Genomic DNA, 46987 nt, shown 5'->3' on the forward strand with positions numbered 1-46987 from the left:
CGGTCGCCTGGCCGGTACCGACTATCAGTTCACAATTCGCCGGGCCAATCCCAAAGGCGTAACACCTTTGACCCGCAGGGAACGTTTTCGCGATCGAAAACCTGCTGACCGGCGGGCAGACGCTGCGTTTTTCGAGGCTTTATGGCAGCATTTCGGCGATCAGCCTTTTGAGCGCGGCAATTTGGATGCTGGTCGGCTGAGCTGGCTATTTGGACGGGAAGTCGTCGCTGCAGAAGACCCTTTTGATCCGTCCAGCTACGAAGCTTTGTTGGTAATTGACGTGGACACGGCACGACAGTCTTTTGCCGATATATTGGATGGGGTGCGGTAAAGGTGACTGGGACAGCTGAAAATCATATTCGTGATATACGGAATATGAGGCCCAATGCAGTTGGCATGAGAGTACGCTCACGTAAGTCGAAAATTGCCCCAAAATTCCGGATGTCCGATAGGAACCAAGAAGGCCATGTGCATCTAGATTTACTCATAAACTGGGTTCTGGCGTCATATGAAGCTACTGAATCGAGTAATTCCGGAATAGGCGCAAAACTGCGCGACAAAAATTCCGATGGGCAGGTTTCAGCCGGAATCGCAACTGGAAAAAGTGCATTGTTGGCGGCTGAAAATGTAGCATGCAAGCTGTCTGTGCCGTGCGGCTCAACTTTGCCTGCGTCGCACATGCACCTACTATTCCGTACCCCTTCCTTCCGCGGGCAGGTCTGTGTTCCCCACATATCTCTGTCCGCGGTTTTCTTTTTGCCGTTCTCCTACCGCGAACAGCAACTTTCTGCGCATTATCGAATGTCTCTGATGTTGTTATTGAATAACAACGATGGATTGTCCCATTTGCCACCGACAACAATTAGAAGGCGTAAAGGGCAGAATAAATGCGAATCTCGAAACTCTTGTTTGTTGCGACGGCCTGCGCGGGTCTCGCAGCGTGTGGCGACACCGTCGGTGAACAGGCGCTGCTTGGTGGCGGCGCGGGAGCCGTGGGCGCAGCAGTGGTCAGTGCCGACCCGCTATTGGGCGCGGTGGTCGGCGCCGCAGGCAATGTGCTTTACTGCAAAACACAGAACACTTGTAGATAACCCGGAATTCTTGCGGGCGCGTGCCGTCGCCCCTTCCGATATCAAGCTATACGCCGTTGCTGGGGTCAGATCCTGCAACGGCGCTTTGCGTTTCCCGAATACAAAGACAAAGGACGTTTCATGTTCAACAAGATCCTGATCGCCAATCGGGGCGAGATTGCCTGCCGCGTCATCAAGACGGCCCAAAAGATGGGAATTGGCACTGTTGCCATTTATTCGGACGCCGACAAGAACGCGCTGCATGTTTCAATGGCTGATGAGGCTGTTCACATCGGACCTCCGCCTGCCAATCAATCCTATATCGTGATAGATAAGGTAATGGACGCCATCCGACAAAGCGGGGCGGAGGCGGTTCACCCTGGATATGGTTTCCTATCTGAGAACGCAAAATTCGCAGAAGCGCTAGAAGCGGAAGGTGTCGCGTTTGTCGGCCCGCCAAAAGGCGCAATCGAAGCGATGGGTGACAAGATAACGTCAAAGAAAATCGCTCAGGATGCGGGCGTCTCTACGGTGCCGGGCTATATGGGTTTGATCGAAGACGCCGAAGAAGCGGTGAAAATTTCGAACGAAATTGGCTATCCGGTGATGATCAAGGCCAGCGCTGGTGGCGGTGGCAAGGGAATGCGAATTGCGTGGAATGACGGCGAAGCGCGAGAAGGCTTTCAGTCTTCCAAGAATGAAGCGGCTAATTCCTTTGGCGACGACCGGATTTTCATTGAGAAGTTCGTGACACAGCCACGTCACATTGAAATTCAGGTGCTGTGCGACGGCCATGGCAATGGAGTCTACTTGGGTGAGCGCGAATGTTCGATTCAGCGACGCAACCAAAAAGTTGTGGAAGAAGCACCGTCGCCCTTCCTTGATCCTGACACGCGAAAAGCCATGGGAGAGCAGGCAGTGGCCTTGGCCAAAGCGGTGGACTATGCCAGCGCGGGGACGGTTGAGTTCATCGTTGACGGGGACAAGAACTTTTACTTTCTTGAAATGAACACACGTTTGCAGGTCGAGCACCCGGTGACCGAGTTGATTACCGGCGTCGATCTTGTGGAACAAATGATCCGAGTAGCGGCGGGTGAAAAGCTGTCGATTACGCAGGACGAGGTGACCTTGACAGGATGGGCTATTGAAAACCGTCTGTACGCCGAGGATCCCTATCGAAATTTCTTGCCATCTATTGGCCGTTTGACCCGCTATCGCCCACCGCAAGAGATTGCCGCTGGTCCGCTTTTGGCAAATGACAAATGGCAAGGCGATGCGCCTAGTGGCGAAAATGCGGTGCGCAATGACACTGGCGTTTATGAGGGGGGCGAGATCAGCATGTATTACGATCCGATGATCGCCAAGTTGTGCACTTGGGCGCCAACGCGAGAGCAGGCGATCGAGGCGATGCGCGTCGCGCTGGACAGTTTCGAAGTCGAAGGTATCGGGCACAATCTACCATTCCTATCAGCGGTGATGGACCACTCAAAATTCATAAGTGGTGACATGACGACGGCCTTTATTGCCGAAGAATATCCTGACGGCTTTGAAGGGGTCGTATTGCCCAAAACTGATCTGCGTCGCATCGCTGCCTCCTGCGCAGCAATGCACCGTGTCGCTGAAATTCGCCGGACGCGTGTCTCGGGAAGAATGGACAATCATGAACGCAAAGTGGGCAACCGCTGGGTGGTTACGCTACAGGGTCATGAATTCGCGGTTCGGGTTGGAGCCGATAAAGAAGGCGCAACCGTTCGTTTTGAAGATGGTTCTACCCTGCGCGTCACATCTGACTGGACGCCCGGCGATCAACTAGCGGTTCTTGACGTTGACGGCAGCCCATTGGTCCTTAAGGCCGGAAAGATCTCGGGCGGTTTCCGGATCCGTAATCGGGGGGCAGACCTTAAGGTGCACGTGCGGCGTCCGCGTCAAGCGGAACTAGCCAGGTTAATGCCGGAGAAATTGCCGCCTGATACTTCGAAAATGCTGCTTTGCCCAATGCCCGGACTGATCGTGAAGATTGATGTCGAAGTCGGTCAGGAGGTGCAGGAGGGGCAGGCCCTGTGCACAGTCGAAGCGATGAAGATGGAGAATATTCTGCGCGCTGAAAAGAAAGGCGTTGTTGCCAAAATCAATGCGGGTCCAGGCGACAGTCTCGCAGTTGATGATGTGATTATCGAGTTTGAGTGATCATGATGACCCAGTCGCCAAGTAAACTGATCTCGACGGCTTTGGGCATTAGTTATTGGCGACCGGAATGTCGGGTTTATCCCCCTTCACGGCGTTCGCGAATTTCGCGTTGGCGCAACGGGGTTTTGTCGATTGATCTACCGATTTCCCGAACGCTCCAAGGCGAAGGTTTACGTAGTTTGACCACGCCGTCTTTGTCGACAAACACCATCTGGAACCCTCGTGGGCGCAGCTTTGATCGAACGGCAGAGCGTGCCGATGGGTCAGTGTCTGTAAGGACAATTACGTCGCGATCTCGCATGGCTTCTTCACCGTCCAGCAACATGTCGATCTGCTCTTGGAAGCGGGGATCGGCTGGCGTGTCTGCAAAGACAACAATTGGGCGGTGGGTCCAAAGAAACTCGCTCAGGTCGCTATCGCCTGCCGGACGAATGAAGTCATCGTCCGCGGGCGCAGCGCCATCAGCCGCCCACGCAACCAAGGGGAATAGTGTCGCAAAAACAAAGGCAAGCGTTCGTGTCATAAGGCCTCCTGCTGAGATGAATATAGCCTGTGTACCGACGAATGCGACCAGCGAAATTCACATGGCGCTCAAAATGTCGCGCATCACTGCGATTCAGGTGATCGCCCGGAACACTTTCAACCGCAGTTCCAACTCTGCGGAGATCAGAATTAACAAGAGGAACATGCAATGACCAACGCGAAGGACTGGCAAGCGCTTGCAGAGAATGAGCTGCGCGGACGTCCGTTGGACGATCTGACTAAGGATACACTAGAGGGTATTCCGGTTAAGCCACTGTATACAAAGGAAGATACTGAGGGTCTGCCCCATATGGGGTCTTTGCCCGGTTTCGGGCCGTTCACACGCGGTGTGAAGGCGACAATGTATGCCGGGCGTCCATGGACGATCCGGCAGTATGCCGGTTTTTCTACAGCCGAGGAATCAAACGCTTTTTATCGCCGCAATCTGGCAGCCGGACAACAGGGTGTTTCCGTGGCATTCGATTTGGCCACCCACCGGGGTTACGACAGCGATCATCCGCGTGTGGTCGGTGACGTGGGAAAAGCAGGGGTCGCTATCGACAGCGTTGAAGATATGAAGATTCTGTTTGATGGAATTCCGCTGGACAAAGTTTCGGTCTCCATGACCATGAATGGCGCGGTTATCCCCATTCTGGCGAGTTTCATCGTCGCAGGCGAAGAACAGGGGCACGATAAATCTGTTCTGTCAGGCACCATTCAGAATGACATTTTGAAAGAGTTCATGGTGCGCAACACCTATATCTATCCGCCTGATCCTTCGATGCGGATTATCTCGGACATCATCGAATTTACTTCGAACGAGATGCCGAAATTCAATTCAATCTCGATTTCGGGCTATCATATGCAAGAGGCTGGCGCGAACCTCGTTCAGGAACTGGCCTACACGCTTGCCGATGGGCGTGAATATGTGCGAGCGGCGACCGAGGCCGGCATGGACGTGGACAAGTTCGCAGGTCGTTTGTCGTTCTTTTTCGCTATTGGCATGAATTTCTTTATGGAGATCGCGAAGTTACGTGCCGCACGCACCTTGTGGCACAGGGTGATGACTGACTTCGGTGCAAAGTCCGAGCGGTCGAAAATGCTTAGGACCCACTGCCAGACATCAGGCGTGTCTTTGCAAGAGCAGGACCCATATAACAACGTCATCCGCACCGCTTATGAAGCGATGAGTGCTGTTCTGGGTGGGACACAGTCGCTGCACACCAATGCTCTTGATGAAGCAATTGCGCTGCCCACCGATTTCTCGGCTCGCATCGCGCGAAACACCCAGTTGGTACTGCAGGAAGAAACCGGTGTGACCGACGTGGTCGATCCGCTTGCTGGTTCTTACTACATAGAAAGCCTTACTAATGAGCTGGTTGAAAAAGCCTGGGCATTGATGGAGGAAGTCGAAGAAATGGGCGGCATGACCAAGGCTGTTGCGTCGGGAATGCCAAAGCTGCGGATCGAGGAAAGCGCTGCGCGTCGTCAGGCCATGATCGACCGGGGTGAAGAAGTCATCGTCGGCGTCAACAAATACCGCAAGGAACAGGAAGACCCGATCGATATTCTCGACGTCGACAATGTTGCCGTTCGCGAGGCTCAGGTCGCCCGACTAGAACGTATCCGCGCTACCCGTGACGAGGCCGCGTGCCAACGCGCGTTGGACAATCTGACCGCAACCGCGCGCGAAGGTGGCAACCTGTTGGCGGCCGCTGTTGAGGCAGCCCGCGCCCGCGCATCCGTAGGAGAGATCAGCATGTCAATGGAAAAGGAATTCGGTCGTCACCGGGCCGAAGTAAAGACACTGGCCGGAGTCTATGGCGCCGCTTATGAGGGCGACGAAGGTTTTGCGGCAATCCAGAAATCGATCGAGGAATTCGCCCAATCCGAAGGGCGTCGCCCGCGTTTGCTGGTTGTCAAAATGGGTCAGGACGGCCATGACCGCGGTGCCAAGGTGATCGCGACTGCGTTCGCGGATATCGGATTTGACGTGGACGTAGGGCCTTTGTTCCAAACGCCAGCCGAAGCGGCACAGGATGCGGTGGACAATGACGTTCACGTGGTTGGAATATCTTCACAGGCGGCTGGCCACAAAACTCTTGCGCCTCAACTTGTCGAAGAGCTTAAGAAAGCAGGGGCAGAGGACATAATCGTCATTTGCGGCGGCGTGATTCCACAACAGGATTACCAGTTCCTCTACGATCACGGCGTGAAGGCGATATTCGGACCGGGCACTAATATTCCTGAAGCCGCCCAGGACATTCTGCGGTTGATTGCCGTCGCCAAACGCTAATGCTTTGATGGCGGCGAACAAAGTTTTTCTTGTTATGTCGTGTGTAATAAGTTTGCGACAAAGATGTTGTCGTAGGTGCGGTGTTGAATATGCCGTCCAATGTTCTGAAGGAGGCTATAGATGCAATTGGATCACATCGCGGTTTCAGGCAGTACGCTGGAAGCCGCGATTGCGCACGTCGAGCAAGCTCTTGGTGTTTCTTTGCAGCCGGGAGGCAAACACGCGAAATTCGGTACTTACAATCGCCTGCTTGGGCTTGAAGACGGTCTTTATTTGGAGGCAATCGCAGTCGACCCAGATGCGCCTGCACCCGAACAACCCCGTTGGTTTGATTTGGATCGTTTCTCTGGTCCTGCGCGTCTGACAAACTGGATTTGCCGCGTGTCGGACATTGACGCCATAACTATGCCTGACGGGCCAGTAACTCCGATAGATTTGGATCGAGGTGCATTGCGGTGGCGTATGGCGGTGCCCGCCTCGGGGAGGTTGCCGTACGACAACCTGTATCCGGCGCTAATCCAATGGCAGGGGGATTTGCACCCTGCACGAATGTTGCAATCCAGCGGTGTTCGATTACGGCGCCTGATTGTATATCACCCTGACGCTTTGGAATTGGCAAAGTTGTTGGGACAGATAAAACTGATCGAGTTCGATACCGGTCCCGCAGCGATACGGGCAGAGTTTGAAACGCCCTGGGGCGTTCGCACCTTGGAATGAAAATCCGTCACGCACAGCCCGCAGATTCGGCGTCTATTACTCAGATTACCAACACAAGCATAAGAGACAGTCTTGCGACCTTCACAACTGAGGTGCGCCAACCCGAAAGTATTGCAGCAGATATTGAGGCTCGATCCGGGTATTTTCTGGTGGCAGAGGAGGAAGGGAAGGTCCTTGGGTTCGCCACATATGGCCCATTCCGGTCAGGGCCTGGCTACGCACATACCCGCGAGCACTCAATTCAACTGACGCCTGAAGCGCGAGGCAGAGGAATAGGTCGCGCTTTGATGACTACTTTGGAAAATGCGGCAATTGAAAATAATGTCCATGTTTTGGTCGCGGGTATTTCATCTGAAAACCCTCCGGCGATTGCCTTCCATATGGCGCTTGGATTTTCCGAAGTTGGCCGGATGCCGCAGGTTGGACGAAAATGGGGGCGTTGGCTTGATTTGGTTTTGATGCAGAAAATTCTTGCATCGAACTGAACTGTTGCACCTGACAGCGGCAGCACGGCGCGTTAGGGTGCGCTCATGTCGATATGGACCAGAATATCAGATGCACTAAACGCGCTAGCCAAAGGCGAAAGTCTGACTGCTGTTTTTGAAAAGTTGCGTACTCCGCCCGAGCGTTCGGTGGCCTTTGCAATCGCCGTAATCGCGTTAGGGGCCAAGATGGCCAAGGCCGACGGACATGTGACCCGCGACGAGGTCACCGCATTCCGCGAAGTCTTTCAGATCGCTCGCGAAGATGAGGCTGGCGCGGCAAAAGTGTTCGACATGGCGCGAACGGATGTGGCAGGTTATCAGGATTACGCAAGAAAAATTTCGCGCATGTTTGCGGACGACAACAACACGCTATGCGATTTGATGGAAGGACTGTTCCATATCGCAATGGCAGACGGTTTTTATCATCCCAACGAAAACGAATTTCTTGCAGAGGTCAGCCGCATCTTTGGTCAGTCCGAGGCTCAGTTTATGGCACTTCGAGCGCGATTTGTCCCGGACGCACCTAATGATCCCTACACAGTGCTAGGGGTTGCGCCTGACATGCCTTTGCCGGAAATCAGGCGAGTTTGGCGGCAGCTTGTGCGCGAGACGCATCCGGACGCAATGATGGCGCGCGGAGTTCCAGAAGAAGCTGTGCGCCTCGCTGAAAAGAAAATGATAGATATCAACCGCGCCTGGGACGAAATCAACGGCGCAAGGGTCTGAACTATGCGGATGGCCACCTATAATATTGAGTGGTTTGCCAATCTGTTCGACCGCAACGACAAACTTATCGTGGATGATAGCTGGTCTGGGCGGCACGACGTAACAAAAATTCAGCAAATCGAGGCTATCGCCAAGGTTTTGACGGCAATTGATGCCGACGCAATTTTGATCGTCGAGGCACCTAACACAGGCAGAACACAGAACACCGTGCGTGCACTTTTGCGTTTTACTGAGGCATTTAACCTGAGAACCTCACAAGCGGTGATGGGGTTTCCTAATGAAACGCATCAAGAGTTGGCCCTGCTGTATGATCCATCCGTGATGACACTCAGGCATGATCCGATTGGGGAACCAGCCGATGAAAATGGCAGCCTGGATGCACCGCGGTTCGATACCTTCTTTCGTATCGATCTAGATGTGGACGCGACTGAGGATATTGTGAGGTTTTCAAAACCTCCGCTGGAGTTGGAGATTGAAACCAACTCGGGGAAAACATTCCGTTTGATTGGTACGCATCTGAAATCAAAGTCGCCGCACGGAGCGACCACTCGGGACGAAGCGATCCGACTTTCCATTGCGAACAGGCGAAAGCAGCTGGCGCAAGCCGTGTGGCTGGCTCAACGGGTACGGTCACATTTAAAAAAATCCGAGCCCGTCGTTTTGTTAGGCGACCTGAACGATGGCCCCGGTCTGGATGAATTTGAACATTTGTTTGGAAGATCATCCGTCGAAATCCTGCTCAAAGCGGGCCTTTACGACCCGCACGCTGCACAAACGCATGGCCCGCGACCAGACGTTTCTCTTTCAACGGCAAGGTTCGCTTTACCACAGGAGGGCAGGTATCTTGAGGCGCTGTTGGATTACATAATGGTCAGCAAGGATTTACGTGATCTTCAACCTCGCTGGAGAATTTGGCATCCGTTTAAGGATGCTGCCTGCTGGTCTAACACGGAATTGCGCGACGCGCTGCTGGATGCTTCGGATCATTTTCCGGTCACTCTGGATATTGATCTCTGACCTTTCAACAAAGGTATCAGCGTCCTATATTTCCAGCATGACACGTATTCTATTGATCTGCGTTGCGAGCGTCACTGCCGCATTGCCTGCAAAGGCGCAGGAAAATAATGGCAAATCGCTTATGGAACGCGGAGCTGAAATGTTCCTGGAAGGTTTGCGGCAGGAAATGGAGCCCTCTTTTGATGAATTGCTAGGCTTTGCCGATCAGTTCGGGCCTGCGATGCAAACATTTATTCAGGAAATGGGACCAGCGCTTGCTGAACTCGCTGCTCAGGTTCAGGATTGGGGGTTATACGAGACGCCCGAAATGCTGCCTAATGGCGACATCATAATTCGAAAAAAACCTCAGCCCGAGGAACCTGAGCCTCCTAGGGCGCAAGAACCTTCAACGGAAGAATTCACTGATATCTGAGTTCTGACAAGTTCAACCCTGCATGATTATGCGTGTATCGGAGTTCAAGGCGTTTGCCAGAGATTTGAACCTAGCCTCAGCCACTTCGTTGAACAAAGGCGCGGCGGATTTGGGGAGTATCAGGTCAAGTTCTTGCTTTTTTGGGAAAAACCGGAGTTTTCCCATCGCTGCATCAGGTTGCATCCATAGCATCGCACCGAACCTCAGTGCTTTACCCAAAATTTCAGCCTCATTTTGTCCGCGCTCATCCAGCAATTCGTACAATGGGGCAAAGCGGTTTCCTTCGCGCTTGTTGCGATAACGGTGTTGCAGAGCCAATCCAATGAAAACTCTTTCTGAATGTTTCAGTCCACTCATGTTGGCTCGGGTAACATATTCGAAACACGCTTCTGCGCGGTAATCGGGATGGGCCCGCCAGCTGACGTCGTGTAGCAGACAAGCCGCCTTGATCAGGCGAACTTTTTGGGGTGGCGCTGATTTAAACAGGGGCATCACGAAGTCGAAAAGGTGCTTTCCAAATCCGGGCAGGCGGGCATCCTTGGCTTCGGCGAACCGGCTCGCTTCGATCAGGGGATCGCGGTCGCGAACACGTCGCGGCATTTGTTCGAACAGCAACCCTTCACGAATGCCATAACTTGAGATTGCAATGTCTTTTGGTTTGAATGTCCGGATTAACCGGGAAAGAACGTCCATCGCATAGGGCATTAATGCCATGCGCGAGCTTGAGACACCCGCCTGACTGCGCAGCTTGTCTGGGTCCCCATTTTCAATGAACTTAATCGTATCGCGAACCGCCTTGTTACTCATACGGTATTCATGCAGCACATTCAGGGGGTAATTCCGGCGCAACATATCCAGTCGAGCAAATGCCCGCCAACTTCCGCCGACAAGAAACAGACGGTCCTTTTGCGGACCCATCTGATCCCGCATTTCTTCCATAGTTGCTTTGATATGCGCCTTTCTGGCTCGTCGCCCGCCTTTGATGTCGCGCAATTTTAGAGGGCCAAGTGCCGAAGTCATTCTGCGGCCAACTTTACCATCACCAATTTCTGCCAATTCGACCGAAGAACCACCAATATCGCAAATCAATCCGTACGCTCCAGGCCAGCCGAGCAAAACACCTTGGGCAGATAATCGCGCTTCTTCTTCGCCATCAACGACGTTGATGTTTAGGCTGGTCTTGGATTTGACCTCTTTGCAGAATTCCGGGCCATCCTTGGCTTCTCGCACGGCGGCGGTGGCAACAGAGTGTAAGGCGGGCAGGCCGAGATCGTCCGCAAGAACTTGAAAGCGATGTAACGCCGCAAGTGCGCGTTCCCGTCCAAGTGGGTTCAGGCGACCCGTATCTGAAAGCCCAGCGCCAAGTTCGCACATGACCTTTTCATTGAAGAAGTAGGCAGGCGAGCGCGCGGCACCATCAAAGATAACCATTCGGACAGAGTTCGATCCAACGTCAACAACCCCAACACGGGCCAGCGCCCTTGCACCGGGGTCGTCGAACAAAGGCCTTCCAAACGGGCCGTAGTCCGCGGTGTCAGTCTCGCCGGTCTGTTCCATGAATTCCCCATTCCTTTGCTTAGCAGGATGCGAAATCGTTAAACTTCGGTCAATCATATGAATTGAGTTCGGAGCGTAAATTGGTAAGAACCCGCACTGCCAAAGCGCGGTTGATCTCGCGTTTTTCGCGGAGAGCCAGATCGTCAATAAGACCGACCACTTTGGACGCAGTTTCAAAACTGCGGTCCATATGCTTGACGAGATACGCGATTACGTCTGGACTGGGGTTCAGTTGGCGATCTACAAAAAGTTTGGCCAACACGGCACCTAAGAGCGCGTCATCAGGGCCTTCAAGCGCAACATGGTGCGCGCCGTCGACCCGGCTTTGCAAGTCCGCCAGCGAAAGCGCCCACAGATTTGGCGTAGGCCGGCCAGTCATTAACAGGTCGTTGCCTTCTGCAAGCACCATATTATGCAGATGGAACAATATTTTCTGTCGTTCAGGGTCGCTGGAAATCTGGGGCACATCTTCTACTGCGATTGAGGTGCGTGCCAGATTGGGCACATCTTCGTTCACTAAATCAACAGAAGGAATGATCCGCCCGCCTGACTCGGCTGCCCAGACATGAGCCAAGTGTGTCTTGCCGGACCCAGCAGGGCCGCTTAGTACGAGCTTATTGCCAGGCCAGGAAGTCGCTGAAATCATTGCCACAGCAAGCGCGTTGGTGGGTGAGACAAAGAAATCTTCGCGCCCCAGGGCGGTTTTCGATGGAAGATCAAAACTAAGTTGGGTGGCCATTCATTCGTTGTCCTGCGCCGACCCATCCAGGCCTGTATATAGGCGGCTGCTTAAGTATTGCGTCGTGCCAAACCTTGCCAGAACGCCGATAGCGGCGGCTACCGGTACGGCGATCAGCATACCGACAAAACCGAACAATGCACCGAATACAGATAGAGCTAGCAACAGCCAGACCGGGTGAAGGCCGACCGAGTGGCCGACGAGTTTTGGCGTTAGGAAATTGCCTTCTGTGACTTGCCCAACCATGAAAATACCGGCGACCAAAGCAACATGCGCCCAATCGCCCCAAAATTGGAACAGCGCTAATCCGATCGCCAGTGTGCCGCCGATTAATGCGCCCAGATAAGGGATAAAGGTGACCAAACCAGCAATAAACCCAACAATCAGGCCAAATTGTAATCCAACTATCATGAGTGCGACGGCGTAATATGTTCCCAGAATTAGGCAAACAGTACCCATTCCGCGTACAAAGGACGCCAGAACATCATCAATTTCGCGGGCCAGACGTTTTATCGTGGGTGCGTGGTCTCGGGGCAGCAAATCACCAATTTTGGCTATCATACGGTCCCAGTCGAGCAACATGTAAACGGCTACGACGGGAACGATGACAAGAAGGACCAACAAATTGATAGCTGAGCCCACCGAAGATAACACCGTTTGCAAGACGTCCCCGGTTTTCGACTTAAGCGTCTCTCCAAATGAAACCAACATTTGATGAGTGTTCGACTCTCTATCTAAAAGCGATGGAAACTGCTTTTCGATGAAGGCTCGAAGCTCTTTGAAAAGGCTGGGAAGAACGTCGACCAGGTCCAACATCTGGGTAATCAGGGCGGGGACCACCATAAGGATCATGAGGACGAACCCCAACACACCGACGACAGTAATTATACCGGTCGCCGCAACGCGCGACAGGCCCAATTTTTCAAGCCGGTCAGCGACCGGATCCAGAAAATAGGCGATTGCGCCACCAATTACGAAAGGTAGTAAGACATCGCCCAACAGCCACAACAGCAACACAAAAACAATAGCCGCAATGCCCCAATACCTAAGCTGATCCCTAACCGGCAAAGCCATTGCGCGTTCCTTTGTTGCGGGGCCTGAGGCGTTCTTGGCGCAATGGAGTGTATGATGCAAGAGGTTCATGGCGCATGCGTTTTATCGCAATTTAGCAGCATAGGCCCTAAAAGGCGCCGGCACCCAGACTTGCCAGCTCGAGTGGAACCACATGGCGTCTTCTTTCCCTGAAGTTTCGATGTTCCAATTCTGAAATTCTCATTCCACTCGAAATACCACCCGACCGAGTTGACCGAATGACCACTGACGTCCGGTCTCAAAAAAGACCGAAGCGCGATTGCCCCCGGCGTAGCTTTGGCATAATCACGGTTGAAGTCGAATTCTTACCTTTGAAGGTCAAAAAATGCGCCTCAGCCGATACTTTCTGCCCGTGCTCAAGGAAAACCCGTCCGAGGCCCAGATCGTCAGCCACCGGTTGATGCTGCGCGCTGGTATGATCAAACAGGCCGCCGCCGGTATTTATTCCTGGTTGCCGTTGGGTTTCAAAGTTCTGCGCAAACTGGAAAATATTGTACACGAAGAGCAGGCGCGTGCCGGTCATATCGCCATCCAGATGCCCATTTTGCAATCCGCTGACCTGTGGCGCGAGTCAGGGCGCTATGACGACTATGGTCAGGAAATGTTGCGAATGCAGGATCGCCATGGCCGGGATATGTTATATACGCCCACTGCCGAGGAACTAGTGACGGACATCTTCCGCGGACATGTCAGTAGTTACAAAGATCTGCCTCTTACTCTTTACCAGATACAGTGGAAATTTCGCGACGAAATACGTCCACGTTTCGGCGTGATGCGTGGCCGTGAGTTTTATATGAAAGACGGTTACAACTTTGATCTGACGAAAGAGGATGCCCTGCACGCATACAACCGCCATTTGGTTAGTTATTTGCGCACTTACGAACGCATGGGCCTGCGGGCCATACCGATGCGCGCCGATTCTGGCCCAATAGGCGGCGACGATACACATGAATTTCTGGTGCTGGCCGACACAGGTGAGTCCGAGGTCTTCTACGACAGCGCAGTCACAGACCTGACTTTTGGTGACCGCGAGATCGACTATGATTCTCGTGATCAGTGTCAGGCAATATTGGAAGAGTTTACCTCGAAATACGCTCGCACAGATGAAACTCATGATGAGGCCTTGTTTAATGAGGTCCCTGAGGAACGCCGCCGGATTGCGCGAGGGATCGAAGTGGGACAGATCTTTTATTTTGGCACCAAGTACTCTGAAGCGATGGGCGCGACGGTTCAGGGGCCGGACGGTAAGCCGTTACCGGTCCACATGGGTAGTCATGGGATTGGTGTTAGCCGTTTGGTCGGCGCAATTATCGAGGCGAGCCATGACGACAAAGGTATAATCTGGCCAGAAGGCGTGACCCCATTTCATTGTGGGATTGTGAATCTGAAGCAAGGTGATGATGAAGCAGACACTGCTTGTGAATCGATCTACGACGCGTTGACCGCGTTGGGGTTGGAGCCGTTGTATGATGATCGCAATGAAAGGGCAGGGGGCAAATTCGCAACGATGGATCTAATCGGTTTGCCCTGGCGGATCACCGTGGGCCCGCGCGGATTGAAAAACGGTGTCGTCGAACTAACCAGCCGCCGTACCGGTGAAAGCGAAGAGCTTAGCCCCGAGGCAGCAGTAGCCAAGGTTGGTCAAATATACGCAAAAATTGCCTGATGCTAGGGCGGTTCAGTTCATAAATAATGTCAGGTGTCGTTTTGTTTTGGCCGCGCGGCCAACACGTCACCGTCTGCTTCGCTGCCGCGAGCCACGACAATCGGGCGCCCCATGCGACGAACAAGCTCCCGGAATTCGAACCCCAAAAATCGTAGGCCGCAGACGCGTTCGTCAGTGGTTCGATCGGTTACGCAAAGACTTCCTTGACGGAACGCTAGCCGATAACCCTTCTGGGTCAGCAAGTCCGCCAGATTTCCCCAACTCGCCGCGCTGTCGAATATTGGGCGAATGGCCGCACGCAACAACGCTGCGGATTCGCAATCCAGTTCTGTTGTTGATTTTCGGGCCAGTATCGGGCCCTTCCCCCCTACGTTTTCTTGAATACTCATGAGCGACCCCCGCTCTGAAAATGTGTTCCCCCATGAAAGGGTGTCAAAGTTTCGGAAAATAAGCAAAACGTGGAATAAAATTGCTCAGTTAATGTTGCATTTAGAATTCAGTACCTCGCGAATTGCGCGCATTAACTTCATTACTGAAACAATAAGTCCTTGTCTGTGAAGGGGGTCACAACTTGGAGTATATTTTTTCCGGCAGTTTCTCGCCAATGGATAGAGCGGCGGCGATGAAGCTTAAAGTTGATTCGTTTCACAATAGATTCGGCTGAGGTTATGAGCCTGAGAACGTAAAATAGATTGCCAATAAATGATGATCGGCTTGACCATCCGATAAATTGCCGAAAGGGTCGCCACAGCATAAAACGCCCGGAGCCTGAATGACCAAAACCCCTCCTCCTTTTGCGCCTTTCGAGTGGAAAATTGCTTGGCGATATCTTCGCGCCCGCCGCGCTGAGGGTGGTGTAAGCGTAATGACCTGGATTTCGCTGATCGGTATTACTTTGGCAGTATTTGCCTTAATCGCAACGCTGGCGGTGCGGTCGGGGTTTCGTTCCGAGTTCGTGGGCACGATTTTGGGTGCGAATGCGCATGTGACAGTCTACTCGTCCGGGGAAATCGATGCACAGGGTCGTGTTGACCGGACCATCGCCGACTATGACGACATGGCGGCACGGATCGCACAGGTTTCGGGTGTTGCGCGCACAGCGCCGTTGGTCAAAGGGCAAGTACTTTTAACAAACCGCGAACGAAGTACCGGCGTCGAAGTGTTCGGTATTCGTCCTGACGACCTGCTTGAGCTGCCTGGAATTGCTGACGGTGACAAGGCCGTTGGTGATCTTTCACAGTTTGCAGAAGGAGTAGCGATCGGCTCGGGCGTGGCGCGTGCAATTGGTGTAACGGTCGGCGACAAAATCAAGATGACCTCGCCCAATGGGGTGAAGACGGCTTTTGGAACATCCCCGCGGGTAAATGCATACGACGTGGTCTATGTGTTTTCTTCTGGTCGTTATGACATCGACCGGACACGGCTTTACATACCGTTTGAAGAGGCGCAGAGCTTTTTTAACCGCGAAGGCGCCGCGGACGAGATTGAGGTCATGGTGGAACAGCCAGAGAACATGAACCCTGTGCTGATACCGATCCTCGAGGCCGCAGGAGGCCGATCACAGGTATGGACCTGGCAAGATGCTTCGGGTGGATTTCTCAGGGCGCTTGAGGTCGAAGACAATGTGATGTTCATCATTTTGTCGATCCTCGTTTTGATCGCCGCGATGAACATCGTGTCGGGGCTCATTATGTTGGTAAAAAACAAGGGGCGGGACATTGGCATATTACGAACCATAGGATTGAGCGAGGGCTCGGTTCTGCGCGTGTTTTTTATCTGCGGTGCGTTCACCGGAATTATCGGTACTGCGATGGGCGTAGTCCTCGGGTGTCTTTTTGCGCTTTACATCGATCCTATCTTTTCTTTCGTAAACTATGCGATGGGCGGTGGTGTATGGGACCCTGCCATCCGAGGAATCTATGCGTTGCCCGCCGAACTGCATCTTTCAGATGTGCTTAAGGCCGTCGCCCTGTCTCTTGGATTGTCCTTTTTCGTGACATATTTCCCGGCCCGCCGCGCAGCTCGGCTAAATCCGGTTGAGGCGCTGCGCTATGAATGATGTCACTCTAAGGTTGCAGGGTCTCAGCAAAACCTATCTCAAAGGAACACCTGGCGAAATTGAGGTATTGCGCGGAGCCGATCTGGAACTGCGTGCCGGAGAGGCGGTTGCGCTGGTAGCGCCATCCGGAGCCGGAAAATCCACTTTGTTGCATATTGCAGGGTTGCTGGACGTACCGGACACGGGCACGGTTCAGATTGCCGGGCAAGAGGCGACTGGTAAAAGAGATCGCACTCGTACAGCGATCAGGCGTAAGGATGTCGGATTCGTTTACCAGTTCCACCACCTGTTGCCAGAGTTTACAGCCCTTGAAAATATTGTCCTGCCTCAACTGGCCAATGGCGTGGCACAAACGGCTGCGAATGAGCGCGCACTGAAACTGTTGGAGCGGGTAGGCATAGCCCAACGGGCCAATCATCGCCCTGCCGCCCTGTCGGGTGGGGAACAGCAGCGAGTGGCGTTCTGCCGCGCGCTGGCGAACGAGCCGCGTGTATTGCTGGCGGACGAACCCACCGGAAATCTTGATCCTGAAACCTCCGATCAGGTTTTTGATGTCTTGATGAATCTTGTACACGAAGCAGGCCTGTCCGCCCTCATCGCAACACACAACCTTGAGCTTGCGGCGCGAATGGACCGAACGGTACGCTTGGACAGTGGAGTTATTAAGCCAGCTGTGTGATCGCGACGCCAATGGTCATCAGGGTAATACCTCCTGCACGTATCCAAGTGAGCGGCGTTACCTGGGCGCCAAATAAACCGAAATGATCAATTACAGCTGTACTGATTAATTGTCCGACCAACACTAGGAACACCGCGTTTCCGACCCCGAAATGAGGCGCGACATGGGTGATGGCCAGCACGTAGAAAGCAACTAATACACCTCCCAGAAACAGATGTTTTGGAACCTTTGCCGCCTTGGCGAATGCGTGGTCGGCTGGCAGTACGAGCAGAACGATCACAGAGGCGGTAAGTGCGACGGCAAACAGGATTACAGCCGCCGCATTGGGCGACCCGATCATTTTTCCAAGGGTAGCGTTCAGCGCAGCGAGAATTGGAACACCAATTCCAGCCGCTAGCATGATCGCCGCGTAATGTGCCATGTGTTGAACCTCTGCGCTGATCTCGTTGATCTGGATCATTGCGGTATCGCCTCTGTCGGGCAAGCTTGAACTCGTCTAATTTTGTTGGAGGAAATTATGGCAGGTTGGATGGGTAAAATTTTTGCCTTAGCAGCAGCGCTTTCGATATCTGTGCCAGCGTGGTCGCAAGACGTGGAATCTGGGGAAGAAATCTATATGAACTATTGCGCGACCTGTCATGGGCTGGACGCAATAGGAAATGGGCCAATGGCCGGAGTGCTGGTTATACAACCTACCAATCTGACAAAGTTGGTAACTTCGGGCGGTGAATTTCCCACAGAGCGGGTTGTCGCGCGCATCGACGGGCAAGAACCCTTAGTCAGCCATGGTAGCCCAATGCCGGTTTATGGTCCGTTTTTTGAGGGCCGGGACGCTACAATCAAAACAGACTCCGGGCAATCAATACCGACAAGCAAACCGATTGCCGATCTAGTTGCATACCTCAAGACACTGCAAGGCCAGCAGTAAAGTCAGCGACAAATTCCTTCGATCTCGGCGCCATCCCACGGAAGCAGGACGTCGCTTTCTCTGCGCCCGTTGGGCAGAGATGCGAGGTCAAAATGCGGTTGGAGCATGTCGTGCAACCGCTGTGTGCGAGGTGCACCAGGGTCAAGCGCACGGCAGCATACATATTCTTCGACAATCGATCCTTGCTGTTCGTAGCCATATGCTAAGAAATCCGGGGATGTATCGAGGTCAAATAAATAGGGATCGGATTGGCGCCCATGTTCCGCTGCGGCTCTCAAAGGATGATACCCGGTTTTTTCTCGATTTTGCCACTGCCAGACATGTGTCAATTCGTGTGCGAGTAGCATCGCGGCGATCAAGTTCACTCTTTCGGGATATTTGGACATGTAATCGTCCAGATACCAGTCCTTGGTGAAATACACGCGGTTAAAAAGTGCGACAGCCGCTGGTCTGCCCGTTACGGTCTCAGTTTTAACGGGTGGAAGTATAAGTTCGCGACAAGCCAGCCGTGGCCGCGCCTTGCGGGTATAGGTGACTGCGGCAACCGGAGCACCTTCGACTAGTCTAACCCGGTCCAAGTCGAGCGTATTTCCTTGGATGTTGCTCGCAAATGCGCGTTCCTGCTCGGTCAGTTGGCGACCGCAGGACGCGAAAAAACAAAGTACAATAATTAGAAAGAGGCGCACCATATCTTAGACCGTAATGCTCAAGGCAGGGGCTGCAAGCTGTTTTCAAAGGCTCATAGCTAAAACCCGGCTAACTTCTGTCAACGAACGACCCGACTGATCCATCCACGAGTTGAAAGCCCTCTGAACTGCTGCCATCGCCTTTTTTGAAGTCGCCGGTTTGTCAATCACGCCTTCTGCAATCAGTCGCGACGTCACATCTCGGGACAGAATGAAACTGTCACGTCCTGCAAAACGCATCGCGTACTGCGCCGATGCTCCACCCAAACGCGATCCGCGTTTGCCAAGCATCTCTAGCAATCCGGCGAAATCAGTAGACGGCCAGCCGCCCAGTACTTGACCGACCCCACCTTCATGGCGCAGTTCCAGCAGAAAGGCTGCGTTATCACGGACCGCCTCTATCTTGATCCCGTTGCGTACAATACGCGTATCTTGCAATAGCGCGTCGAATTTTTCGTCATCCATGAAGGCGCAGCGCCCCACGTCGAACCCATCAAACGCGGTCTCGAACCCGTCCCACTTGGATTCGATAACTTTCCAGTTGAACCCAGCCTGAAAGATCGTCTTTGTAATTGTTGCAAGCCAACGGTCGTCCGGCATGGCGACCAGTTCGGCCAAGGGCTTTGGCTTGTCTAACTTACTTTCCAATGCGTCCGAGCCGCCGTGACGGTTTGCGGCCAGTTTGTAAATATCATCAAAATGAAGCATGTCTCGTACCCTCCTTGCATCAAGTGTTTCCATTTTGTTCACGTATTCAAGTTCCTATTTCCTGTTTAGCCCGGGAACTAAGGTGTCGCTTGTTTTATCGAACCACAGACCCACACTTTTGTAATTGACTGGTCAATCAATTTCCCGCAGTCTAGCGCCGTTAATTGACCAGAAGCTTTGGGCGATGTTCTTATGAGTGGGGGTGTTTCGCTGGATTGATCGATCAACAAATTCGATAACACCGTTATGTGCACTCTTTTGCATCCGAACTAACTCGTGCATTCTGCTTTATAGTTTCTGCAAGTGAAGCCATTGGGGCGAACAATTCGCCACATGGGGCAATCAAAAAAGACAGGGAGAATATTCCATGAAAAAACTTGGTGTAGGCCTTTTGGCAATGACTGTGGCAAGCACTGCTGCAGCAGCGGATATGGGCGCCGTCGATGAACCGATCAAACTGGCGATCAACGAATGGACCGGTCAACATATCTCGACCCATGTAGCGGGTGAGATGCTCAAGGCTGCAGGATATAACGTCGAATATGTTACTGCGGGCTATATGAATATGTACCAGGCCATGTCCGATGGTGAAGTCCACGGCGCCATGGAAATCTGGTCGTCAAACGTTTCGGACGATTATGCGAAAAAAGTTGATGCAGGCGGCGTTGTTGAACTGGGTGATTTGGGTCTGGATGCCAAGGAAGGCATCGCATATCCCGCGCATGTAGCCGAACTTTGCCCGGGTCTGCCAGCTTGGGAAGCGTTGAAGGAATGCGCGCAAGTTTTTGCTACTGCCGACACGCTGCCAGGCGGTCGTTTGGTTGACTATCCGGCTGACTGGGGTACCCCAGGTGCGGATCGCATGACCGGGCTCGATCTGCCTTTCAAGGCTGTTCCAGCGGGCTCCGAAGGTGCATTGATCGCGGAACTCCGCGCGTCGACCGAGCGGAAATCTCCCCTTCTGATTACCTTTTGGCAACCACATTGGGCAATGTCTGCATATGATGTTCAGTTCGTCGACCTGCCGGTGGGTGAAGAGGCCTGCTTTAATGATCCTGCGTGGGGACCGAACCCTAATGCTGTGAATGACTGTGACTTCGCACCTTCACGCATTTTCAAAGCAGGTTGGAGCGGAATGGCTGACAAATGGCCAGCTGCTTATGAAATCCTGTCGAACTATCAACTGGCAGTCGAAGATCAGCAGCCTATGATGGGTGCAATTGACGTTGACGGTGGATCCGTCGAAGAGGTTGTTGCCGCTTGGATGGCCGAAAATGAAGATAAATGGCGTCCGGTCGTAGACGCGGCAACGCAGTGAGTTCACTTAAGTGACTGACACGAATACGCCAGCTATTGCCTGCCGGAATCTCTGGCAGGTTTTTGGCCAAGGCGCTGAAAAAGCCCTGACCGAAGCGCTGTCTCGGTCAGGGGATGATGCCGATAAGGCCGCAACTGACCTGCGCGATGCAGGTTTCATACCCGCCGTGCAAGATGCCAACTTTGAAGTCCGCGACGGCGAGTTGTTCGTCATCATGGGGCTCAGCGGTTCGGGCAAATCCACTCTTATCCGTTGCATTTCGCAGCTTTTGCCGGGAACAGGCGGCGAAATCCGTGTAGAAGGCGAAAACGTGGTAGGCGCCTCGAAGAAGGCGTTGACCGATCTTCGGCGGAAAAAGCTGGGGATGGTGTTTCAACACTTTGGCTTGTTTCCACACATGACCGTTGCCGAAAACGTAGCGTATCCCCTGCGGGTTCAGGGTGTGGGCCGCAAGGAACGTCTTGCCCGCGCTCAAGAAGTCATTTCTCTCGTCGGCCTCGAGGGGCGCGAAGATAGTTTCCCTCGGCAGCTTTCTGGTGGTCAGCGTCAGCGCGTGGGTATCGCGCGCTCTTTGGCTGTGAACCCAGACATCTGGTTTCTGGATGAGCCTTTTTCGGCGCTTGACCCGCTGATCCGCCGCCAGTTGCAGGATGAATTTCTGCGCATTCAGGCGACCTTGAAAAAATCCATTGTTTTCATAACGCATGACATCGCCGAAGCGCTAAAGCTGGCTGACCGAATAGCCATCATGCGCGATGGAAAAATTGTTCAAATTGGTACGCCATCAGACATAGTTCTGCGCCCAGTAGACGACTATGTGCGTGAGTTTTCCAAGGACGTGGCAAAGGGCCAACACGCCAAAGTCGGGTCAGTTATGCGCGACAGAGGCAGTGAAACGGGCCCCGATGATCCGGGTTTGACCACAGCGATGACGCTTGACGCGGCGTTGGCGCACTGCATGGAACTTTACGAACCCGTTCCGGTCAGGGATGACACCGGCAAAGTTGTTGGTACGGTACATCCGTCTGATTTAGCCGCTGCTTTGCAAGTGGACGAAACATGACAGTTTTGACGGATGTTCCAGCACAAGATTCCGCGCGTTTGACGGCCGGAGCGAAGGCGGCATTGATCACTGTAATCGTTGGTGCAGTTTGTCTTGTTCTGGAAGGAGTTGCGCCTTGGTTGATCCAGTGGCCAGCCGCCTGGGAATTGCCGGCTACACAATGGGTTGGGAATTTTCTCGACTGGTCGCTAAATGCAATCAAACCTTTTGCACGTCTGTTTTCCGACGTAATGGCGTATCCGATGAACTGGGCCAATTTCGTGTTGAGCAACACTCCTTGGCCCATTCTGATAGGCCTTGTAACCGCGATGGGTTGGTATTTGGGTGGCTTGCCGATGGCTGCACTTGGCTTTTTGGGTCTCAGCTTTGTTTTGGCGTCAGGATATTGGGCCGAAAGCATGAACACACTGGCATTGGTGGCCGTTTCAGTTCCAGTTGCATTGATACTGGGTGGAGCAATCGGCATTCTCGCTAACGAGGTGCCAAAGGTGAAGTCATTTGTTCAGGCGGTGCTGGACGTAATGCAAACCGTGCCGACATTTGCCTATCTGACACCGCTTTTATTACTGTTCGGATTCGGGCCGGTTGTCGGATTAATCGCTTCAGCCATATATGCTGCACCTCCTATGGCTCGCAATGTAATGCTTGGGCTCGAGCGAGTTGATCCGGAAATAAAAGAAGCCGCCATTATGTCAGGTGGCACACGCTTCCAACAGCTGTTTCAGGTCGAAATCCCCGCCGCTGCAACTCAGATTATGGTCGGCGTGAACCAATGTCTGATGGCCGCACTCTCGATGGTGATTATTGCCGCCGTGATTGGCGGCTTCAACGACATTGGTTGGGAGGTTCTGCTGACCATGCGCAAGGCTCAGTTCGGCGAGTCGCTACTGGCCGGTTTGGTCATTGTAGTTTTTGCGGTGGTAATCGACCGGATGAGTGGAACCCTTGCGACCGAGCGTAAGCGGTACGACCAAAAGGTCGGTTGGGCAATGCTGGCTTTTGCAGCGGCGTTCACGGCCGTTTTCTGGGCGAGGCTTCCAAATCCGGCAGATTTGACCCTTTTGGATCCGGTTGCGCAAGCGGTGGATAATGGATTGACGACGTTCACCCAGAATAATGGTCCTTGGCTGGACGCTCTAAAAAACAACTCATTGTTTTATGTTCTGTTACCGCTTCGGATTGGTTTGGATCAGGCCGTGCTGCCGTTTACCTGGGGCTTTCAGTGGACCGCTCAGATGAGCTATGGCCTGTTTGTCTTTGGAGCTGTAATAGCATTGGTTTTTGCTTGGCGCGGTCATCTGACAGGTGGGTTATTGGCGCTTATCCTGATTGGGATGCTCGAGACCGGTGTTTCGAACTTACCTTGGCCCTTTGTATTGACCGGTGCCGCAGCGCTTGGCTGGGTTGCTGGCGGTTCGCGTCTTGCGGTATTGGTGGTTGCGTTACTAAGCACGATCCTCGCGTCGGGTTTGTGGGAAAGGGCGCTGTTGTCGCTCTACCTCAGCGGGGCGGCGGTTTTCTTCTGTGCGGTTTTTGGCGGTCTGATCGGTCTGGCTTGTGCGGTGTGGGAACCCATCTGGAAGATTGTCCGTCCGATCTGCGATATGCTGCAAACAATTCCTTTGTTCGTGTTCCTGATTCCGGTTCTCATGGTATTTCAAATTGGTGAATTCTCGGCTTTTCTGGCGATCTGCGCATACGCGATTGTGCCGATGATACGCTATACTCGCCACGGGTTGGTCAACACGCCAGACGAAATGATGGAGGCCGCCATTTCAAGTGGTGCAACCGATTGGCAAATCATGCGCGACGTAAGAGCACCCTATGCCGCGCCTACGATCCTATTGGGGCTGAATCAGACCATTCTATACGCGTTTGCCATGTTGGTTATTGCAGCTTTGATCGGTACCACGGGGTTGGGCCAGTCAATCTATTTGGCGCTGGGCCAGGCGGATGTCGGGTTGGGGATATCGGCTGGCGCAGCGATGGCGATTCTAGCACTGGTGGCCGACCGAATAGTACAGGGTTTTGCTGAAGAACGGCGTCAGGCTCTTGGGCTTTGAGAGCTTGGTCCGGCGATAAATCCGCCCTTCCAAGCACGTTATTTGGTGCAAAGATTGCCTGAACGCCGTACTCTGAACTAAGCCTCATTCTGTTCTTATATGACCGCGGCAGGTTGGGACGACTTGCTAGCTTCCATAGTGACCCATGTGCTCAGCTGCATCGTACCAACGGGTACCAGACGCGTGGATCGCTAGTAGGTGTGATGGGTCGGCATACCCTATGTAAACTATTTCCCCATCGGTAACAGTGTGACCACGCACTAACATTCTGATCAATAGAAGCTCATTGTTTGTTATTCTGTTCGGTTTGTTAGCTGATGCACTTGTTTGGCAAGATGTCCAACGACCATCGACGCGTCGTTGAAATGAATGCTAGTGGCGGTGTCTTCCTCTGCGAAAACCTCAACTTTGGACCAGAGCCAAAGCTTGCTTGGCCCGCCTTTTTCCACTGCATTTTCTGGGGTTTGCACGAACCTTTTTTCAGTTGAACGACTTTGCTTTAGCTTGGGGGAGTGGCCGAGCACGCCTATGCGTGCTATCTGGATTGCTGGAATGCTGCACTAAGAGGACAACCAAATGCACTTGGCCTATGTGACCACTACTGATCGCGGAGCAACTGACAGGCTGCTCAGTGCTGTGGCAGAAAGACTATTGGCCCAGGGCGCCCAACTTTCAGGAGTAGTGCAGACAAACACCGAATGCGCGGACGACACAAAATGCGACATGGACCTGCGGGTTCTGCCCGATGGCGCGACGATCCGCATTTCACAATCGCTGGGCACGATGTCGCGGGGGTGTCGTCTGGATCCAGCTGCTCTTGAGGAGGCTGTCGGGTATGTAACGGCTTCACTGTCGGATGGTCCACAGTTGTTGATAATCAACAAGTTTGGAAAACATGAATCCGACGGTCGCGGATTTCGACCTGTGATTGGTGAGGCCCTAGCTCAGGACATTCCGGTATTGGTCGGAGTAAACGGTTTGAACGAGGAAAAGTTCAAAGATTTTACTGATGGTGCAGCACAAGCGCTTGAGCCTAACGTGGACGCAATTGTGGCCTGGTTCGAACGTGTCAATAGGACGAGAAACGCGGCCGCGTGATGCGCGTGTTGCTCGGCCTTTATGAAACCAAACCATCAAGTTTTTGAAGAAACTATTACTTTTGGATATTAAGGTTGTGAAATGGTGGTGGACGCAGTCCAGAGCGAACCGGTCTCAGCGAAGGTCGCGGGAAAGACTGGGCACTTCCGCTGTTTTTGGCCAGATTTACCTGTTTTTCACGGTTTTTGGTGTTTTGGATCAGCTCTTTTGTCGGAGTTCTCCGATATTGTGCCACGGTTTCCGTGGTTTAGTCGAATTCAGGGCACTTTGGAAAACACGCCAGAAACACGTGTAAAACACGTGATCTACAGGGTAGGGGGCTTGGAAATCAGGAGCAAATCAGGGTCAGTACACGCGGTTGATTCAGCGGCAAGCCATAATATGACCCCAATAGGGGTTGACTTGTCGAGGCGCGAATATTAATTTGACCCTAAGTCAAGTTGATTTGGGTGCGCCAATGTCAAACCAAACCTTCGGTCGCGGACAAGCCGAGTGGGCGCTGTGGAAGAGCTTCACGGTCGGGCGTAGTGCGTCAGACGACGTACCAAAGGTCTTCCGCACAAGGGTGAAACGTCTTCTTGATGTGGATCGCGAGCACGATTTTGCTGAGGCCTCGGATCCGCCGCCTGTGCGATGGTCCTTTGTGGCGCCGCCGGAAGAGAGTGGTGCGGAAGCCGCCTATACTTCGATCGACGTGTTCTGTTTGGCGATTGGACTGGACTTGCTCGATGCCGGGTTCAAGCAATCAGAGATCGTCTTTCTGATGCGATACCTTCGGCCCGAGCTCGAGGCGCGCCTGCCTGGGCTTGTTGAACGCCCGTCGCTTCACGCCCGCCAAAGGTATAAACCCGAGGTCGACCCCTCCCGCCCGACATTCGGAGCGGACGGCAGGAGATACCTGGATGCCCGCCAGTTCGTCGTTTTGAGTAAGATCGAGCTGCGGGAGATCGTGCCGCAGGCCAGGGCCCGTGCGCAAAAGACGCCCCTGTTCCTTGAGCCCGACTTTTGCGACGGGATCGAAGCGCTGAGTGCAGTTCTGAGCGACGCGATGCCAAATCGCCGCCGGGTCGTCACCGTCCTGGAACTGACTGCAACGGCCCAGGCAGTCTCGGCCTTCCTCGAACAAGCCCCAAGCATCCGGCGCGGGCGCCCAAAGGCTTAAGGCGTGAGCAATGATCCATTCCGGTCCCAAAGTATAGCCCAAATCAACCCCTATCGAGGTTAAATAAATGAGTGCTGTTAGACTTGAGACAATCGATCCAGAGGCGCCCGTCAGAGCCCTGAAGGGAACAGCGACACTGCCAATCGCGCGCCTGAAGCCGCATGATAGGCAGGCACGGACGCATTCAAAGCGACAAATCCGCAAGATCGCGGCGTCGATCGAACGCTTTGGCTTCGTGAACCCGGTGCTTGTCGATGTGGACAATGGGATCATCGCCGGTCACGGCCGCGTTGAAGCGGCCAAATCTCTTGGCTGGACAGAGGTTCCCACACTGCGCGTCGAGCATTTGAGCGAAGCAGAAAAGCGTGCCTACATCCTTGCGGACAATCGTCTCGCAGAAGAGGCCGGTTGGGACCGGGAAATCCTCGCGATCGAACTCCAGGGGCTTATCGACGTAGACTTCTCTGTTGAGTTGACGGGTTTCGACCTTGCAGAGGTGGATCTGATCCTCGAGGAGCAGGCGACTGGTCAGGCAGCTGATCCTGGGCGCGATGACGAGATCCCGCCGGCGCCCGAGGAGGATGCCGTTGTCACCCGTGTCGGCGATCTCTGGGAACTTGGATCACATCGTCTGCTTTGCGCGGACGCGACGTGCCCTACCTCCTATGAACGGCTTCTCGGCGACGATGTCGCCTCACTGATCTTTACCGATCCGCCCTACAACGTCCCCATTGCCGGGCATGTGTCTGGCCTTGGAAAGGCGCGGCATCGCGAGTTCCCGATGGCATCGGGCGAGATGTCATCAGAGGCGTTCCAGGCCTTCCTGGCCACCGTCTTCGGGCACATGGCGGCCCATTCCGCTGATGGTTCGATCCATTTTATCTGCATGGATTGGCGGCACATGGGCGAGACCCTGGCGGCCGGGCACAGTGTTTATGACGAGCTCAAGAATCTCTGTGTCTGGGCCAAGTCAAACGGTGGCATGGGTACATTCTATCGGTCGCGACATGAGTTGGTCTTTGTCTTCAAGCGCGGGACGGCGCCGCACATCAATACATTTGAGCTTGGCCAAACTGGTCGCTACCGGACCAATGTCTGGGAATACCCAGGCGTTAACAGCTTCGGCGAAGACCGCGACGCGGCCCTGGCCATGCATCCCACCGTCAAGCCTGTTGCGCTGGTTGCGGATGCCATCAAGGACTGCTCCAAGCAGCGTCAGATTGTGCTGGATCCTTTTGGCGGGTCAGGCACGACCCTGATCGCTGCCGAAAAGACCGGCCGTCGCGCTCGGCTCTTGGAGCTGGACCCGGCATATTGCGACACAATCATCCGTCGATGGCAAAACTTGACTGGCAAGCATGCGCGGTGCGCTGAAACGGGCACGCGGTATGCAACAAAGGCTTCCGAACACGAGGCCGAGGTGCAGGCACCGTCCGCGACGGACGCCGAGCCAGCCTGCTGACATCCAACCATCAAGCGAAAGGTTTAATGATGCTTGAAGAAGATGAAAACGGGCCCGAAGTGGGCTCTAAACCGGCAGATCTGAACCGGGACGCCCGCGGCCGTTGGCGCAAGGGTCATTGCCCAAATCCGAAAGGACGACCACGCAAAAAGAGGTTCAAGAACTACAGCCCGTCCGATGTTCAACACTTTGCCAACACGCAGGTCGAGCTGATGGTCAACGGACAGCCCGAGACGCTGGATCGCCGGGCAGCGCTTTTGAACAAGATCTTCGAGAGCGCGATGAAGGGCAGGGTCTCGCAGCAACGCTATTTGATGGGGTTGTTTGAAAAGAAGGATGCCGAACTGGCCGAGCTCAGGCACCAATACGAACGATTTCTGCACGAATGGGTGTTGGATAATCCGAACTTCAAGAACTTCGATGATAGCCTGTCCCATGAGCAACAACTCATATTGCTCAAATTGGGTGCCACCCTCAATCACTACTATCCCGGACAGTTTACAGCATTTCTGGGCATCGAAGAATCTGAGGAAGACGTCGGCTAAACGGACAAAAGCGGCTGTTAAGGCGCAGAGCAGCGAATGGCGGTAATGAGCCCAAAGCGGAAGAGCTCCATCTCTGAACCTCGCAGGCGCAGCGAACTAGTCGCCAAATACATAAGCCGCACCGCAGAAAGAAAAGCGGTCGTTCATTCACTGCGCAGCGAGTTTTCGGGTGCCGATGTCCGAGTTGCGGACAAAGTGGTCGTTAGAATCCGGCGATCCAAGGCCTTTTCTTACACAGAGAAGACGCTTTAATCCTCAATTTTTAAGTTAGCAAATTGTGTACTCAACCAGCGAGGCGAAGTGAGGTTGTCGCCATAGCGCTCCTCAATTCAGCTTTCAATCTCTTAGATATCTCGCGATCTTTGAAGTATTCAGTTTGAATGAATGTAGAAGGTTTAAAGTCTGGATCGTGAAGCAACAAATCGCGAACTGCTCGTTCAATCTTGTAGTCATTGTTCAGGTGAGTTGCGGCCGCAGTCCGATAAGCTGCCGCCCGCCGGGTGAGCCTCGCAAATTCATCCACGGTGTTAAAACAAGCCTCAAAATCATGCATGACGTAGTAGGCAATTGCCTCTAGTTCGCGGCAATATTCGGGCAAAAAGGGATCAAGCATCTTTGCACGCTTTTGATACTCAAGAGCAGTCTTTCCATCTCCGAGAAAGTTATGGAGTTCACCGGTTCGTCCAACAATGAACGCGTGATTTGGGTTTAACTCCAGAGCGCGATTGAAGTGGAACTTAGCCCGTTCAAAGTCACGAACATAGAGCGCCAAAGAACCGGCAATTCGATGGCTTTCAGCGTCCGTTTCATCCAGCTCGACAGCTAGGTTCCCTGCTTCGACCAACTCATCCCATACATCTTCACCGGTCCATTCTGCTACTGTAGCGACAGCGCACGCCCTCCAGGCATGAACTCGACCATATCCTGGATCTCGTTTCAGCGCTTCGTCAAACCAATGAACTGCTTCCTCTGCATTCTCCTTTGTGACTCCACCAATCCGGTGATAGTACAAACCGCGGATTAAACATTCATAGGCTTCCAGGTCACCCGGACGTTTTCGCTGTGCCGTGGCTTCCAGTTGCCGTTCGATCTGGCCGGCCACACTCGCGACGATTTTGGCAACAAGGTCATCCTGGAAATCGAAAAGATCCCCCAGATTGCAATCCGCCCGCTCTGTCCAAAGCTGTTCGCCTGACACTGCATCCGTCAGATACGCGTTGATCCTTATGCGATTTCCCAGCTTGCGAACCCCGCCTTCAAGACAGAAACGCACGCCGAGTTTCTGTCCAAGTTCACGAGCGTCAGCCGCAACCCCTTTTAAACCAAAACTAGTATTCCTGGAGATCGTGAGAATGTCAGGGAACCGTGACAACTCTGTAATGATGTCTTCCGTCAGGCCATCGGAAAAATACTCCTGCTCGGGATCATTGCTCATGTTCTTGAAGGGAAGCACAACAATTGAATTGGTGGACTTTTGCAGTTCCGCTACGTAGGGAAGGCTACTGTCCTCGATAAGGGCAGTTCCGCAACTGTGCGTGCCAAGCTCGCCTGCAACAGCGTAGACCGTAATTGGTTCGGAAATATTTTTAAGATTTCGGGTACCCTTGTTCTCAAATTTGAGCTGGGCCGACCGCTTGGCGTGATCGAACACAGCATTACTTACGAGGACCATACCCGGCTCGGCTTCAGACTCAATACGACTTGCTACATTCACCCCATCGCCAAGCAAATCGTCGCCATCTACTACGACATCGGCAAGATGGACACCAACCCTGATTTCTAGTCCAATCTCTCGCTTAGTTACTGGTGCAGCGAGTTGAAGTTGTAAATTGTAAGCACAGCGAACTGCCGCCACTGGGCTAGAAAACTCCAAAAGAAAGCCATCACCCGCGCGGTTGAAGACCCGCCCATTGTGCGTGGACGCAACAGTTCCGATTAACTTGTTTAACAGTGTAACACGATTTATCGTGTCGATCTCATCTTCACGCATACGAGTGGAATAACCGACAACATCAGCGGCCAAGATCGTAGACAATCTCCTATTCATATTGGAGGTTCCTTTTGCGCATAAATTTAAAGCCCAAACGCACGATTGCGCCATAGTAAGCCATTTGACTTCAAGAGTCTGCAAGTGGCTCAAAGCAGACATTAAGTGTGTAAATGCGGGTACCCTCCAAGCCCGAAGTAGTCTTACTTTCGCGAAGCTGCACCACCGAGAGCCATCCGGCTCTTGGACGCGTCAAGCAGCCGCTGAACGGCACAGGCAACTGGCGCGGATCGGAATGTCTGCGCGGGCAACGGCTTGGTCCAGAAGCAATTTCACATGTGGGAGTTCCACGGTTTCGCCTCTACGCTGGAGGCATTCGTGGAGCCCGTGCAGAGCCCAGACATTGCGCGGATGTTGGCTAGGTCGAGGTAGCTTGCCATCGAGCCCCAAGTCGGCCCGGTAGACCGCTTCAGCTTCAGTATATTCACCCGCCTCCATTAATAAAGCACCCAGAGCATGCCGGGATGGCTGCGGCCACGACCAGGGCTCCTCATATTCCAACCCGTCGTCTAATTCGACCGCTTTGCGAAGGTGATTAAGACCGGCGTTATGGTTGCCGGCTTTAAACTCAATTTCGCCTTTCATCATCTCTTCGGCTACGGCGAGGACGTCGCGCGCTGTATTGTTAAAAAGCATACGGCTTTCAGGCACTTCGGCATAAGCGGCAGTAAACTCCCGCATGGTCGATTGAGCCTCTCGGCGATGTCCGAGATTAGCCAAAGCAACGGCTTTGGCGTAAAAGATCAATGCGTTGGTAGTTACGTAGAGTTTTTTGTCTTCCGGTTGTTCAAGCTCAAGGATCTCCGACCACATTCCAAACCGGATGTAAACATGAGGTGCAGCCGCCACGAATGTTTCGAAAATGTCCGGGTAAGTACGAACAACCTCATCGGGTACTTCTCCGCGTAGGCGGGTGACCGCATCTACCGCTGCAGCTTTCTGGCCGAGAAACATCGCGCCATAAAATGCGAAATGCAGGTTGTGAATGCGGTATAGAGCGTAGAAGTTCGCAGCTCCGGCGTATTCCTTAAACATATCGTCCACTTTGGCAGCAGCCAGGTTGCGATATAGCACATTCTGATACTCCCCGCAGAGAACGTCGATATGTGTGGCCATATGCACAAGATGGCCCGCATCGGGGACTAGATCCTTTAGGGTATCCCCATGGCGCAGCGCTTTTTCAGGGTGCGGCGACATTTCCATCAGGTGAATGTACATGTGCAACAGACCAGGGTGGCTCCAAGCACCGTGGGTTTGATCGAATGCGCGTTCTAAAACTTCCATAGCTTCGACAGTTGAAGCTTCTGGGTTCGGAACGCCCTTTTTGAAGTCCCAGAGTTGCCAAGGCGTCCGGTTCATCAATGCCTCAGCGTAAATGCAAGCAATGTCTAAGTCGTCCTTGTGGGACTCGTAAACTGGTTTCATAGCTTCAGCGAAACCATCGTTGAATGGTTGGTAATCTTCGATTTCAGGGTCAGTTGGATAGCGCAAAGCCAACGCCTCAATCAGTGCACGCTCTGCAGGTTTGGCGTCTTCCAGTGCCAGCGCATTCTTGAGCGCTTCGTGCGCCCTTTCCAAAGCCGGCGCCTTCTCTTCAGAGGTGAAGACTTCCCATGGTTTATTGTAGTTTGGTCCGATGGAATAGGCGATGCCCCAATAAGCCAACGCACATTTTGGATCGGCCGCAACTGCTTTCTCAAAGCAGACAATCGCCTCCTCGTGATTGTAGGCAAAAACCCAAACTAGCCCTCGATCAAACCAAATTTGAGCATCTGGAACTTTGCTGGCAGCACGGCTGTATTCTCCAAGGTTAAAGTATTCGGTCATGAAAAGCACTCCCTATCAAAAGGTAAACTCTAACACGATTCGACCTATTTCGATGTGTCTTTCCCGAGTTAAGTTTCACGTGACTTATTTGCAGGACTAATCCACCTTCCAATCCAAGAAGAACTAGAGGCACCTGCGAGATCAGAAGCGTATTGAAACTCGATCATTCTAATTTGAACGACCACTTTGGGCTCGAAGCGGTCGTTCGCCGCTACTTGCTCGTGTGACTGCTTTGCGGACAAACCTGCCGTTAGCCGCAGCGCGGCGCGATTGTTCCGCATGAACGACCGCTATGCGGACGAAGCCGCCTTATGCGTTGGTCGCGCAGAACTGGAGTTTTTTTGGCTCGGCATTAACCTCGACAACTCTGCAAAACTGCTAAATGGTCGCTGGAGCCACTCGAAACTGGGATAAGTAACATGAAGCTAATTTCCACCCTTTGCGCAATTGCAGGAATGGCTATGGCCTTCGGATCGGTGTCTGCGCAAGAACGGGATTTTGAGCGGGAGCAGTTTGAACGCCGTGCGTACGAAAGCGCTCTGTGGGCGCAGCCGCTCGTCTCTGGCAACCAAATGATTGCCGGAGCATTTGACGCAGGCCAGAAACTCAACCAAGTCGCCTATTTTTCTCAACCGCCCAACTGGAAGTTTCAGTCACCGACGCCCAATAATTCTACGCCCTATGTTAACCTCATTTATGACGTTAAGGACGGTCCAGTGGTGGTAAAGCTTCCGGCCGCGACTGAGACATACAGCATCTTTGGGACATTCCTTGATGTGTGGCAGCGGCCGGTCGTTGATGTCGGCCCGGATGGCGATGACAAAGGCGAAGGCGGTAAGTACTTCCTCTATGCAGCAAACACCGACGCCAAGGTGCCGGAAGGCTATCTGCCGGTGCCCCTCGAAACTTATCGCGGTTATGGGACTTTGCGCATCATCACGCCTGATCTGGAGCCCACAACCTTGGAAGGCGCCGAGGCCTACATTCGAAACGGCATCCAGCAATATCCCTATGGCAGCGAAACGCGCTTGCCGCATATGGACATCTACGATGTTCTGTACTCTTCGCTGTTTCCATTCGACAGCACCTTCTTTGACCGCTTGCAGGAGATTATCAATCACGAAGAGGTTCGCGAGATCGACAAATACCCAATGGGTATGTTGAGCAGCCTCGGAATTGAACGAGGTGGAGTATTTGATCCCACCGATGAAGAACGCGCAATTCTTGACGATGTCATGGCCCGCATTCACGAGGAACTTCAGAATAACTTGAGTGTGATACCCCCTCAAAGGTGGGGCAACGAAACGCGCTGGACGCAACCAGTTGCGAACTCAATGATCCAAACGAAGATGACCTACGAGGACGAGAACAAGGTCTACATCGATGATCGGGCCTTCACTTACTACACTTATATTGCGCCCCCGGTGAAGCTTGGTTCGGCTACGGCGTACCTGATGGTGACGCGTGACAAATTCGGGGCAGCATTGGAAGGCGACAAGAGCTATCGGATGACCGTCCCTGCTGATGTCCCGGTCGAGCAGTTCTGGTCTATTCTCGTGTACGATGTTGCGACGGCTTCGTATATCCGTGGAGCGGACCCAATCGGACTGGCCTCTACAGAAAGCCCAACGCCCAAAATCAACGACGACGGCAGCGTGGACATCTACTTCGGCCCCGAGGTTCTAAACGAGGGAGTGAACTATCTCCCGACTAGCGGCGCCGCGAACTACTTCTTGCTTTTCCGTTTTTACGGGCCGACGGAGGCCTATGGAAACGATGGTTGGAAACTGAACGATCTGGAGCCGATCTAAACGTTTGGGGGAGTCGCTCCGAGTGTCTGCTTCGGGCTCAACGCAGTCACCTGACGGATTTACTCAGATGACCGATTAGCGACTTTGAGCGGACTTTCACCCCCGAAAACTCAGAGTTTCGAACAGGAACGACCGCTCTCACCAAAAGCGGTTGCTCTCCCAAATCTTGACTACGACCGGCTTGCGGACTTAGTTGCTGTTTCCCCCTAAAAAATAATGGAAGCCAATATCCGACAACAGTTGCACTACTGTAGGACACCTCCAAAGAACGGTGAACTCTTCACATTTTCGTTTTGCATAAACGAGAAAGGTGGAGAGAGTAAATGTCACAATTTGATCTGCTAACTACGCTGCGAAACCAATACCCGGCCACGACGGCTGCGGCACACAATTTGGTCTTGCGAACGTCTGAGCTTTTGCTTGCCAGAAAGCATCAAGTTCAGATTGACCTGCAAAAGGCTCCTCGAGCGCAGGTCGCCTTCGAAAATGGACTATGGGAAACCTTACTTTGGGCAGCACGAGAATCCGATGCGACGAGTTCGGAGCGGTTGTTCAAATTCACGGCAAACTTTTTTGCTCAGTTCGCTTTGGCTTGTCCAACGTGGAATAACGTCCTGCCTGAAATCACTGATTACTTACTTGCAGCAAGCAGCGCAGAACACTCCCTGCTTTCTGACGCTGTCGATCAAGTCAAAAGAGAGCAATCCATAGTGATTGGTATTGGGCGCAAGAACCTATCGAACCAAACCGGCAAGCAGCAGTGATGCCGCTTGCGACCCTCACCGGGTCGCCACAATAAGAGGCACCCGGTGTCTCAGGGGCTCTACAGCTAACAAGTTGAATGGAGGAGAAAATGAAAAACGCTGACTCACGAGCTTGGGACATTGTTCTTTCGATACCACCCAAAGACCTAATTAAATTCTACCAGGAGACTGACGAACTTAGTGATCTACACCGCCAAATTTACGAAAAGTTTCTGGTCAACGGGCGGTTTGCCTGCGTGCACCATGAGTTTTTCTTCTATTCCGATGCGGCTGAGCAGCAAGCCGATGCACTGCATGTTCAAAAACTTACAGAGACCCAACCGGACTCATATCGGCGGTAATTCAAAGGATTGCGAAGGTTCGCCCAAGTGATACGAGACACGTCTTCCACCTCACGCAAGAAACGCCACAAATGTCACGATTAGCTACAGATTGCTGGACGATTCCGGAAGATACAAAGCGGTTGAATCTTCGTAAATCGCGATATGCGCCTAAAAATAAACAATACTTTCAGCTACTCGCAACTTTGCGATATTTAGAGCAGCAGTTTTGTCTTCTTCCGTTATTGGCCAGAACTCTACCGAGTCAAAGGCGCCTCAACCCTGCGCGGATCATTTCAATAACGCCGGGTGCGAAGGGTAGATCGCTTAAATATTCGTCAATCGTGAAGTCGCCATTTATCTCAGGCAATTGTGCCCGGGCTAGCCCTGTTTCACCGGCGAGGCTGTACACCGCGGAAATAATCAAACGATCAAGGAAAGAGTCTCGCACATTTATTTGGCGTACTTTTTTGACTGCGGCTTTGAAGTCTCCTTTCTCGACGTCTTCCAGGCAAAGGGTAATCTTGGTCCAAGTTGGCAACATGGGGTTCGCATCTGTCGCTTGTCGTACCAACTCCGCGCCTTTATGGAAATCGCCGACAAATGCAATCCACCCTCCAGCCACAGCGAGCAGTAGATTGCCATTTGGATTGGCCCGTATTGCCGCATCAATTAGTTGAAGAAACTTAGATTTATCTTCATCCAATTGGGCATAAATGGCTGCGGCAATCAGAGCCTCCTGGCATTGTGGTTCAAAAGCCAAGGCTTTCTCTGCGTGAATTCGGCCATCTTCGACAATGGATTTCAATCTTTTTTGTCCAACGCCTACCTCTTCAACATATCCAAATGATAAAAGAGCATGCGCCAATCCACTGGTTGGGTTCTCCCTGACAGCAGCTTGCGAAAGTTCCATCATTTGCGCCAAGCTGCTGACCCTATTTGCGCGAAGGTGGGTGTGGAATGCCAGTAAAGCCTCATACACGTTCGAATCAGAGGCAGGCCGCGTTCGCGCATTCCTCCCAACGTCGGTTGCAACAAACCCATATGCATCCGCAATGTAGGTCGCGCAGCGCTTTGCGATGTCTTCTTGCGCTTTAAAAACATTGGCGTTGCTCAAATAGATGTCTTTGCGTTCCGACCAGACTAGGTTACCTGTTTCTCGACGTTTCAATTGAACAATTACGCGCAAACATTCGCCATCTTCGCGAACCGTCCCTCCCAGAACATAGTCGCAGCGCTCAAGCGAATTATCCCCATCATGGGTTTCAGTTTTTGTGTCTTCCGCCCGAAACCCTGTTAGCACCCGAATATGAGCGAAACGGGCGAGTTCTAATGCGATTTCTTCCGGCAAACCATCACGAAAAAAGACTGCGCGCACAGACTCTGATCCTGAGAACGATCTGATGCCCAGCGTGGGCAACCTTGGCGTTTGCTCATCAGTCAAATTCGTATCTGTTGCCCGGGGTTCTCGAATGCGAAAGGTGGGTCGATACCGACCTTTTGGAACCGCTATTCCTACCCTGTCTTGGCTACCTGAGGTCAAATAATAGTAACTTAACGCCTTTCGCAATTTTACCGCTTCAGTTCGCACGACGGGATCATTGTTGGGATCAAAGTCAACGCCTCTTCCAAACACATCCATTGCCAACGCAGTGCCATGAAGCTCTTCACCCTTACCGTCAATTTCACTTCTGACGAGATGCTCAAAAAAGGTTCTGGTGCGTTTGCTAACCGCGAAGTCACTCGAACCAACAATACGTTCCAGTTCTTCCAGGATCTCTTCTTTACTCACTTCGAAGGGCAAGAGTCACACCTTAGGATCAGCCGCGCCAGAAAAACTAAGTAGCATACTCTGGATAGCGCAACAAAGGAGACAAAACCTTTTGGATGAGAGCGCCATCCCTGAGATCGGCGTTTCAGATTCAGTTCGATAGTTCACAATGACAGCAACAGTTACAAACAAACTGAAGGCCATTTCGGGCTCGGTCGGTCATTCTTTCAATCGCTATGTTTGACCGTTCAAAAGACGCGGATGAGGACACTGATGCGCGTCGAGCCGGTACCCAATTGCCCTCACCTCAGAACATCACCGGAAATCATTATTTTTGGTCTGCGTGTTCGTATTCCGGGTTGGATGGCACCCGGTTCACGTCATCGACCTCTTCGGCGGGGACTGCAGGAAAGGGGGTCGGGTCGAGGAACCGTGTGATGACATTGCGGGTGATCTGCGCGACGTCATTGTCATACCCGTTTTCGGGCGTCGAACTCATCCAAGTAATAGAACCTGCCGAGAAAACCGCGCCGCCTTCCGGTGTCTCGAAAAAGACGATGTCGGCGCCGACCCAGTTGGGCGTCGGCGGATCATAGCTGATCGAAAGCGGAAGGGTCCCAAGCTTCACATTTTCCAGTTTCTTCGCCATCTCGGTATTGGTTGCCAGATGGAGCGCATGCCGCGGGGTGCCGTTGTCTGGGTTGAACTTGTCGGTTTCAAAACCTGCTGCGCCACCGCGCACTCGGTCGATACCGTAGGCGCCGAAGGTGCCGCCTTCACTCGTGCCATCGAAGATCCAGGTAGCCCTCGGATTCTCTGCATCCGGCTGCTTCTCGAAAGCGCTTGCGCCGTTCCAGATCATGGCGGCCATTTCCAGCCCGACAACCGGGCCTGGTGGCCGGCCGGTCTCGACCTGCAATCCACCGACCTGTCCGTTGGTTAGCATCCGCTCTCCGATGGCTGAGAAATTGCGGGTTTCGTAGGCGTCGGGGAATGCCGGATCTTCCCCTCCGGTCCAGAACCAGCCATTGCCGCCCAAGTACATGAGGCGTCCGCCTTGGGCCGTGTAGTCGGACAGGGCGCTCCAGATCGGGCCGCTAATGTATTCAGGATGGCTGGAGCTAATGACGACGTCATACTTGCTGAGCAGCTCGGCGCCTTCTCGATCGACCAACTCGTCCGTGATGACGTCATAAGCGATACCTTCACGTTCAAGAAAAGCCGTTGCATGGGTGTCCTGGGAGAAATTGTAGATAACCAACCCGTCGGGCTTCATATGAAGGTCGGGACGGTGAGGCGAGCCCCAGATGAAGTAGGTTCCGTCCACGTGCTGATTATAGACGCCACCAGTGGCGAAGCGTGGGTTTGCCTTCAGGAAGTCGTACGCGGGCACGTTAAAATTGTGGCTCTTATAGTTGCCGGGTGCCGTCGCCCCGATCGAGATGTTTTGATAGGCGAGGTAGTTGTAGGTCGACGCCCAGAAGGCTAGCTTCGCCCTCGGCGCGTTCTTAGGCGCTGCCACAAAGAACACGACATAGTCCGAGAAGTCGCCTCGTGTCAGGCGCGCGGCGTAGATACCGCTCGGAAGATTCTCCGGCACGGTATAGGTGAAGTCCGCCTTCCACTCGGCGTCGTAGAGGTCGTCGCCATGCAGGTGGATCGCGTCATAACCAGTGGGATCGGTGGACCAGTGAATCGTGCCTTCCTTCCAGAAACGTCCTCGCACGGCTCGCTCCGGAATATTGACAATCGTCCCGTGATGGCCATTGCCGGAGACATCCGTCGCGCGCGCTGTTGTCATTTCGAGGCTGAAATCGAGGTCGAGCACAAGAGACCCGGCGAGGCTGGTAGGGGCCGTCTCCTGGGCAAGAGCTTCAGCGGCATCGCCACTCAAGGCGCGGCTTACGATCCGTACATCCTGTACGCGCCCGAAGAATCCCTGTGCAGGCTTGTCGCGCACGGACATGGCGGTACCAAGACCATTCCGAATGGCGCCAATCCTTAGAACACCTTCCTGCGGCGGCAGGGGCGCAGAACCATTGGCTGACAGATCTCGTGCCGTGAACTGGTCGCCGGGCGAAAATGGGTGCTCTATCAGTCGAATACTCGCTACCCCGGTATCGGCATCATAGCTTGCAAGGACATAGGCCCAATCCCACTCCTTTGCGGGCTCAGCGAGTTCCACGGACGCTGTTTCAGATCCGTTAGAGACAGTCATTCCGAGTATGTAGTTCTGGTCCAAGGTGACCTGCCAACCAGTACCGGATGTGCCGTCAAAGCGGGATATCAGGGTCTGCGAGCCAATCTCGGCGGCGATATTCAATGTTGGTGGGCTGAAAGGATCCGGGTTCTCCAGATCCGGTGCCTCGTATTCCGCAGGATTGAAGGTCGGAAAGATCCACATGCCGACCGTAAAACTTTCCAGCGCGTCCAACTGCGCGGTCGGGTCCACATCAATGTAGGATCCAAGGTTCAGATCCTGGACGATCCCCGAGTAATCGCCCGCGAAAGACGCCTCGACTGGCTGCATTTCGAACCCGTCTCCGTAGACCGAGAGCGAGTCGCCCTGGATGATCTTGACGAGATCGGTTGTGTATCCTGCATCCTCGTCTATCGTACTGACCATGAATTCGACGGTGTCGCCGGGCCTGATTGTCATGGGCGACGCGTAACCAACAATGTTACGGTCTTGCGCGGCGGCGCCATACGCGAATGCAAAGAGTATTGTGGCGCAAAGAGTTGCCTTGAAAAATCCCAATCGTGCTCGCATGAAATACTCTCCCTGACAGACGTCCTTACTTCAGAGTCGAAAGATCACTCGGCCCATTTGGAATGCATAGTTAGCGGTCGCACGCCCTGCCTTGATATGAATCATAAAGACCGACGGGCGCTTGCGTTAGGATCGCGGACACTACTGTTCATTAGGCCTTAGGATGAATTATGGTTCATTTTCTCTCTCTAATACGTGGGGCCATTCTTTTTTCGGGGCTACCGCCCATTGGAACTGCCGCCTTCTTCATCTCGGTCTTAGCGGGTTTTCCAGCATCGGCCGAAGACTTGCGTCAATGGGGCAGCTCAGGCAAATGGACAATTCTGATTGATCCGGCAGCTGGCAATGGATGCTTGATGCAGACCATTCTGGACGACGGTGCGCGTATACGGTTCGGGCTGTTACCCGAACGCAAAGGCGGGTTCATATCCGTCACAGATACGAACTGGCCTGATTTCCAGGCGGGAACGACTGGAACTATGAAGCTAATCTTCGAGGACTCCCAGTTTGGGGGCGAGGCCGATTTTTTGGCCAAAGGCGACCAGGGTACCGGCTATGCTTTTTTCGACAATCCGAGTTTTGCACTGGATCTGGCGCGGAAGAGAGAAATGACGCTCGTTTTCTCAGATGGCTACAAGAGGTCGCTCGACCTGACCGGTTCGGCGCGCGCAGCGGATGACGTCAGCCTTTGCCAGGAACAGCAGCCCTAACATCGGCGCAAGCCCAGCTAGCGTTCGCCGAGTTGTGCGGCATCGGGCTTGCAGGGCGTTCGCTTTCCCGCGACGGCCAGCGGAGACCGCTGCGCCGGAATAGCGCTGTCCAATATGCGAACCTGTGGTTCCGACAGACGCCCGATAACTTCGAAAGGCCATGCACTGCGGGCAAATGGCTTGCCGATCGGGCGTGGCTCAGCCCGCAGGGCAATGCGGTCATTACGCCAATCCGCGCTACCCTTGACGACCAACTGCACACGGTCGGATTCGATGACGACAGATTGCGATGCCATTCTACCGTTCCGCACAGATATTGGGGCTGCCACACAGACGATATCTGTATAGCCTTTTTGTCTTTCCCGCGAGAATAACCACGGGAGGACACCCAGCCCGGCAAGGTCAATAAGGGTGGTCCCGATCCTGCCGTTGCGCATGCCGACATACACGGTGCCGTTCAGGGTTTTTAAAAATGCATCCAGCGACGATTTATTCCCGCTAAGGTCAAAATTCGCGGCCAACGTTCCGCTCGCCTGAATCGCGATCCCAAAGTCCTTAAGAATCTTTCCGAAATCCCACCCGTTGGTAGAGCCTGAAACGTGCACGATCTCCGGTGCTTCGATCAGATTCATCCCGGCCCGGATCGAAAAACTCCCACCACCGTACCGGACTTTTAGCGGTCCGAAACGAAGCTGGCCCCTGGATACTTCCAAATCACTGCTGATAGCCGAAACACCGGATTGACCGACCAGATCGTCAACTTCAATTCCGATTTTCAGGTTGGCGGTTCTGAGCAGCCGGTCGACATCAAGAAGGTCCTCCAACTCGAAAATCTCCGCTCGGGCTCCCAACGACAAGGGCTGAACCTCCCAGTTATCGGGGTCTTCCGCTGATACCTTGGGCTCGATCTGGCCCAACACGAGTGGCTGTTCTTCAGGCTCAGGGGCGGGTGGCAAGACCAGCGGCTGAACTTTGGTTTCGTCCTCGGTAGCAGCCTGCGGTTTGCCGTGTGAAAGGGAGGCCAATTCAATACCGGCAGCGACTACGTTGTTTAAATCCGAAATTGCGAATTCCTTGCTTTCGACTGCGCCGCGGACGACCGGTCTACCGCCATGTCGAGACGCATTCAGCCAGCTGTTGACGCGGGTTTCGCCTAGGTTCAGAAGGAATGCGAGATGAAGGCGGTTGTCGGAATTCTGGATTTCCCCAGACAAACCAAATTGTCCAGTATCGATGGGATCAAGGTTCAGCGCCTCAAGAAACTCGACCCCATTCGCAACATCCAGATCGAATTTCAGGGTCACATTTTCGATCTCGGCAATATTGCCCACCGACGCCTGTGCCGTCAGCGCCCAAAGATCAGCGCCTTCGGTCCGCACGTTGAAGTGGGAAAGCCGCGGAACACCGTCAGCGTCAGACAATGCGAAATCCGCATTTACACGGCCAAAAACATCCCCGGCATCGGCGGGCAAGAATTCGAAAATCTGCGCTGCCGGGATGTTCAGCTCGCCTTTGACATCATAGGTTTTCAACCGAAGCAAATCATGGATCTCGCCCTCGGCTGTCAGGAATGGCGCATCTGACTCGCCAATCTGAGCCCTAACACCCAACAGGCTAAGCAAACCCTCGTCGGTTCTGACCACATGGCGGGCAGTGATTGGCCCGATGTTTCGGAATTCCCCATCTGTGAAATTTGTTTCAAGATTCAGCCGATCCAGCGAAAACGCCTGCCCGATACTTGTGATATCCGCTGCTAGCGAAACCAGCCGTATATTCTCAACCCGGCGGGCCGATCCCAGGGGTTCGCCGGTCTGTGTCAGATTGGCATCCACATTGATCCTCACATCGGACACTTTGAGCACATCATCGATATCTCCGCGAATTGACAGCTTTTGCCCTCCTTCCAAATCGACATCAACCTGCAGATCGCTGGCGGAAACTATGCCATTCTCCCGCGTCAAAATTGCATTCAAACCCGCGCGTCCTTCGAAAGATCGTTCCAGGCGCAGAGTCTCAAGTAAATTGCCCACGCTTTCGGTTTTGACCTCCAACGTCCCCCGGTAACTTCCTCCCGCTCGATTGACGAATTCACCAGTGTACAGTGCCGAAAGGTCACCAAGAATAACTTCCGAACGGAACGGGCCAACCTCAGGGTATTCGCCCTGAAACGAAAAGGGTTGCCCGTTGACGCCCCCGCGCCCCGCCACGGTTGTTCCTCGATCTCCGGACAATCGTAGAACTTGCATCTCATCCAGCAGGAACTGAAAATCGAACCCTGTCTTTCGATTTTCAACGATAACATTGACTTTCTTGAAATCTACGCTGCGCGACAACAGAAACGCGGCAATCTCATCGGCTTCGATACCGTTCGATGCCTGGCCGCCATTCGCAGGCAAACTGTCGGACCTTGCCCCACTGTGGCCGTTTGCCCAACTCTTTTCGCCGCTTTCCAGAGTCACTAGGAAAACCTCAAGGTTTTCCACTTTCATGCCAGCGACGTCGAATTGGCCCTGCAGCAATTGCATAGCATCGAGGTACAATTCGGCTTCGGTCAGCATGGCTAGATCAACATCCGGATGGTTTTGACTCGGGATGGTTGCGGATTTGATGTACACAATGACTCTGGGGTAGAGCGCTGCACCGATATCGCCGTCTATCCTGATCGGCTGGCCAATAAGCTCGCCAAGCCGGTTTTCAATCCGGGAAATCCGCCAGTCTGACAGCCATGGGCTTTCCAATACCACCCATATGCAAATCAAAAGAAATGCGAGCGCGAGAGTCACAGCAGACAGAATGCGACCCGCTCTTTTACGCATCAGAATTCCACCTGGCAGATTGCCGGTCATTGGGTATCAGAATCGAAACACAGGCTTGTCCGCAATCACAAAAGAGGTCGCTAAGTTTAGTCATGACTGATCTTCCCAGAGCCGTAATTCGACCTCGTCTGTTGCTTTGCGCTTGTCGGACAGAAACAGAGCAATCCGGTTTCCGTTCGTATAACTCGGGTCCTCGGTGTAATTGTACTTGGTGTTCTTGAGACCCGAAGGCCCTACACCTCTTACATACCCGATTGGCTTTGTTGCGCAAATCGGGAAGTGACCGCACTTCCCCTTTCCCCGGACAGACTTATCCTGCGGTCTCTGTGATTTCTAAGCCGAGAGAGGTGTAGCGATTGAGGATGGCGACGCGGACCTGGATTTCCGCGACTTGCCGATCAAAGTCTCTTGCCATCAGGGATTGGTCAACAAGCTTGATACAATTCATCTTGGTCTCGACACGGCTCCGGCGGCGGTATCCACTCCATCGTCGCCAGGTGGCCCGGCCAAGATATCGCTAGGCATCGACTGCCTCGTTCCGGACGATGACACCTGCGCTCGTGGGGTTCCAAGGTTTGGCGTTTTTGCGCGGCGGGATGACCGCATGAGCGCCGCGCGCGGCAACTGCGCCGCGGACGAAGCTGACCGATGCTAGGAAAGCTCTCTGCCCGCCTCAAACCATATTCTTCTGACATGGCCCTCGCTAGTTCTTAGGCTTCTCCAGCGAAGCGACTTCTGCCTAACACCTCAGTTAAGTGCGTCCTTTGTCGCGATGTCGACGGCCCCTGCCAGTAGCGTGTCCGGGTCGGCCTCGCACACCTGTTCCAATCGGTCGATAAACTCAACTCTGAGCGTTGCGCGCTGCTCTTCGTCAGGTATCTCGGCCTCAACGTCGAACTCGCGATTGAAGAGTGAAACCGCCACCATTAGTCCGACAATTTCAGCAACCTTTTCTTCATTATCGGGATAGTTGGCCAGAATGCTCTCACAGCTGTGGTGCATGTGCGGCATGGCCGCGTTGAGAAGCCGGTCCATTTCTTCGTCAGCAAAAGCATTGCCTCCCCACGCAATTACAAATGCAACTGTGGTCGCGGAGCATTTCGAAAAAAGCGACATTGTATTTCTCCAATTTCGTTTTGTTTGATTGGCGTGATGACTACTTTTGGCGATCTATCGCTTCTTGTTGTAACCGGCGATGGCGCCCACGACGGCACCCCCGGTCGCTCCTTTACTGCCACCTACAATGTAACCGACCCCAGCTCCGATGGCTGCGCCGCCCATGGTATTCTTAGTACGATCACTAAGCGCGCTTGCAGAACTGGGTAGTGTCATACCAGCCGCCAAAGCAAGAGCCAGTGCGGCTCCGGTTAAGTCGCGAGTTTTAATCATGGTTTTCCTCCATAGTCCGGTTGCAAGTTTTAAAACTTAAACACTTTCCGCGTGGCGCATCTCGTCCGTAGCTGGGTCGGCTAATCTAGTTTCACTCCGTCACTTCCATAGCGGGGAAGGCCCAGCTTCCGTCGAGAATTTCTGCGCGGGGTTCATACATACGGATCGCAAAGTTCCAGCCGGGCGTAATCGGGATGCAATTGATCCGGCTATCCTCGCAGCCGCCGAAATGGATCGTTGTAGATCCATCATCATTCGGCTCGGCGGTGACATTGTTGTAGCTGTTTACGCCCAGATCATTCGCTTCGAGGTAGCCGTCGGCATTATAGACAGTGACCGACCAAAATCCGTCCACGGGTACGTCTTTAGCGGTTAACTTGTGGGGCGTATCTCCGTCATTTTCGGTCACACTGTCGATGACATACATCGCAGCACTTTGCGGCAACCCACCCCAACCGGCCGCTGCACCAATCAGAAAGGACGTAGGCTCAATCTCGTCTTTGCTCCCGAATGCCTTGGAAGCCTCAAATCCCAGCGCAGCAGCAAAATCGTTGAGCGCCTTGCGGCCCACAGCGAGCGCCTCCTGATCCCAGTCGGGTGCGTCGAACGGCCCATTGCCGCCACCTTCAACCTTAATGGCATCCTGGGCTTCATGTGCTTTCTTGAGGTCGTCGGGGTCCTTTGGGTCGGCGAAGGTGCGGATCGTGACAAGCGCAAACCGCGTCCCAACGTTTTCTTCTGTCAGGTCGTATTTGCCGGGCTTGGCCTCGACAAACATGTAGTGATCCTGGTTGACCACGTGCATCGACTGATATCGCCCGTCGATATCCGGAAGCGTTATTGTAACCGGTTGTGAAAGGTCCAGCACGACCGGGGTATAGAGCGTGTCCTGGTTCATGCGGATCACGGGCTGGTTGTCGGGTGTCGTTGGCTCTCGAAGGTGGAAAATCTCACCCACGCCGGCGCCTGAGCTTGCCAAATTCGCCCGAAGCATCGTGTCGGACTCGGCCCGAACGAAGTTCTCGACATTGACCTCCTCGGCGAACGCGGCGGTCGAGACACAGAGTGCCAGAGCTCCAAGAAGATACTTCATTCTTTACTCCCTATATTTAGTTTGCGGGTTCGGCGACCGGGAATTCCCAACTTCCGTCGAGGACTTCTGGCTGGGCACGATAGAGCCTGACGGTGTAGTTCCAGCCCTCCATGATTGGCAGGCAATTCATCCGTCCGTCGTCGCAACCGCCGAGATGGACCGTGGTGGAGCCGTCTTGGTTACGTTCGCCCGTCACTGAGTTTATGTTGTAGGCTCCAAAAGCGTTCGGCTCGAAGAACCCATCAGCGTTATATAGGCTGACAGACCAGAATGCTTCGACGGGCACATCCGCCGGAACCTCGATCTTGTATTCTCCCACTGGAAGGCCGGGCTCGACATTGAGATAGAAAGCCTGCGCTTCCGGCAGCCCTCCCCAACCGCCCGCCGTGCCGACCAATTGACGAACCGGGTCGACCTCACCCTTCCGGCCGTGCATCCGAGTACTGTCCGTGACATGTCGGCCGAGTTCGATGGCCGCCTTGAGCACAGAATCGAAACTTTCCTTGTCGTAATTCGGAAGCACGAAGGGGTTTGAGGATCCGGCATTGAGCGTGATCGCATCCTGGAGTGCATGGACCTCAGCAATGTCTTCAGGGTCGGCGGAATCGACCAGTGTTCGGATAATCGCCAGAACATACGGAGTATCGAACTTTTCTATGTCAAGCGTGTAGCTGCCACAACCAACAAAGACGTCATTCATGAAGTGGTCCTGGTTGACGATCTGCGCCGAGATGTAGCGCTCGCCCGTTTCGGGCAAAACCAACGTCGCACCCTCGCTGATGTCGATAACCGCAATGCTGTAAAGCGTGTCGCGATTCATCCGGATCGTAGGTTGCCGTTCCACAGGCGTCGGCTCTCGGACATGTACCCAGGTGTTCACATCGCCGCTGATCGCGACGTACTTGCTGAACTCAATATCTGAAGCCGCGCGCACAAAGTTGTCGATGGTGACTGGGATCTCTCTTGTATCGAGAAGCGCGCGAAGGTTGCTCGAAGAATCTTGGGCGAGCACCGTCCCAGTAAAAATTGTCGACCCTGCAGCTAAAAAAACAACGCCGACCTCGCGCAATAGTCGCATAATCCCCTCCCATACAATTCGAATGAAACTTTATCGAAAACCCATCAAAGCTGAGTTGACATAGCTCAAACACAAGGGATTCGCTGTTTTACCCAGACTTCCGGTCAACTGCTCAACTGTTCGCTTTTAGGGTAGTGCAATACTTTGCTGCGAGGCAGAAAACTGACGTCAGTTGATCGTCTGCTCTGGGCTCAACGCGGCCGTTCAGCAGAATTCAGTGAATGTCTGCTGTGCAGATGGGGTGGATGGCTCCTGCTCCATCGGCGTCGCGATGCGCCATAGTGCAGGTGTCGTTATCTGCGAGAGAGGAGTCACCCCATGCAAGTTACCACGA

Annotated in this window: 42 protein-coding genes and 1 pseudogene (1 of these 43 only partly in view); 25 read left to right on the forward strand and 18 right to left on the reverse strand. The window is 53.5% G+C overall.

Features of this window, described 5'->3' with window-relative positions:
- The 3 genes from AC2FNV_RS06560 to AC2FNV_RS06570 all read left to right on the forward strand — a co-directional run.
- Positions 1–331, forward strand: the 3' portion of a protein-coding gene (locus tag AC2FNV_RS06560) for a hypothetical protein (protein ID WP_170607079.1). 23 nt of this gene lie to the left of the window's left edge; only the last 331 of its 354 coding nucleotides appear in the window; its start codon lies beyond the left edge, outside the window; the stop codon is at positions 329–331.
- 556 nt (positions 332–887) lie between these two features.
- On the forward strand, positions 888–1091 hold the full coding sequence (locus AC2FNV_RS06565) for a hypothetical protein (RefSeq protein ID WP_170478745.1): 204 nt from the start codon (positions 888–890) through the stop codon (positions 1089–1091).
- A gap of 120 nt (positions 1092–1211) precedes the next feature.
- Positions 1212–3257: an acetyl-CoA carboxylase biotin carboxylase subunit gene (locus AC2FNV_RS06570; protein ID WP_170607077.1), complete on the forward strand. Its 2046-nt coding sequence runs from the start codon at positions 1212–1214 to the stop codon at positions 3255–3257.
- A 76-nt stretch (positions 3258–3333) separates the two neighbouring features.
- On the opposite strand, the gene AC2FNV_RS06575 is transcribed toward AC2FNV_RS06570, so the two are convergent.
- On the reverse strand, positions 3334–3780 hold the full coding sequence (locus AC2FNV_RS06575; RefSeq protein ID WP_170607075.1) for a DUF4174 domain-containing protein: 447 nt from the start codon (positions 3778–3780) through the stop codon (positions 3334–3336).
- Between the two features lie 168 nt (positions 3781–3948).
- Between AC2FNV_RS06575 and scpA the strand changes: the two genes are divergently transcribed.
- From scpA to AC2FNV_RS06605, 6 genes are all read left to right on the forward strand, one after another.
- A complete protein-coding gene (gene scpA / locus AC2FNV_RS06580) occupies positions 3949–6075 on the forward strand; it encodes a methylmalonyl-CoA mutase (RefSeq protein ID WP_170607073.1) in 2127 nt (708 codons plus the stop codon).
- 120 nt (positions 6076–6195) lie between these two features.
- Positions 6196–6792 (forward strand): VOC family protein, encoded by a 597-nt coding sequence (locus AC2FNV_RS06585; protein ID WP_170607071.1) that lies wholly within the window; start codon positions 6196–6198, stop codon positions 6790–6792.
- Entirely contained in the window at positions 6789–7277 is a 489-nt protein-coding gene (locus AC2FNV_RS06590; protein ID WP_170607069.1) for a GNAT family N-acetyltransferase, read from the forward strand. The genes AC2FNV_RS06585 and AC2FNV_RS06590 overlap by 4 nt, the downstream gene beginning before the upstream one ends.
- Before the next feature lie 45 nt (positions 7278–7322).
- The gene (locus tag AC2FNV_RS06595) at positions 7323–8003 is read left to right on the forward strand and encodes a molecular chaperone DjiA (RefSeq protein ID WP_170607068.1); all 681 of its coding nucleotides are present in this window, start codon (positions 7323–7325) and stop codon (positions 8001–8003) included.
- A gap of 3 nt (positions 8004–8006) precedes the next feature.
- Positions 8007–9020, forward strand: coding sequence for an endonuclease/exonuclease/phosphatase family protein (locus tag AC2FNV_RS06600; protein WP_170607066.1), 1014 nt, complete (start codon positions 8007–8009; stop codon positions 9018–9020).
- A gap of 37 nt (positions 9021–9057) precedes the next feature.
- The gene (locus AC2FNV_RS06605; protein ID WP_170478760.1) at positions 9058–9432 is read left to right on the forward strand and encodes a hypothetical protein; all 375 of its coding nucleotides are present in this window, start codon (positions 9058–9060) and stop codon (positions 9430–9432) included.
- A 12-nt stretch (positions 9433–9444) separates the two neighbouring features.
- Here AC2FNV_RS06605 and AC2FNV_RS06610 read toward each other — a convergent pair whose 3' ends face one another.
- Genes AC2FNV_RS06610 through AC2FNV_RS06620 form a run of 3 tightly spaced genes read right to left on the reverse strand, consistent with a single transcriptional unit; the run spans position 9445 to position 12802 of the window.
- Positions 9445–10989 carry a Ppx/GppA family phosphatase gene (locus tag AC2FNV_RS06610; RefSeq protein ID WP_496772771.1) on the reverse strand — a complete coding sequence of 515 codons (1545 nt, stop codon included), beginning with the start codon at positions 10987–10989 and terminating at the stop codon, positions 9445–9447.
- A 49-nt stretch (positions 10990–11038) separates the two neighbouring features.
- A complete protein-coding gene (locus AC2FNV_RS06615; protein ID WP_170607062.1) occupies positions 11039–11728 on the reverse strand; it encodes a P-loop NTPase family protein in 690 nt (229 codons plus the stop codon).
- Entirely contained in the window at positions 11729–12802 is a 1074-nt protein-coding gene (locus AC2FNV_RS06620) for an AI-2E family transporter (protein ID WP_170607350.1), read from the reverse strand.
- 343 nt (positions 12803–13145) lie between these two features.
- Here AC2FNV_RS06620 and proS point away from each other — a divergent pair, with 343 nt between their 5' ends.
- Positions 13146–14486 (forward strand): proline--tRNA ligase, encoded by a 1341-nt coding sequence (gene proS, locus AC2FNV_RS06625; protein ID WP_170607060.1) that lies wholly within the window; start codon positions 13146–13148, stop codon positions 14484–14486.
- A 29-nt stretch (positions 14487–14515) separates the two neighbouring features.
- On the opposite strand, the gene AC2FNV_RS06630 is transcribed toward proS, so the two are convergent.
- Positions 14516–14875: a hypothetical protein gene (locus tag AC2FNV_RS06630; RefSeq protein ID WP_170607058.1), complete on the reverse strand. Its 360-nt coding sequence runs from the start codon at positions 14873–14875 to the stop codon at positions 14516–14518.
- Between the two features lie 383 nt (positions 14876–15258).
- Between AC2FNV_RS06630 and AC2FNV_RS06635 the strand changes: the two genes are divergently transcribed.
- Both AC2FNV_RS06635 and AC2FNV_RS06640 read left to right on the forward strand, forming a co-directional pair.
- Complete coding sequence (locus AC2FNV_RS06635; RefSeq protein WP_170607056.1) at positions 15259–16545, forward strand: lipoprotein-releasing ABC transporter permease subunit; 1287 nt, start codon at positions 15259–15261, stop codon at positions 16543–16545.
- Complete coding sequence (locus AC2FNV_RS06640) at positions 16538–17224, forward strand: ABC transporter ATP-binding protein (protein ID WP_170478773.1); 687 nt, start codon at positions 16538–16540, stop codon at positions 17222–17224. The genes AC2FNV_RS06635 and AC2FNV_RS06640 overlap by 8 nt, the downstream gene beginning before the upstream one ends.
- Here the strand turns inward: AC2FNV_RS06640 and AC2FNV_RS06645 are convergent.
- Positions 17208–17645 (reverse strand): DMT family transporter, encoded by a 438-nt coding sequence (locus AC2FNV_RS06645; protein ID WP_170607348.1) that lies wholly within the window; start codon positions 17643–17645, stop codon positions 17208–17210. The two genes, AC2FNV_RS06640 and AC2FNV_RS06645, sit on opposite strands and share 17 nt — an antisense overlap.
- Positions 17646–17741: 96 nt before the next feature.
- On the opposite strand from AC2FNV_RS06645, the gene AC2FNV_RS06650 reads away from it, so the two are divergent.
- Positions 17742–18152 (forward strand): c-type cytochrome, encoded by a 411-nt coding sequence (locus AC2FNV_RS06650; protein ID WP_254442590.1) that lies wholly within the window; start codon positions 17742–17744, stop codon positions 18150–18152.
- A gap of 2 nt (positions 18153–18154) precedes the next feature.
- On the opposite strand, the gene AC2FNV_RS06655 is transcribed toward AC2FNV_RS06650, so the two are convergent.
- Positions 18155–18841: a hypothetical protein gene (locus AC2FNV_RS06655; protein ID WP_170607054.1), complete on the reverse strand. Its 687-nt coding sequence runs from the start codon at positions 18839–18841 to the stop codon at positions 18155–18157.
- Between the two features lie 42 nt (positions 18842–18883).
- A complete protein-coding gene (locus AC2FNV_RS06660) occupies positions 18884–19546 on the reverse strand; it encodes a DNA-3-methyladenine glycosylase I (protein ID WP_170607052.1) in 663 nt (220 codons plus the stop codon).
- A 367-nt stretch (positions 19547–19913) separates the two neighbouring features.
- Between AC2FNV_RS06660 and AC2FNV_RS06665 the strand changes: the two genes are divergently transcribed.
- From AC2FNV_RS06665 to AC2FNV_RS06695, 7 genes are all read left to right on the forward strand, one after another.
- The gene (locus AC2FNV_RS06665) at positions 19914–20864 is read left to right on the forward strand and encodes an ABC transporter substrate-binding protein (protein WP_170607050.1); all 951 of its coding nucleotides are present in this window, start codon (positions 19914–19916) and stop codon (positions 20862–20864) included.
- Positions 20865–20874: 10 nt separating this feature from the next.
- On the forward strand, positions 20875–21927 hold the full coding sequence (locus tag AC2FNV_RS06670) for a betaine/proline/choline family ABC transporter ATP-binding protein (protein ID WP_170607048.1): 1053 nt from the start codon (positions 20875–20877) through the stop codon (positions 21925–21927).
- On the forward strand, positions 21924–23990 hold the full coding sequence (locus AC2FNV_RS06675; RefSeq protein WP_170607046.1) for an ABC transporter permease: 2067 nt from the start codon (positions 21924–21926) through the stop codon (positions 23988–23990). Before AC2FNV_RS06670 ends, AC2FNV_RS06675 begins: the two co-directional genes overlap by 4 nt.
- Positions 23991–24566: 576 nt before the next feature.
- Entirely contained in the window at positions 24567–25088 is a 522-nt protein-coding gene (locus AC2FNV_RS06680) for a DUF2478 domain-containing protein (protein WP_170478789.1), read from the forward strand.
- A 457-nt stretch (positions 25089–25545) separates the two neighbouring features.
- Complete coding sequence (locus AC2FNV_RS06685; RefSeq protein ID WP_170607042.1) at positions 25546–26250, forward strand: hypothetical protein; 705 nt, start codon at positions 25546–25548, stop codon at positions 26248–26250.
- Positions 26251–26317: 67 nt separating this feature from the next.
- On the forward strand, positions 26318–27712 hold the full coding sequence (locus AC2FNV_RS06690; RefSeq protein WP_170607040.1) for a site-specific DNA-methyltransferase: 1395 nt from the start codon (positions 26318–26320) through the stop codon (positions 27710–27712).
- Between the two features lie 26 nt (positions 27713–27738).
- Positions 27739–28257 carry a DUF5681 domain-containing protein gene (locus tag AC2FNV_RS06695; RefSeq protein WP_170607038.1) on the forward strand — a complete coding sequence of 173 codons (519 nt, stop codon included), beginning with the start codon at positions 27739–27741 and terminating at the stop codon, positions 28255–28257.
- Between the two features lie 283 nt (positions 28258–28540).
- On the opposite strand, the gene AC2FNV_RS06700 is transcribed toward AC2FNV_RS06695, so the two are convergent.
- Both AC2FNV_RS06700 and AC2FNV_RS06705 read right to left on the reverse strand, forming a co-directional pair.
- Positions 28541–30304 (reverse strand): adenylate/guanylate cyclase domain-containing protein, encoded by a 1764-nt coding sequence (locus tag AC2FNV_RS06700; protein ID WP_170607030.1) that lies wholly within the window; start codon positions 30302–30304, stop codon positions 28541–28543.
- 192 nt (positions 30305–30496) lie between these two features.
- Positions 30497–32131 (reverse strand): hypothetical protein, encoded by a 1635-nt coding sequence (locus tag AC2FNV_RS06705; protein ID WP_170607028.1) that lies wholly within the window; start codon positions 32129–32131, stop codon positions 30497–30499.
- A gap of 279 nt (positions 32132–32410) precedes the next feature.
- Between AC2FNV_RS06705 and AC2FNV_RS06710 the strand changes: the two genes are divergently transcribed.
- The 4 genes from AC2FNV_RS06710 (at position 32411) to AC2FNV_RS06725 (ending at position 35047) form a co-directional block, all read left to right on the forward strand.
- Positions 32411–32545 carry a hypothetical protein gene (locus tag AC2FNV_RS06710; RefSeq protein ID WP_496772779.1) on the forward strand — a complete coding sequence of 45 codons (135 nt, stop codon included), beginning with the start codon at positions 32411–32413 and terminating at the stop codon, positions 32543–32545.
- A 5-nt stretch (positions 32546–32550) separates the two neighbouring features.
- Positions 32551–33942: a DUF1214 domain-containing protein gene (locus AC2FNV_RS06715; protein ID WP_480535354.1), complete on the forward strand. Its 1392-nt coding sequence runs from the start codon at positions 32551–32553 to the stop codon at positions 33940–33942.
- A 323-nt stretch (positions 33943–34265) separates the two neighbouring features.
- The gene (locus AC2FNV_RS06720) at positions 34266–34706 is read left to right on the forward strand and encodes a hypothetical protein (RefSeq protein WP_496714963.1); all 441 of its coding nucleotides are present in this window, start codon (positions 34266–34268) and stop codon (positions 34704–34706) included.
- A gap of 89 nt (positions 34707–34795) precedes the next feature.
- Positions 34796–35047, forward strand: coding sequence for a hypothetical protein (locus tag AC2FNV_RS06725; RefSeq protein WP_496714965.1), 252 nt, complete (start codon positions 34796–34798; stop codon positions 35045–35047).
- A 244-nt stretch (positions 35048–35291) separates the two neighbouring features.
- Here the strand turns inward: AC2FNV_RS06725 and AC2FNV_RS06730 are convergent, their stop codons facing one another.
- Positions 35292–36830: a hypothetical protein gene (locus tag AC2FNV_RS06730; protein ID WP_496714967.1), complete on the reverse strand. Its 1539-nt coding sequence runs from the start codon at positions 36828–36830 to the stop codon at positions 35292–35294.
- Positions 36831–37125: 295 nt separating this feature from the next.
- Positions 37126–39567: a N,N-dimethylformamidase beta subunit family domain-containing protein gene (locus AC2FNV_RS06735; RefSeq protein WP_496714969.1), complete on the reverse strand. Its 2442-nt coding sequence runs from the start codon at positions 39565–39567 to the stop codon at positions 37126–37128.
- Positions 39568–39737: 170 nt separating this feature from the next.
- Between AC2FNV_RS06735 and AC2FNV_RS06740 the strand changes: the two genes are divergently transcribed.
- Positions 39738–40277 carry a hypothetical protein gene (locus AC2FNV_RS06740; RefSeq protein WP_496748755.1) on the forward strand — a complete coding sequence of 180 codons (540 nt, stop codon included), beginning with the start codon at positions 39738–39740 and terminating at the stop codon, positions 40275–40277.
- Between the two features lie 17 nt (positions 40278–40294).
- Here the strand turns inward: AC2FNV_RS06740 and AC2FNV_RS06745 are convergent, their stop codons facing one another.
- The 6 genes and pseudogenes from AC2FNV_RS06745 to AC2FNV_RS06770 form a co-directional block, all read right to left on the reverse strand.
- Positions 40295–43093, reverse strand: a complete 2799-nt coding sequence (locus AC2FNV_RS06745) for an AsmA family protein (RefSeq protein WP_496714973.1) — start codon at positions 43091–43093, stop codon at positions 40295–40297.
- Between the two features lie 310 nt (positions 43094–43403).
- Positions 43404–43721: pseudogene (locus AC2FNV_RS06750) on the reverse strand (transposase); the annotation flags it as partial.
- Positions 43722–43840: 119 nt separating this feature from the next.
- Positions 43841–44209 (reverse strand): hypothetical protein, encoded by a 369-nt coding sequence (locus tag AC2FNV_RS06755; protein WP_496714975.1) that lies wholly within the window; start codon positions 44207–44209, stop codon positions 43841–43843.
- A gap of 54 nt (positions 44210–44263) precedes the next feature.
- Entirely contained in the window at positions 44264–44482 is a 219-nt protein-coding gene (locus AC2FNV_RS06760) for a YMGG-like glycine zipper-containing protein (protein WP_496714977.1), read from the reverse strand.
- Positions 44483–44573: 91 nt separating this feature from the next.
- The gene (locus AC2FNV_RS06765) at positions 44574–45575 is read right to left on the reverse strand and encodes a DUF1214 domain-containing protein (RefSeq protein ID WP_496714978.1); all 1002 of its coding nucleotides are present in this window, start codon (positions 45573–45575) and stop codon (positions 44574–44576) included.
- Positions 45576–45591: 16 nt separating this feature from the next.
- Positions 45592–46653, reverse strand: coding sequence for a DUF1214 domain-containing protein (locus tag AC2FNV_RS06770; RefSeq protein WP_496714980.1), 1062 nt, complete (start codon positions 46651–46653; stop codon positions 45592–45594).
- Positions 46654–46987: the final 334 nt, after the last annotated feature.

It is taken from the genome of Ruegeria sp. BHSA163, from assembly GCF_059613365.1.

Excerpts from the sequence above, each read along its gene's own strand:
- AC2FNV_RS06565 (WP_170478745.1), top strand. The coding sequence starts at position 888 with ATGCGAATCTCGAAACTCTTGTTTGTTGCGACGGCCTGCGCGGGTCTC.
- AC2FNV_RS06570 (WP_170607077.1), top strand. The coding sequence starts at position 1,212 with ATGTTCAACAAGATCCTGATCGCCAATCGGGGCGAGATTGCCTGCCGC.
- AC2FNV_RS06575 (WP_170607075.1), bottom strand. The coding sequence starts at position 3,780 with ATGACACGAACGCTTGCCTTTGTTTTTGCGACACTATTCCCCTTGGTT.
- scpA (WP_170607073.1), top strand. The coding sequence starts at position 3,949 with ATGACCAACGCGAAGGACTGGCAAGCGCTTGCAGAGAATGAGCTGCGC.
- AC2FNV_RS06585 (WP_170607071.1), top strand. The coding sequence starts at position 6,196 with ATGCAATTGGATCACATCGCGGTTTCAGGCAGTACGCTGGAAGCCGCG.
- AC2FNV_RS06590 (WP_170607069.1), top strand. The coding sequence starts at position 6,789 with ATGAAAATCCGTCACGCACAGCCCGCAGATTCGGCGTCTATTACTCAG.
- AC2FNV_RS06595 (WP_170607068.1), top strand. The coding sequence starts at position 7,323 with ATGTCGATATGGACCAGAATATCAGATGCACTAAACGCGCTAGCCAAA.
- AC2FNV_RS06600 (WP_170607066.1), top strand. The coding sequence starts at position 8,007 with ATGCGGATGGCCACCTATAATATTGAGTGGTTTGCCAATCTGTTCGAC.
- AC2FNV_RS06605 (WP_170478760.1), top strand. The coding sequence starts at position 9,058 with ATGACACGTATTCTATTGATCTGCGTTGCGAGCGTCACTGCCGCATTG.
- AC2FNV_RS06610 (WP_496772771.1), bottom strand. The coding sequence starts at position 10,989 with ATGGAACAGACCGGCGAGACTGACACCGCGGACTACGGCCCGTTTGGA.
- AC2FNV_RS06615 (WP_170607062.1), bottom strand. The coding sequence starts at position 11,728 with ATGGCCACCCAACTTAGTTTTGATCTTCCATCGAAAACCGCCCTGGGG.
- AC2FNV_RS06620 (WP_170607350.1), bottom strand. The coding sequence starts at position 12,802 with ATGGCTTTGCCGGTTAGGGATCAGCTTAGGTATTGGGGCATTGCGGCT.
- proS (WP_170607060.1), top strand. The coding sequence starts at position 13,146 with ATGCGCCTCAGCCGATACTTTCTGCCCGTGCTCAAGGAAAACCCGTCC.
- AC2FNV_RS06630 (WP_170607058.1), bottom strand. The coding sequence starts at position 14,875 with ATGAGTATTCAAGAAAACGTAGGGGGGAAGGGCCCGATACTGGCCCGA.
- AC2FNV_RS06635 (WP_170607056.1), top strand. The coding sequence starts at position 15,259 with ATGACCAAAACCCCTCCTCCTTTTGCGCCTTTCGAGTGGAAAATTGCT.
- AC2FNV_RS06640 (WP_170478773.1), top strand. The coding sequence starts at position 16,538 with ATGAATGATGTCACTCTAAGGTTGCAGGGTCTCAGCAAAACCTATCTC.
- AC2FNV_RS06645 (WP_170607348.1), bottom strand. The coding sequence starts at position 17,645 with ATGGCACATTACGCGGCGATCATGCTAGCGGCTGGAATTGGTGTTCCA.
- AC2FNV_RS06650 (WP_254442590.1), top strand. The coding sequence starts at position 17,742 with ATGGCAGGTTGGATGGGTAAAATTTTTGCCTTAGCAGCAGCGCTTTCG.
- AC2FNV_RS06655 (WP_170607054.1), bottom strand. The coding sequence starts at position 18,841 with ATGGTGCGCCTCTTTCTAATTATTGTACTTTGTTTTTTCGCGTCCTGC.
- AC2FNV_RS06660 (WP_170607052.1), bottom strand. The coding sequence starts at position 19,546 with ATGCTTCATTTTGATGATATTTACAAACTGGCCGCAAACCGTCACGGC.
- AC2FNV_RS06665 (WP_170607050.1), top strand. The coding sequence starts at position 19,914 with ATGAAAAAACTTGGTGTAGGCCTTTTGGCAATGACTGTGGCAAGCACT.
- AC2FNV_RS06675 (WP_170607046.1), top strand. The coding sequence starts at position 21,924 with ATGACAGTTTTGACGGATGTTCCAGCACAAGATTCCGCGCGTTTGACG.
- AC2FNV_RS06680 (WP_170478789.1), top strand. The coding sequence starts at position 24,567 with ATGCACTTGGCCTATGTGACCACTACTGATCGCGGAGCAACTGACAGG.
- AC2FNV_RS06685 (WP_170607042.1), top strand. The coding sequence starts at position 25,546 with ATGTCAAACCAAACCTTCGGTCGCGGACAAGCCGAGTGGGCGCTGTGG.
- AC2FNV_RS06690 (WP_170607040.1), top strand. The coding sequence starts at position 26,318 with ATGAGTGCTGTTAGACTTGAGACAATCGATCCAGAGGCGCCCGTCAGA.
- AC2FNV_RS06695 (WP_170607038.1), top strand. The coding sequence starts at position 27,739 with ATGATGCTTGAAGAAGATGAAAACGGGCCCGAAGTGGGCTCTAAACCG.
- AC2FNV_RS06700 (WP_170607030.1), bottom strand. The coding sequence starts at position 30,304 with ATGAATAGGAGATTGTCTACGATCTTGGCCGCTGATGTTGTCGGTTAT.
- AC2FNV_RS06705 (WP_170607028.1), bottom strand. The coding sequence starts at position 32,131 with ATGACCGAATACTTTAACCTTGGAGAATACAGCCGTGCTGCCAGCAAA.
- AC2FNV_RS06710 (WP_496772779.1), top strand. The coding sequence starts at position 32,411 with ATGAACGACCGCTATGCGGACGAAGCCGCCTTATGCGTTGGTCGCGCA.
- AC2FNV_RS06715 (WP_480535354.1), top strand. The coding sequence starts at position 32,551 with ATGAAGCTAATTTCCACCCTTTGCGCAATTGCAGGAATGGCTATGGCC.
- AC2FNV_RS06720 (WP_496714963.1), top strand. The coding sequence starts at position 34,266 with ATGTCACAATTTGATCTGCTAACTACGCTGCGAAACCAATACCCGGCC.
- AC2FNV_RS06725 (WP_496714965.1), top strand. The coding sequence starts at position 34,796 with ATGAAAAACGCTGACTCACGAGCTTGGGACATTGTTCTTTCGATACCA.
- AC2FNV_RS06735 (WP_496714969.1), bottom strand. The coding sequence starts at position 39,567 with ATGCGAGCACGATTGGGATTTTTCAAGGCAACTCTTTGCGCCACAATA.
- AC2FNV_RS06740 (WP_496748755.1), top strand. The coding sequence starts at position 39,738 with ATGGTTCATTTTCTCTCTCTAATACGTGGGGCCATTCTTTTTTCGGGG.
- AC2FNV_RS06745 (WP_496714973.1), bottom strand. The coding sequence starts at position 43,093 with ATGCGTAAAAGAGCGGGTCGCATTCTGTCTGCTGTGACTCTCGCGCTC.
- AC2FNV_RS06755 (WP_496714975.1), bottom strand. The coding sequence starts at position 44,209 with ATGTCGCTTTTTTCGAAATGCTCCGCGACCACAGTTGCATTTGTAATT.
- AC2FNV_RS06760 (WP_496714977.1), bottom strand. The coding sequence starts at position 44,482 with ATGATTAAAACTCGCGACTTAACCGGAGCCGCACTGGCTCTTGCTTTG.
- AC2FNV_RS06765 (WP_496714978.1), bottom strand. The coding sequence starts at position 45,575 with ATGAAGTATCTTCTTGGAGCTCTGGCACTCTGTGTCTCGACCGCCGCG.
- AC2FNV_RS06770 (WP_496714980.1), bottom strand. The coding sequence starts at position 46,653 with ATGCGACTATTGCGCGAGGTCGGCGTTGTTTTTTTAGCTGCAGGGTCG.